Genomic DNA, 56516 nt, shown 5'->3' with positions numbered 1-56516 from the left:
TTGGGCTGTTTGAATCGAGCCAGGTCCTCGGAGATGAAGTCGAGGATCTCCTGGGACTCGGGTGCCTGGCCTGGGGCGGGCACCACCACGGCCACTACTGCCTCGCCGAAATCCTCGTGCGGGACCCCTATGACGGCAGACTCCTGGACCTGCGGGTGTGCATCAATGCACTCTTCGACCTCCTTGGGGTAGACGTTGAAGCCCCCGGAGATCACCAGGTCCTTGTCTCGTCCCACAATGCACAGGTACCCGTCCTGGTCGAACCGTCCCAGGTCACCGGTGATGAAGAACCCGTCTTCCCGGAATTCCTCGGCGGTCTTCTCCGGCATCTGCCAGTAGCCGGAGAAAACGTTGGGCCCATGGACCTCCACGAGACCGACCTCACCATCGGCGACCGGCTTACCCGATTCGCGGTCCACCACCCGGATGGTGATCCCGGGAAACGGCTTCCCCACGGTGCCGGGTTTCCGCTCTCCACCGGTGTAGGGGTTAGTGGCGTTCATGCCGGTCTCGGTCATGCCGTAACGCTCCAGGATGGCGTGACCTGTTCGCTGCTCGAATGCCTGGTGGTCACTGGCCAGCAGCGGAGCAGATCCAGAGACGAATAGCCGCATACCAGCGCAGGCCTCGGCTGTCAGCCGCTGATTCTTCAGCAGTCGAGTGTAGAAGGTGGGCACTCCCATGAGCACCGTGGCCCGGGGAAAGAGATCGATGATCTGATCGGCGTCAAACTTCGGCAGGTAGTGCATTGACGCTCCGGCAGCCAGTGTCATATTCGCTGCCACGAACAGGCCGTGGATGTGGAAGATCGGCAGCGCGTGAATCAGGGTGTCCTCCGCGGTGTACTCCCACGTCTGCAGCAGAGCCTCACAGTTCGATGCCAGATTCTGGTGTGTGAGCATCGCCCCTTTGGAACGCCCGGTGGTTCCTGAGGTGTAGAGGATGGAGGCGAGGTCTTCCGGTCCGGCGGGGTAGACGTCGGTATGCCCCTGCTCGGCGCGCAGCAGGGTGCCTTCACGCTGGGCTCCCAGGGTCTCCACCACCAGGGAGTCGCGGTGCTGATGATCGGCCGCGGCCTCCGGTGAGCAGACCAGCACCCGCGGTGTGGCATCACTGATGAAGTAGTCCATCTCTTTGCCGGTGTAGGCGGTGTTCAGCGGCAGGAACACCGCCCCGATCTGCAGGGCGGCCAGGTAGAGGGCAATGGCTTCGGGGGACTTCTCCACCTGCATCGCGACCCGGTCTCCGGGCTTGACCCCATCCTCGATGAGCTGGGCGGCGATTCGCTGCACCGTCTCCAAGGTCTGGGCATAGCTCACCGTCTGGCCCTCGGGCAGGATGAACAGTGCCTTGTGCGGGTCCTCCTCCACCCTGCGCAGAAACTGCTGGTAGATCGAGGCAAATGGCTGGGACATCAAGGGGTTTCCTTTCATTGTGTGGTTCTCGGGATGTGTGAAAGCGGTGCCCGGGGACGCCAGCAGCTGCTTGAGCTGGGGCCCGAGGGAGACGGCGCGGTCACGGACGAACTCCTCGTGCCGTCGCTCCAGCTCCTCGGGCTGATAGCGGTAATTGATCATGGCCCCGTAGGACTGGCGCCAGGCCTCGGTGCCGGGGTTGGCTGGCCACTGCAGCTCCCAGGCGGACGCCCCGTTGCCCAGGTGGAAGCGGGCCACCGGGTCGGTCGGTCGTCCGTCCTGTGCGCGTCGGTGAGTGATGTAATCAGCCAGCACGGGGAAGAGCCGCTCACGCAGATCAGCCAGGGTGTCTTTGGGCAGTTTGGGCCGCTCTCCCAGTAGGCGGGATCTGGCCGCGGGGTCCTCCTCGGGGCCGAGCCGACCGCCCAGTGAGTCCAGGTCCTGCTGAAGCTGGGCGTAACGGGGATCTCCTGCTGCGGCACGGCGTTGGGCTTCGGCGCCGAACCAGCGGCGAAACCCGGGCATGGGGGAAAGCGTGACGTAGTTCTCCAGATGTGGCAGCTGGGCCTGGGCGTGATCGATCACCTGTTTGATCAGCAGGTTCCCGAACGAGACGCCTGCCAGACCATCCAGGGCGTTATTGATGGAGTACAGGGCTGCGGTGTCCGCCTTGGTGGGAGCAATTGAGGAATCAGGGTGCAGCAGCGGGCTGATGTGCGAAGGGATGCCCTTCACCAGGGCGACTTCGACGAAGATCAGCGGGACATTGCCTGTGGCGGGGTGGAAGAACGCGTAAATAGTGCGGTCTTTGGGCTGCAGCCGCTGGCGCAGCTCGCGCCGGCGCGGCATGGGGTGGACTTTCTCGTAACGCACCAGGTGATCGTGAATCTCACGGGGAGAGTCCCAGGTGATTTCCTCCATGCGCAGGAAACCGCGGTTGAACCAGGAGGCCAGCAGATGCTGAAAGTCCGCGTCGACCGGCGCCAGCTCCGGGTGTTTCCGCAGCAGCCGGCGCAGATCCGCGCGCATCTGCACCAGTGCCAGCGTGGCATCGGGGGCATGGTTCATCCGGCGCAGGAGCTGTTGCCGGTGAGGCTCAACAGCGGCGAAAAGCTCGGTGAGGTCCCGCTGGTCCTGTGTCTGCTCCCAGGCGCGGTAGGCATCCTTGAGCCGCTCGGTCTCGACCCCGTAGCGGTCCAACAGGTGAGTGAAGAAGTCCAACTTCTGGGCGTCGTCGAGCTGTGTGTAGCTGTCCAGGGCCCGGGCCGCCACAGCGCGCAGCGATGCTTCCCCGATGTCGCTGACCAGCACCTGGCAGGCAGCACGCAGCTGCTCGGAGGCAGGTGCCTCCGGCTCACCGGAGGGTTCATGTTCCCGACGCTGCCCGCCGAGTGCGCGGAAGAGGTCTCCCAGCAGCCACCGGTCGTTTCGTCCCATGAGCACTCCTCACTCCTTGATAAATCCTTTACACCACGTGATGTATATAACAAGGAGCGTAGTGCATACTCGTGACGTGCGCCACATTGGGTTCGGCGGAGGGTCTTTGTGCCGGTCATCTCCACCCTGGCGCGGCGGGAAGCGGCTAAGCTCGGATTCCAAGGAGGTGGGGATGCCGCGGCTGCCAGAGTCCCAACGGGTGCGCGATGCCCTGGAGAACGCCATTGTTGATGGGCGGTACCGTCCGGGCGAGCGTCTGGACCCTGCCCTTCTGGCGGAGGAGTTCGGCTGTTCCCGCACCCCTATACGGGAGGCGCTGCAGGCCCTGGAACGCTCCGGGCTGGTGCTGATCCGTGCCAAGCAGGGCACCTATGTCACGGAACTGAGCCTTCCGGAGCTCGCGGACCGTTTCGAGGTCATGGCGGAGCTGGAAGGCATGGCTGCCCGGCTGTGCGCGAGCATGATGGACCGGACTCAGCTGGAGGAGCTGCACCACGCGCTGGAGGAATGCCACCTCTATGAGCAGAAGGGTGATTCCGATGGTTACTACTACGCCAACGCCTGGTTCCACGGGGTCATCTATGACTCATGCGGCAACGACTATCTCCGTCACCAGGCACACCTGCTGCGTAAAGTCCTCCAGCCCTACCGCCGGTTGCAGCTGCGGGTGCCGGATCGGCTGCGCAGATCGTTGAGCGAGCACCGGCAGATCGCTGCCGCCATTGAGGCAGGAGAGGCGGACACCGCGGAGAACACAGCGCGGGAGCATGTCTTGGTCCAGGTCAAGGAGTTCAATCAGCTGGTGCGCGCCTGGCGGCATGTGCATCAGGCCCCCAGCACAGCCCAGCGCTAATCGAGCCGCGGGCGGGGGAACGCGAAGAGTCCGCAGGCGTGAGCGGCCGCGTCGTGGATCAGCTGACCGGCACCCCGTTGCAGTTCCGCAAGCTCCGCCGGACCCGCAGCGACGGAGAATGCGGCAGTAATACCGGCCTCGCGGCACTGGGCGGGTGAGAGCTGCACGGCCCCGGCGAGCACGACGACGCCGCAGGAGGCAGGCGCCCGGGAGGCCACCGCGTCGACCACCTTGCCACCCAGGGACTGGGAATCGAGCCGCCCTTCACCGGTGAGCACCAGATCGGCGTCTGCCAGTACCTCCTGCAGCCCCAACACCTCGGAGACCATCGCGGAACCCGGGACCACCTCGGCTCCGAAGACACTGACCAGTCCCAGGGGGATGCCCCCGGCTGCTCCGAACCCAGGAGTCTCCAGGTAGTGCTGAGCCGGCACGCCGGCAGAGTCGGCCATGACCCTGGCCAGTTGAGTGAGCCCGCGGTCCAATTCCGCAATGTCTTGCTCGTGCGCACCTTTCTGCGGACCGAAGACCGCCGCGGCGCCATTGTCTCCGGTCAGCGGGTTCTCCACATCCACTGCGATTCGCCAGCGTATGGAATGAGCGCGCGGGTCCACCCCCGAGAGATCGACCTGTGTGATCTCGCCAAGTCCTGCTCCCCCGGGCGGGGCGGGGGCGCCGTCGTGGTCGTGAAACTCAGCACCCAGGGCGCAGAGCATGCCGGTGCCTGCGTCGGTAGTGGCAGATCCTCCGATGCACAGCAGAATCTCCTCCGCCCCTGCCTCAAGCACATGGCGGGCAATGATGCCGACCCCGTAGGTGTCGGCACGCAGTGGCTGCAGCGGCACATCGGAGACCTGCGGCAGGCCATTGGCCTCGGCCGCTTCAATGACAGCGGTCCGCCCATCCGGGGATAGCCCGTACCGCGCCTGAACCGGCCTGCCGAGTGCGTCCACCGTGTCCACGGTCTCCGGGGTCCGGCCCCAGGCGGCTAGCAGCGCCTCCAGGGTTCCCTCTCCCCCGTCGGCGAATGGCAGCTCCACGACCTCCGCGGCCGGAATGGTCTCCCGGACTCCGGCGGCCATGGCTGCCGCGGCCTCTGCGGCAGTCACCGAGCCTTTGAACGAATCTGGTGCGCAAACAATCTTCATCGTGAGTCCAACTCCTGTCAGATCAGAGGAGAACCAGGGAAAGCAGGAGGACGGCACCAAAGGCTGTCAGGCCCTGAATAGCTGTGGCCACGGTAAGAGTCCGGTAAGCGGTGGCCACTGGTATGCGCGACAATTGCGCGACCACCCAGAAGAACGAGTCGTTGGCGTGGGAGACCACCATCGCCCCTGCACCTACCGCCAAGACAGCCAGCACGGCGCCTTCGGTGGAGTCCAGTCCCAGCGATCCCAGCAGCGGCGAGACCAGGGCAGAACCGGTGACAATCGCTACTGTCGAGGAGCCTTGAGCAGTTTTCAGCGCAGCGGCAATCAGGAAGGGAACGCCCAGCCCCAAGCCGAGCCCGGCAATGTTCTCCGACAAGTAGTCCGTCAGCGGAGAAGCGTTGAGGACGGCACCGAACGATGCGCCTGCACCGGTGATGAGCAGGATAGGTGCGGCGACCCGGATCGCCTCGATGATCTGCGTGTTGAACTGGGCGAGCTTCCCCTCTCCTGACAACAGGCTGGTCGCGATGAGCAGCCCGATGATCAGCGCGATGACCGGAGTGCCGAGGAACACCAGGACTTCAGTGGCGGCCCCGGGGCCGAACGGCTGGCCGGGCAGCTGCGCGATCGACCCCAGGCACACCAGCAACAGCGGGACACCGATGGGCGAAAACGCCAATACTGGATTGGGCAGAGTCCCGAAGGACCTACGCAGCTCGTCATAGTCCTGAACTTCGATGTCGTCCTCGCGCTCCGGAGGCAGAGCCGCAAACTCCTTGTGTGACAGCCGCGAGGCGAAGAGCAGCGCGGCCATCGCCGAGACAAGCGCCACTGGGATCCCCAGCCCGATCAGCAGGCCCAGGTGTGCGGTGACACCCAGCTCCTCGGCTGCGGCCAGAGGCCCCGGGGTGGGCGGGACCAACGTGTGCGTGGCGAACAGTCCGGTCATCAGCGCGGTGGCGGTGGCCAAGCCGGAGATGCCCGCCCGGGAAGTGATCGCTTTCCGCAGTGAGTTGAGAATGACGTATCCCGAGTCGCAGAAAACGGGTATGGAGACGATGTAACCGATCAGGGACATGGTGAGGTTGGGAAATCGGTTGCCTATGAGCCGGATGATGGCATCCGCCATGGCGATCGCCGCCCCAGACCGCTCCAGGATCACGCCGATCATGGTGCCGAAGATGATGACAAGTCCGATATTGCCCAGCGTGCTGCCGAAGGCTTCGGTCACCGTGGTGACACTGTCTTCCAGCGGGATGCGGTACAAGAATGTCGCCAGAAGCGCGGCGCCGAGAAGCGCCAGGAAGGGGCTGATGTGCCACCGCGCTGTGACCACAACGATCGCGGTGACCAGTCCCAGCAGAATAAGGAGATCGACCATAGTTGGTGCCTCTCGACTCAAAGAAAACGTGGACGTGATGTTGGTAACTGACCCTATCGGAGTCCGCCCAGTCATGCCCCGAGTCATGCGACCATAGAACAGCTTGTACACCACCTGCTGCCGTATGGAAGGGATTATGCCGGGCTCACTGCATATCATCACCCTCGTGAAGTGGGTGCCCGACGCTCAGTTGGAGCGGCGGATCGGCGAGGACCGTCGGTTAGACCGCAGCCAGGGCATCCTGGGTGAGCTGGATGAGCATCCGCTGGAAACCGCGCTGCAGATCAAAGAACAGCACGAGGCCGAGGTGCGAGTCTCCGCGCTGACCATGGGACCCTCGGGTGCCTCAGCGGCGGTGAAGAAGGCGCTGCAGATCGGCGCTGATGACGGCTTCCACCTCACCGATGAAGCCTTGCAGGCAGCAGATATCTGGACCACCTCCGCTGCGCTGGCTGCCGCCATCAACTACGTCCGGGCCACTTCAGAAGGCAGTGAGTACCTGGTGCTCACCGGGATGGCCTCCGAGGACGGAGAGACCGCTGCGGTGCCGGCGCAACTGGCTGGCCGGCTCCGGGTGCCGGCGCTGACGCAGGCACGTGAGGTGACGCTAGAGGGCCGCCGTGTGGTGGTCACCCGGCTTTCCGGGACACGGATGCAGAGGGTGGCCGCGGTGCTGCCGGCACTCGTGTCCGTGACCGACCAGGCCAACGAGCCGCGGTACCCGAATTTCCGAGCGATCATGAAGGCGAAGAAGAAGCCCACCACCACCTTCAGCCTCGCGGATCTGGGACTGACCCGTTACGCGGTGGAGTCGAAGGTCTCCCTGATCGCCGCGGAGCCGCGGCCTGAGCGCCAGGCGGGGGAGATTATCCACGACGACGGCACGGCGGGGCAGAAAACCGTGGAGTTCCTGAGCAAGGAGGGGCTGCTGTGACCCAGGTACTGGTGTTCTTTGACCGGGTGGTGGACCACCTGACCCCTGCCCAGGCAGAACTGCTGACCCACGCTGATGCCCTCGGCGAGGCCGTCGTCGTCGCCGGCAGCCTGCCTCCTGCAGGAGCGGAGGCGCTGGCGGTCCACGGCGTGACCGGTGTGCTCACCGGGGCAGATTCCATCTACGCCCCAGACCCGGCCCTGGCTGATCTGGTGGTGGCAGCCGCCGCGGAATTGGACCCTGATCTGATCCTCGGGCCTGACACCCCGGACACCGTAGATGCCCTCTCCCGGGCAGCGGTGGCGCTCGATGCTGGGCTGATCACCGGCGCGAATGGGGTCACCGGCTCCGGGTCCGGCACCAAGTCCGTACTGGCAGGTTCCTGGCGAACCACTGCGCAGATCAGCGAGGACGGCCCCTTGCTGGCGACTCTGCGCCCCAACACCGCCTCCCAGCAGGCGATCGCCGCTGAGGTGCCTGAAGTGGTGGCCCTTGAGGTGGCGGCGTCGTCCGCTGTTGAAATCCTGGAGGAGACGGAATTACCACCCTCCGGCAGACCGGACCTGACCGAGGCCTCAACAGTAGTGGCGTTCGGGCGCGGGGTGGAAGGCGATCTGCGCCTGGTGGAGCAGTTGGCAGAGGAGCTCGGTGCCGCCCTGGGCGCCTCCCGGGTGGCCACCGATGCCGGTTGGATCGACCACTCTGCGCAGGTCGGCCAGACCGGAGTGACGGTCTCTCCTCAGCTCTACATCTCCGTGGGGATCTCCGGGGCAGTGCATCAGAGAGCCGGGATGCAGACCTCAGGCACCATTGTGGCGATCAACAAGGATGAGGATGCCCCAGTCTTTGAGATCGCCGATTTCGGGGTGGTCGGGGACCTCAACGATGTCCTGCCGCAGATGATCGACGAGCTGCGCCGCCGCAAGGGCTGATGCGCTGCCCCACATCACCTCTGTGTGGTCAGTGGCACCATCCGGGTCAGCTGGGTGACGTGCTCGGGTCGCAGCTCGTCGAGACTCGGTACCTGCAGTAGCTTCATGGTCCGCTCTATCTGTTCTGCCAGGATCTCAATGGCCCGGTCCACACCGGCTCGGCCACCTGCCATCAGCCCGTAGAGGTAGGCACGGCCAATGAAGGTGTACTTTGCACCATGTGCCACAGACGAGACGATGTCGGCGCCGTTCATGACACCGGTGTCCACGCCGATCTCCAGGTCCGAGCCCACCTCACGGACCACCTTAGGCAGGAGGTGGAACGGCACCGGTGCGCGATCCAGCTGGCGACCCCCGTGATTGGAGAGCACAATTCCGTCCACGCCGAGGTCTGCGAGTTTCTTGGCGTCTGCCACTGTCTGGACGCCCTTGACCACCAGCTTGCCGGGGAACAGTTCGCGGATGATGTTCAAGTCCTCGAAAGAGATGGAGGGGTCCATCGCCTTATCGAGCAGTTCTCCGACGGTGCCGCCGGTGCTGGAGAGGGAGGCGAACTCCAGCGGCGGGGTGGTCAGGAAGTCGATCCACCATTGCGGTCGGGGAATGGCGTTGATGACCGTGCCTGGAGTCAGCTGCGGGGGGATGGAGAATCCGTTGCGCTTATCCCGAAGTCGGGCTCCGGCCACCGGAGTGTCGACGGTGAAGAACAGGGTGTCGAATCCGGCGGCGGCGGCGCGTTCGGTCAGACCATAGGAGATTTCCCGGTCCTTCATCACATAGAGCTGGAACCAGTTGCGGCCGTGCGGGTTGGCGGCCTGGACGTCCTCAATGGAGGTGGTGCCCAACGTCGAGAGGGTGAAGGGGATTCCGGCGGCCCCGGCGGCGGAGGCACCGGCAACTTCACCCTCAGTCTGCATCAGCCGAGTAAAGCCGGTGGGCCCAATGGCAAACGGGAGGCTGGAAGGCCCACCCATGATCTCAGAGGAGAGGTCCACGGACGTCACGTTGCGCAGAATTGAGGGATTGAACTCCACATCTTCGAATGCCTGACGGGCGCGTGTCAGCGAGAACTCGCCCTCGGCGGCACCGTCGGTGTAGTCGAAGGCCGCTTTGGGGGTGCGCCGCTTGGCGATCTTGTAGAGGTCTTCAATGGTCAATGCGGCGTTGAGACGACGGCGTGAGGCATTGAAGTCGAACTTCTTGAACTTCATGAGCGGCGCGAGGTCTGCAGGCTTCGGAAGTTGGCGCTTCACGCGGATGCGCGCGTTCTTGCCGGCACCTGCGCTGACGGACTGCTCAGTCATATGTTCTCCTTGGGGTCAACGTACTAACAAGACTAGCGGAGGGATCGGCGGTGTGTCAGAGATCTCTTTCCACCATGTCCACAAAGGCCTCTATGTAGGCCTTCGCCCGGCGCGTGGTGCTCTCATCGGCTTCACCGTTGTCACTGAACGTCTCTGGGCCAACCTGGACTGCTAGCAGAGGCAACCCCATGAGTTTCACACCTAAGGGGATCAAGAACTGCCGCAGCTGCGCCTGACTGTTGATGGTGCCGAAGCGTCCCGGCGATGCTCCTGCGATCCCCATCGTCATGCCTCTGAGTTGTCCTTGTTTGCGGGGACGACTGAGCACGTCAATGGCATTTTTCACCGCTGCGGGGAACGACTGGTTATGTTCCGGTGACACGATGAGCAAACCATCCACGCTGGCCACTTGCTCTTTGAACTTCCAGAGAACCTGGGGGAAATCCTCATCCATGTCACGGTCATAGATGGGCAGTTCTGCGATGTCTATCTCCGTCAGTTCCGCCTGCTGTGGAGCTTGGTCCACCAGCACCCCGGCCAACTTGCGGTTCACCGAGTCTCTGGCGAAACTTCCAATGATGTATCCAATTTTCACCATACCCCCAAGGTACCGGGCGGAGGCTCAGCACGGCTGATTAGGCTGTGGAGATGACTAGCTTGGATGCTCACACGGAGCACATCATTCTGTTGGCGTGGTCCCGCGCCCTGGGCCTGGACGACATGACGCTGGCCAGCAGTTTATCCGCGGAGCGCATTGAGGCAGTCGCCGAAGGAACGCAGACCCTGAGTCTGGTGCAGGTCCTGGGCAGAACGGCGTTGTCCGGACCGAAGGATCTGGTGCGGGCAGCGCGGGACGTGCCAGACGAAGAGCTCGCCCTAGAGACTGGGTTGCTGGAGATCGCGCGCCCACATTTCCCGGGGGCGCGCATCCTGGGCGAGGCGCAGCTGCTCTACTGTGAAGAGCCCCCAGAGCTCCAGGGCTCCGACCTCGTTTCGGTCTCCCACGACCCCCAGCACCTGCGCCAGCTCATTGAACGATCACCAGCAGACGATGTGACGCGCTCCGGGGTAGCGCGCGCCCCCTGGTCGGCATCGCTTGTTCGCGAAGATACCGGCGAGGTGGTCGCCGCCGCCGGACGGACCATCCAACACGACTTTCTGGGAGACATCGGCGTGCTCACCCACCCAAGCCATCGAGGTGTGGGGCTGGCGCGTTTCGCCGCAGCAGTCGCCGTTGAAGAGGCGTTCGCCGACGGGCTTATCCCGCAGTGGAGGGCAGCGGGTGAAGCACCGGGCTCTTTGCGCCTTGCTATCACCCTGGGCTTTGCACCGGCGGGACATCAGACCACTGTGGCCCTGGTGTGAGACCATCCATCCAACCCGGACCTAGGTACGTTCGGTGACCCAAGCGACGACGACGTCGCCGATCATGGACCGCAGGTGACTGCGCTGGTCCTCGGCCTGGAGGTCCCGGTCAAAGAGGTAACCGAAGGTGTATTGGTTGGCCACCTGAAACACGCAGTAAGAACTGATAAGCAAGTGAACATCGAGGGCATCCACATCGGTGCGGAACCGGCCTTCGTCTCGGCCGCGGTCCAGAATGGTGTCCAACACCCCAAGGGCAGGCTTGCTCAGATCCCGAAGTGAATCGATTTGCCGGATAAAGCGTCCGCGGTGGATGTTCTCAATCGCCACCAACCGGATGAACTCCTCATTGGCCATGTGATGGTCATAGGTGATTTCACTCAGCCGGCGCAGGGAGTCCGCAGGGTCCATCTCCTCGACCTGCAGGGTCTGCTCCTTGTCACGGATCCCCCGGTAGACGCTCTCCAGTACCGCAAGGTAGAGCTGCTCCTTGCCGCCGAAATAGTAGTAGATCATCCGCTTCGTGGTGCGCGTGCGGCGAGCGATCTCATCGATCCTGGCACCGGAGTAGCCGGAGTCCGCGAACACGCTGGTGGCAACTTCCAGCAGCTCCGCCCGAGTGCGTTCGGCATCGCGGTGCTGGATAGGACGTTCGCTCACTGGAAGCCTCCTTGTCTCACTCATCACTCGATCCCGCCAACAGCCGCCGGGGGTTCTCCACCATCAGCTGATCCTGCAACCGGCGGTCCATGCCTGCGGCTCTGAGCTGCGGCAGCACCGTGCTGTGCAGATGGTCCATCCGCCAATCCGGCGCATGAGCCGCCCGCCATGAGGGCGGAGTCATCCGGCTGAAGACAGCGGCGTCCTGCGACAGCAGGATGCGGTCCTCATACCCCCGCTCCAGCAGATCCAGCAACATTCTGAGCCTAGCCGAGTCCTGACCCATATGCGCCATGCCGAACCGGTCGAAACCCACATAGGACCCCGCATCGGCCAGCGCACACAGGTAGTGAATGTCCGCAGAATCCCCACTGTGCCCAATGACCACACGGTTCAGGTCTGCGCCTTCCTCCGCCAGGCGCTGCTGCTGCTCCAGTCCCCCGGTGGTGCGCGGGTCAGAATGGGTGGTGATGGGCGCACCGGTCTCCCGGTGTGCCTGCGCCGCAGCGGAAAAGACCAGGGCGACGTCGTCAGTGATCCCCTGAGCAGCGGAGGCGACTTTGATCATTCCTGCCCGGATCTGGGTGCCTGCAACACCTTCCCTGATGTCCTTGACGAACATCTCCAGCAGCGGGTCGGGCCCGCGGACCAGACGATCCGGTCCGTTGAGGTGGTAGAAGGGCGGAAGCGAAGTGTACGTGTAGTAGCCGGTGGAAACCACGATGTGCACCGGGATGCCAGCCGCCATGCGGGCCACCCGGTGCACATCGCGCCCCAGTCCGGGTACCGTCAAATCCACAACAGTGCCGACACCCAGTTCGGCAAGGTGCCTCAATTGCTGACGCAGCTGTTGGGCGACCCGTTCCTCGTCCCACTCCGGGTGAGGGAAGTTGCGGTCCAGTTCCGGATCGGTGACGATCAGGTGTTCGTGGATCAAAGTAGTCCCCAGCTGGCCGGCCGGAACTGGCCCGGTCAGGGTCTGCACCTGTGGGGTCACGACGGGAGTGTCAGTTGGAGAAGCCGCGAATGTCCTCGAAGACTTCCAGGGAGTCCCCTTCGAGTTCGTCTTCCAAGTAGCTCACCGCCTGCTCCTGGAAAGTGTCGGTGTCCACATCATCGATCACTTCCCATTCGTCACCCTCGCGCCACTCTTCGAGGGTGGCTTCCTCGTCCTCGGCCACGCATTCTGTCACTTCAGTGACCGCAGTCTCCACCGCGTCGCTGAGCGCCTGTTGCTGCTCCTCGGAGAGCTCATCCCACACGCTGGACATGATGACCAGGTTCGTATTGAGCTGGTGGGCGCTGAGGCTCAGATAGTCCTGGACCTCCGCCAGGCTCTCTGACTCAATGTTGGTCAGCGGGTTCTCCTGGCCGTCCACCGCGCCCTGTTGGAGCGAGAGGTACAGCTCCTCATAGGCGACCTCAGTGGCATCAGCACCCAGCGCCGCCGCATTCATGAGGAACTGTGGCGAACCGGGGAACCGCATCCGCAGTCCTTCCAGGTCATCCGGGGTCCGGATAGGCTCATTAGCGGTGAAGTGGCGCGCACCGGCCGACCAGGCACCCAGCGTCCGCACCCCAGTCTCAGCCGCGAAGTTTTCGATCATCTGCTCGGCTTCAGGACTCGCCATGTATTCGGCGAGGTGGTCGGCGTCGTCGAAGGCGTAGGCGGCGTCGAGCACACTGACCGGCTCATAGACCGCGCCCAGGGCAGAGGCACCCTGAATGTCGATATCAATGTCCCCGGAGGCGACCGAGGCGATGCGGTCCGCGTCCCCGCCGAGCTGGCTGGCTCCGTAGATTTCGATCTCCAGACCGACGTCCGCCGCGGCGACCTCTTCCTGGATCACGTCAGCGCCGCAGCGGGCCTGGGGCTGGTCATCGTTGTAGCTGTGCGCCAGGGTCAATGACATGGTTTCCCCGTCCTGACCGTTGGCGTCTCCGTTGTCACCGCAGGCGACCAGCGCTAGAGCTGGCAGCGTCAGCGCTGCCGCGATCTTGGCGCTCTGGGGGTAGGGGCGTGACATAGTGATTCCTTTCATCGGTGAGCAATGAGAGCATGCTGTTCAGCGGCGACCAGGCTGCGCAGGTCAGCCAGCATCGCTTGGCGGTCCGCAGTCTTGCCGGTGAATATTTCAAAAGCGTCGGCGGCCTGGTGCATCGCCATTCCCAGCCCGGAGATCGTGCGGCATCCTCGCTCCTTGGCGGCACTCAGCAGTGCCGTTTCCACGGGACGGTAGACAATGTCGCAGACCCACATCCCGGGGTTCAGCAGCTCGGTCTCCAGCGGGGTGCCGGGGTGGTGCGCCATGCCTATGGGGGTGGCGTTGATCAGTCCGTCTGCTGCCGTGAGCAGGTGTGGCAACTGCTCCGGTGTGGCGGCGTCGACGTGCTGGCCGTGGGCAGCGGCAATGTCCTCAGCCAGCGCTGCGGCCCGGTGACGGTCGACGTCCACAATGGTCAACCGCTCGACCCCCTGCATGGCCACTGCGTGGCATACCGCGGAGCCGGCTCCCCCGGCACCCATTGCCACAGTGCGTCCAAGGGGGGAATCGCCGAGGGTATCGATCACTGAGGTCCTGAACCCGGAGACGTCCGTGTTGTCGCCGATCAGCCGGCCGTCCTGCCAGCGCACGGTGTTGACGGCTCCGATCATCTGCGCAGCCGGTGTCATCTCATCCAGCAGCGCCACTGCGGTCTGCTTCACCGGATATGTCAGGTTCAACCCGTCGAATCCTAGAACCCGGGCGTTATTGAGCAGGTCGCTGAGCGTATCGGCGTCGGCGCCGTCGGCGGTGTAGTCGATGCTGCGATAGATGTACCGAAGCCCATGGCGGGCGCCTTCGAGCTCGTGCATCGGCGGGGTCAGTGAGGGCCCGACGCCGCGCCCCACGAGTCCAACCAACACTGAGGGTGGGAGCTGAGTTGTCACAGGCCCAGCACCCCCGGCAGGTACAGGACCGCTGCAGGGAAGAGAACCGCCAGCACGGTGACCACCAGGATGGGGACCAAGAACGGCAGGGCGCCCTTGAAGACTTCGCCGACCCTGGTGTCGGAGACAGCCGCGGTGACAAACAGCACGGTCCCCACCGGCGGGGTAAGCAGCCCCACCATCAGCGACAGGATGAGGATGACACCCAGAACAATGGGATCGACGCCGTATTCCAGGGCGATCGGCAGTAACACCGGCACCGTCAATACCAGTACGGCGGTGGCATCAATCACGGTGCCCAGAATCAGCATCAGGATCATCACCACCAAGAGGAAGACCACCGGGCTCTGGGTGAATCCCAGCAGCTGCTCGGCAAGCATCTGCGGAAGTCGCTCTCGAGCCAGAATGTAGCCCAGCAGGGCTGCTGCAGCGACGATGATCATGATGGCACCGGTGGTCAACACGGTTTCCCGTACCGCGGCGAGGAAGCTGCGCCAGGAGAGCGAGCGTTCCACCAAGGAGATCAGCAGCACGTAGGCCACAGCGATCCCGGCGGCCTCGGTGGGGGTGAAGAAGCCGCCCAGAATGCCACCCAGGACAATGACTGGGGTGAGGATCGGCAGCAGGATGCCCTTGGTGCTGGACCAGAGGACCGCTCGGCTGAATGTGCCGCGGGTGACGTTGGGCTCACGTTTGAGCATCAGCCACACTGCCACGAAGAGTCCTCCGGCCACCAGCAGGGCGGGGATTACCGCAGCGGCAAATAGTGCTCCGGTCGAGGTGGCCGCCAGACCAGCGAAGATTACGGCGGGAATACTCGGCGGCATCACCGGTGCGATGAGTGAGGAGGTGGAGGAGATGCCGGTGGCGAAGCGTCTGCTGTATCCGTTGCGGAGCATGGCCGGTATCTGCACCTTGCCCAGGGCTGCGGCGTCGGCCACTGCTGAACCGCTCATCCAGGAGAATCCCACACTCATGCCCACTGTGACGTAGCCGAGATTGCCGCGGAGGCGCGCCAGCAGCGCCAGCGCGAAGTTGAACAGGCGGTCAGCGATTCCTGCGTGATTGGCCAGGGAGCCCAGGAAGATGAACAGCGGCACTGCCAACAGAGGAAAGCTCTGGACTGCGGAGGTGACTTGCCGCAGGCTCATTCCGGAGGACTGGCCGTCGAGCAGCATGTAGACCAAGGAGGGGCCCAGGAAGGCGAAGGCCACCGGGACCCGGAGCATCAGCAGCAGGGCGATGCTGCCGGCAAGGATTAGGAGAGTCACGGGGCGGGCACCTCTTCGTGTTCGGGGGCCACTGACCCGTCAGTATCAGCTGCTGGTCCGTGCAGGATGATATCTGTTGCCGCGACCAGCGAGCGCAGGACCGTGCTGACCATGCCGATCAGCACTGGGATATACAGCAATGCCATTGACATTCCCAGCACCGGTGAGCGGAGTATTCCCTGGCTTTGCACCAGGCTCCAGGCTTCGTAGGCCAGGCCTGCTGCGACGCCGGCTACACACACCAGGGCGAAGACCTGGACTGTGCGGACAAGCTGAGGCCGCGGGAGCAGATCCACCACTTCCAGAGCGATGTGGCCCCGGTGGGTGATCAGCACTCCTGCCACGGAAAAGGTCAGCCACACCAGACCGAAGCGCGAGACCTCTCCAGTCCAGGCGAGGCCGTCACCTGGCAGGTGGCGTTGGGCAGCCTGAATGACGATCAGCATAAAGATGGTCAGCAGCATGATCGAGCCCACGGCGATTTCTGCGACCGTGAGGACGCTGCCTGTCTTGCGCAGCGAGGTCCGGAGCAGCGCACTCATAGGATTCCTCGATTCTTGACGGATCATGATGCAGTGACGCGGGTCACGTGCTATTTATGAACGTACCGGATGTTACATTAGCGGTCAAGTGCGGCAGACCACATTCCTAATTAAGGGCAACTGAGCGGCGGCAAGCGGACGTTGAGCCGCGTGCCTCGAAGGGCAAGTCCCAAGAGCACGAGAGGGCGTATCCCCCAGATGAGAGCCCAGCCCTGTTGGCGGCGAGCAGTTAGAGTGAGGCCCTGCTGCGAGTACCGTCTTTCCTGGTGGCGCTTCGGCCAGACTTCCTGGCTCTCACAAGAGCCCCTGCATTTCGCGGACCAGCAATGACCGCTCCACCCTTTTGAGCTTCAGCAGAGAGTTGAGCAGCCCGTTGGCGAGAAATGCCGAGAGCAACCGCAATTTCCTTATGCGTGTACCCGTTTTGCCGCAATAAGGCTACTGACTGGCGACTATACCGGGCAGCGTCACCGTTATACTTGGCGGCCTTCTCACGTAGTTCCGCCGCCCTGCGACGAGCGGTCTTGACCTCCTTGGGAAGGTCCATCTCCAGTGAAATCTCGACACTCTGAGGATCCTCGCCGGTATAGATTGTGATGAGATCGCGAATCATGTCCTCGGCCTCGTCCAGACTCCGAGCCTGAGTGACAGCATCCAACTGGGGAACGTGGATGTGCCAATACTTTCCAGACTTGGTCGCGGTTGCGATGTAAACTTCCTTGTTCACTTCCACCACCTTTTTCCCAGCTTGACCTCTGCCTGCTTGTAGATTGCCTCGGCGGTCATTTCATTTATTTCCGTATGGCGAGGAATAGGGATGACCTGCCCATCCAGCTTGTATATATCGTGCCTGCCACCCCGCCGGTCCGCCTGCTCGAAAGTAACCCCCTGCGCTTTCGCTGCCTTCTGCAGCCTCCTGACGAGGTCTCGCTTCTTAGGCATAATTATATGCTAGTGCGGGGTAGCACAGCAACGCAATCCCGCACTAGTTAATCAGGGGTTCATTCGGTCACGACGATGCAGGCCCAAGTAATGCACCCCACCGGTCAGCGAGATTGCGTTGCCGTCAGAGCCCGCTGGGCAGCCAAGCGGACCGGGGCGTTGGGAGCTCCGTAGCCGGCGTAATCGCCGCGGCGTTCGACGATTTCAAAGAAGAACTCCCCGATGGTGGGGGTGTAGAAGTGAATGAAGTCTCCCGCGCCGTCCCGGTCATAGAGCAGATCCAGTTCCTTCAATGTGCTCACAAAGTCTGGATCCAGGGGCAGCCTGGCGGTCAGATCGTCATAGTAATTGTCTGGCACCGGCAAGAATCGCAGTCCTCGGGAGCGGGCCCGCGCGGCAGTGGTGATGATGTCCGCACACTGCAGGGCCACGTGCCGCGGGGGCACCGGCGCGGTCGGCGGTGCCAGGTTCAGCGGCACCCTCACCTTGCGGTCGGCGGTGTGCATCACTTGGCTTCGGACCAGACCCAGCGGCCCGGGAACCTCAGCGGAGGCCGCGGGTTCGAGGCCTAAGGCGCTAGTAGCGAAGAGGACTGCTTCATCGAAGTGCTGCCAGGGGTAGGAGAGGTTGACATGGTCGATCCCGCCGTGCTGCTCACCGGGCTCCATGCCTCCTTCGAACTCGCCAATCCACCTGATCGGCTCACCGTGGCCGTTCCAGAAGATCTCGGTGCCGTCCGGTGCGGCGACCCCGCGGAGGTCGAACTCCCCGGTCGAGGTGTTCCGGAAGACGGGGGCGGCCCCCAGGGATTGGGCCCGATCCGCAGCGCGTCCGCTGTGGGCGACCTCCAGCCCCAAGGCGGCCAGCTGAGGTGTTTCGCGCTTGCGCTGTTCGTTGAGGATGATCCGGGCCTCGCCCAGGGACCATAGGCGCACCGGCTTGCGGCGGTGCCTACCCCGGAAGGTGAATCCCAGCTGGTTCATCAGCTGGTCGACCTCGCTGAGGTCCGCTCCGGCAATCTCGACGAAGTCGAAGCCCTGCGGCGGTTGCCCGGCCGGGAGTTTGCCGTGCCGGCTGTGCTCTTCGGCCCCGGCTTGGTCGGCCAGCCAGATCAGCGCCCGCTGTGCATGGGCTGCGGTCCGGTACACATCGGTCTGCCGGAAGGTGTCGTTGAAAACCTCCAGTGAGAGCGGCCCGCGGTAGCCAGCCCGCAGAACATGTTTGAGGAATCCGGTGAGGTCGAAGGCTCCCTCCCCGGGGAAGAGGCGGTGGTGCCGACTCCAGGAAAGCAGGTCCATCTCCAGCTGCGGCGCATCAGCCAGCTGGAGGAAAAAGATCTTCTCCCCGTCAATCTCTTCGATTCCGGCCGGGTCGTGTCCTCGGGACAGAATGTGGAAGCTGTCCAAACAGGTCCCGAGGTTCGGCCGGTCTGCGGCTTCCACCAATCTCCACGCGTGCCGGTAGTCATTGACAAACCTTCCCCAGGCAAGGGCCTCATAGGCGATGCGGACCCCAAACTCAGCCGCGGCGTCGGCGAGCTGCCCCAGCTGAGACGTCACCACAGCGTCGTCATCAACAGTGGCGGTCCCGGCATTGCTGCACACCAGCAGCAGATCCGTGCCGAGCCGGTTCATGGTGCGGAACTTTTCGCGTGCGCGCCTGAGGTTGTCAGCAAAGGTGGCCTCATCCACCCCCTCGGCGTCCCGCAGGGGCTGGAGCATGTCAATTTTCAGGCCCAGCCGGTGGCAGAGGGCGCGAATCTCCTCGGGCGATTCATAAGCGACGGTGAGGTCTGCATCCATCACCTCGACGCCGTCGAAACCCGCCTTGGCGCAGGCTTGCAACTTCTCGGTCAGTCCACCGGACAGGGAGACAGTTGCGATGGAGGTCACCATAGATCGCAATGTACCAAAGATTACATTAGTGGTCTATGGCGGCAGCTCTCCGCCGGTCGACTGACCCGTAGCCGATGTTCAGTGGCCTTGGAAAGCTTCTGCCAGCCACCAGGAGCCGCCGTCGTCGGCGATTTTCGCATCGATCACGAGAGGTTTGTTAGGGGAAGAGGCGGCCCATTGGCCCAACGGGTGAAGATCTTCGATAGATCGCACAGTGATGCCCTCGGCACCGAAACCGCGGGCAAGGGCAGCGATGTCGGTGTCGGGGAACGTCACGGTGGACATGTCCTGGTCCTGCCCGAAGTGGTGGACTTCTGCGGAGTAAGCGGCATCGTTATAGACCACGACGACGAGGGGAAGCTTGAGTCTTACAGCGGTTTCCAGTTCTTGAACAGCCATGAGGAACCCCCCGTCCCCCGTTCCCAACACCGGCATGCGTGCTGGCTGCGCCAGTGCAGCACCTATGGCGGTGTACAGTCCCAGTCCGATCGACTGAAAAGCTTGGGTGAAGCAGAATCCAAACTCGTCGGGAACGTCGAAGTACTGGCTGGGATAGCCCATGAAGTTCCCCGAATCGATACTGACGATCCGTTCTGCCGGAAGTAGGCCGTTGACCTCTTTGGACAATTCGCGGGGGTCGATGGTGTGGCCCGGCACGCCCAGGTCCGCAGTGGGCGTCTGGTCCCACCGACCATAGTTTCCGATGCGGTCACGCACCTCCGCTGTCCGGTAACCAGTACGCTCCTCGCCATCGAAAACCCCCAACAGCGCAGATGCCACCCCTCTGGAACTTCCCAGCACCGGAATATCCACCGGCCGATGGGCCCCGAGCGCAGCATCGTCCACGTCGACTTGGGCGATCACGGTGTTGCTACCAATGAGTTTGCCGTGGCGCATGGTCCACATGTTGAGTGCGCATCCGAAGGCGACGATCAGATCGGCGTCACGGATCAGCTCCGCGGTCAGCGGCGAAGAGAAACCTCCTGAGATGCCGAGGTTGAAGGCGTCGTCGTTGAAGAGGCCTTTGGCCACCGCACTGGTGGCCACGAGCGCTCCGGTGGCCCTGGCGAGGCCCAGTATTTCCTGTTTGGCACCGCGTCCGCCCCGCCCTGCGACAAAGACAGGCCGCCTACTGGCTGAGATCGCCTCGCTCAGCTTGCTCAGCTCGATTGCAGAAGGTGCAGCGTCAGGCCGTGGTTCGACCATGGTGTCTGGAATCTCGCCGACTGCTTCAGCTGACTGCACATTCAGCGGCAGGTTGAGCACCACGGTCCTTCGGTCCCGAAGGGCTACGCGGTAGGCCCGCAGGGTGTCACGCATGGCAGTTTCTGGGGAGTACACCCGTGCCGGTTGGGCCATGACCGAGCGGGCAAACCCCTCCTGATCCATGGCGAAATTGGAGTGGGTCTGGTGGGCGGCGGTTTCAGCGGCCAGCACGATCATGGGGGTGCGCGACTTGGCTGCCTCACAGAGCCCGGTACCGGCATTGGTGAGCCCGCATCCCTGGTGGAGGCTCAGTACGCTGACCCGCTCGCTCATTCGGGAGTATGCGTCAGCCATGGTGGCGGCACCCCCTTCATGGCGAGCGGCTGTGAAAGGAACTCCGGCCTGGCGGAGGGCATTGGTGATCACGAAGTTTCCGCTCCCGACCACACCGAAGGCATGTCCTACGCCGAGACGTGCCAGATAGGTGCCAACTTGTTCTGCGACCGTCGTCATCACAGCCGGACCCCAGTCCGACCTATTGCGTACGCGCGGCTCATAGAATTGGGGACGCCAGAAAGCTCGACTGCATGAAACAGAGATCTGGGCACGGTGATCATCCTTGGATCGCGGGCGCCTTTTCCCGACCCTGAACGGGTTGAGCACCTGGTTGACCTCGCCTCGCGACTTCAAGCTCGATGGCGGTGGCGCTCGGCTTTTCTTTGGGAATTAATGCGAGGCAAATAGCTGCGATCAGCCCCGCTGCGGCAAATACGTAGAAGTTCCATGCGAAGCCAAGGGTCGACGCTGCGATCCAGCCTCCGATGATCGGCCCCATGATGGCTCCAATTCGCGCGAAACTCAACGCCCAGCCGGCAGCGGTAGCTCGAGCATTCGGCGGGTAGTAGTCGGTGATGTAACCGGTCAGGATCGCCGAAGTGCCAATTGCGCCGAGCCCCGCGAAGCCCACCAGAATCATGTTCACCCCAAAGGGGTAATCCATCATGAGGAGAACGGTCCCGAGACCACCCAGGAGGTAGAAGACCACCAGTACCGGTCTCGGCCCGTAGCGATCCGAAGCCCAACCCACTGCCAGCCCGCCTACGGCGGCCGTCAGACTGAACACGAGAAGAAACGTCAGCGAGCTGCCGAGGTCGTAACCCGCTTCCCGCATGATGGAGGGCAGCCATGTGTTGAGTCCGTACACCAGAAGCAGACCACAGAAGAGGGCGACCCAGAACAGGAGCGTCGAGCGCAAGAACTTTCGAGAGAAAATCGCCGCCAGCACCTGGCGCCACGGGACATCGGATACTTTCTCAGAATCTGCCACCCGGACGGTGTCCGGGTTGAAGGACGGAATTCCTAGTTTCCTGGCCTGGACCCGGGCCTTTTCGATCTGCCCCTTGTTGACTTGGTACTCCAATGACTCGGGCAGCATCTTGGCGATTACTGGCAGAAAGGCGATGGGGACAGCGCCAATCCCGACGACCCAGCGCCACGCGTCAGGATCATCCGACCGGGTCAGGATAGCTAGCGCTGCCAGCGCTGCGGCGACGATGCCCAGTGAATAGGCCGAAAACATCAGTGTGTAGTTGAGCGAGCGCCGCCAGGGTGGCGAAAACTCGATCGTCATGGCTGCCGCAATGGGGATGAGCCCGCCCATGCCCAGTCCGCCGATGAACCGAAACAGGCCGAACACTTCTGCGGAGGGAGCCAGAGCCGCGCCAAGCGCGGAGCCGTTGTAGATGACAAAGGCGATGAGCAGAACCCGGCGGCGTCCCATCAAGTCGCTGAGCTGGCCGATGAAGAGCGCCCCGATGAGCATGCCCATCAGGGCGTAGGCCCCGAGACCACCAAGTTCCATGGGGCTCAGATTCCATGGTTCGTACTCGCCGAGCGTCGGCAGCACAGCGCCGAGGACACCAATGTCATAGCCTTCAGCCAGAATGGAGAACCAGCACGCCCCCAATACCAACCACGTTACCCTTTTGGGGATGTTCCATGGCACGAGCGGCGAATTGTTCTTGACCTCTTGCATGTGCTGTCCCCTTGCCATGGAGCTACTCTAGTCCCCGCCCCTTGGCACACTCAGTTGGGGGAAGGGGCACTCCATCCGGTGTAGGAGTCGGCGAAGTAGGCCTGACCGTGCACTGAGCCGGTGATGGCGTCGAACTCTCCGCGCCGCCGGCGCTGCGCGAACTCGTTCTCGCCAGGCTGCCGGTGCAGCAGGTTGGTGGCCCAGTAGGAGAAGTTCTGGGCCTTCCACACCCGATCCAGTGTTGTGCGCGAATACCGCTCCAGCGGCGCCGTTGAAGCCGGCGCGTCCGCCTCGGCTTCAGCAGCCTGGCGCAAACCGGTAAGGAACTCCTCCACCCGCGGGACGAGGGCCCGTACATCAGAAAACGCGAGATTGAGGCCCTTGGCTCCCGTGGGCGGCACAGTATGGCCGGCGTCGCCAGCAAGCACCAAACGCCCGAACGTCATGGGGTCACAGACATAGGAGCGGAACGGCAGCACCGTCTTTTCGATGATCGGACCGCGCTTCAGGTTCACCGCGTCCGGCCCGCCCAGCACCTGTTGGATGTGGTCGAAGATCGCCGCGTCGCTCCAGTCCGCTGGCTTGGTCTCGGGATCGCACTGGAAGTACATCCGCTGGACGGACTCATTACGCTGCGAAATCAGCGCAAAGCCCACCTCGGAGTTCGCATAGATCAGCTCAGGAGCCGTCGGTGGGGCGTCGCAGAGGATTCCGAACCAGGCGAAGGGGTAGGTGGTGAAATAGTCGGTCCGCACATCCTCCGGGATCAGACGGCGGCACATCGAGCGGGAGCCATCGGCACCGACAATGAGATCCGCCTCAATACGCCCGGCCTGACCCTGGGCATCGAGGAAGGTGATGCTGGGCTGATCGGAGTCGACGCCGTGGACCCCCACCTCTTGCACCGACCAGTGAATCTGCCCTCCTTCCCGCTCCCAGGCGGTGGCCAGGTCATGGAAGACCTCATTCTGTGGATAAAGCCAGACGGAGCGGCCCACCAGCTCTTGGAAGTCAATGCGGTGCTGCACACCGTCGAAGCTCAGGACGGTCCCTTCATGCTCGTGGCCGTCGGTGAGCACCCGTGATCCCACCTCGGCCTCCACCAACATGTCCACTGTGGGCGCCTCGAGGATTCCGGCACGCTGGGTGCGCCGGATCTCGCCGTGGCTCCTGCGCTCGACCACTGCGGCACTGATGCCGCGGCGCTTCAACAGCAGCGCGGTCATCAAACCCGCAGGTCCACCGCCCACGATGCCCACATCGACTCGGTTGCTTGTCTGGCTCATGGCCTGCCTCTTTCAGATCGGTCCTTGCCGCGCCCCGGCGGCGGTGCCTCCAGTGTGCGCGGGCCGCTGTCAGACCCGCCACAGAGATCTCATTCAATGAGAGGAACGATCCACTCTGGTTTCACGCTGAATCCCCCGGGCAGCTACCAATAATGTCTGTGCCCAGGGACCGGGACGCGAGGCGGCATCGGGGTCATCGGTGACCACTCCCAACGCCGCCACCACCCCTTCCCCGCGTTTCCGGATCGGCACCGCTACGCCGGTGACGCCTGACTCGATGGCACCGGTCTGCGCGCAGAAGCCCCGCCGACGAATTACCTCGAGGCGCTCCTCCGCCACCGGTGCCCCCTGCCCGGGGAGCGCCCCGGAGCAACGGTCGCGATAGGAGTCCCGAAAGTCATCGGGGGCGTGGGCCAGCAGCACCATTCCGGTCGCCGAGAGGTGCAGAGGCAGTCGGCCGGCGACGCCGCCATGGATCTCTGGGGCTCCGCGCCCGGAGAGCCGATCGATGAAGAGCACCTCATCGGCGTCAATGACTCCCAGCTGCACATGGTGGCCCACCACGGCGTGAACGTCAGAGAGGTAGGGGCGGGCGCGAATCGCGAGTTTCATGGTGCTGGCTGACCGATTGGTCATCTCCCAGAGTCTGGTGCCGACCATGTACCCTCCGGGCAGCGACTCCAGCCATCCCCGATCCGCCATTGCCGTGCAGAGTCGGTGCGCGGTAGCCGAGGGCAGGCCGGTGCGCCGGGCGATCTCCGCCGCGGTGAGAAGGCTCTCGGCAGCGGAAAACGCATCCAAGATACGGTCCAGCCGGTCCAGCAGTGACTCCCCTGTCGGTGAGTTCGCCATAGGCACCTTCCCGTCGCAGCTGCGTCGTCGTACTACCAGTCTGCTATGAGAAGACTGGCGGTGGGCAGCGCTAGGCTGAACTATGGCCAACTCAGCCTCCGGCGAAGCCGTCCTGGAACGCGCCCTGCGACTCTTGGACGCCGTGAAGACCGCCCCCTCCCCCTCGGTGGCCGAACTCGTGGCGGCCGCCGGCCTGCCCCGAACCACCGGATACCGGTTGGTCCGCTCCCTGCGCGAGCTCGGGCTGCTGGAAGTCTCCGCCGACGGCGCGGTCTGCGTAGGCAGACGCGTGTGGGAGCTGGCCCAGCAGGCACCGATCAGCCGCACACTGCGCACTGCCGCCCTGCCATTCATGCAGGATGTGAACTCCGTGGTGCAGCAGAGCACCCAGCTCTCTGTGCTCGCCCCAGAAGGTGTGCTTATCGTAGAACGCCTCTCCCGTCACGGGGCGGTGGTGAACCCAGCGGAGGTCGCCGATACGATGCCCGCAGACCGAACCTCCATGGGCCATGTACTGCTGGCCTTTGCCGCACCCGCGGCCCTGAAAGCCTGGCGACACCAGCAATCACCGGATCCGCTGACCGAGGACTCGCGGCTGCAGCGGGAACTGGCGGAAGTGCGCGCACGCGGGCATTCGATGCTCAAGGGACTGATCAATGAGGAATCCGCCGGACTCTCTGTGCCCGTTCTGGACCAGCGCCGTACCGCCGTGGCCGCGCTGACAGTGGTGGTACCGCGCGATTCCCCGGACCTGCTTCAGTCTCTGGCCGCGCTGCAGACCGCCAGCCGCGGCATCAGCCGAGTGCTGCAGGAAAAGTGAAGCGACTGCCGGAGCAGCCCACCGCCCCCGCGTCCCTAGCACCGCCACCTGCACGTGCCGTTCAATGGCACTAGCGTGGACCTAGGCGCCAGGGACGCCGCAGACTGAGTGACGAGCACCTCATTGAGGGCTCTGACCACGCCGACACATCTCAAAGGAGCAGACCGTTGGGTGAGATCGACACCAATCCAGATGCGGCAGCGGCCTCCCAGGAGGAGATCAGCGCTGAAATCTCTGCGCTGCACCAGGAATATGAGCAGGCGCGTGCCCAGGGTGCGCCGGAGGAGACCAGTGCTCGGCTGAACTTCCCCCCCTACCGCAGCTCGCTGCTGCGCCACCCCACCAAGTCGCTGCACCACGCCGACCCGGAGGACATCGAACTGCACAGCCCGGCCTTCGGCCACCGTGACGTCTCACCGCTGGAGGCGGACCTGACCATCCAGCACGGTGGCGAACCTATCGGTGAGCGGATTGTGGTCGCCGGACGGCTCCTCGACGCCGCCTGGCGCCCGGTGCCGCACCAGTTGGTCGAAGTGTGGCAGGCCAATGCCGCAGGTCGCTACATCCATAAGCGAGACCAACACCCTGCGCCGATCGACCCGAACTTCACCGGTGTGGGGCGGATCCTCACCAACGCCGCCGGCGAATACTCCTTCACCACGATCAAACCGGCGCCGTACCCGTGGAAGAACCATCACAACGCTTGGCGCTCAGCGCACATCCACTTCTCCCTGTTCGGCACCGACTTCACCCAGCGGATCGTGACCCAGATGTACTTCCCCGGCGATCCGCTGTTCGAGCTCGATCCCATCTACCAATCCATCACCGATACCGCTGCCCGGAAGCGCCTCATCGCTGACTACGATCACACGCTCTCCCAGCACGAATGGAACACCGGATACCGGTGGGACATCGTGCTGGGCGGCAGCAACAGAACCTGGACCGAGCAGGAGGAGCAGTGACCATGGACCTGAAACCCACCCCCGCCCAGACGGTGGGGCCCTTCTTCGGATTCGCGCTGCCCTTCGACGGCGGCGAGAAGCTGGTCAGCAGGTCCCACCCGTCAGCGGTGCGCCTGCACGGCACCGTCTATGACGGTCACGGCGCCGCCGTCCCTGACGCCCTGCTCGAGATCTGGCAGGCGGACGAACACGGTCGGGTCCCACGGGAGGAAGGTTCCCTGCACCGTGATGGTTACACCTTCACCGGCTGGGGACGGACCCCGGTGGACAGCACCGGTCACTACAGCTTCACCACCGTTGAGCCCGGCACCACACGGGCGGGCACCGCGCCCTACTTCCTCCTCACCGTCTTCGCCCGCGGACTGATGGACCGGCTCTACACCCGTGTCTACCTGCCGGACTCCCCCCACACCTTGGAGGCGGATCCCTTCCTAGCTTCGGTGCCGGAACGCCGCCGCCCCACGCTGATCAGCCAGCGCGATGATCAGGGGAATCTGCGCTTCGACGTTCACCTCCAGGGAGAACATGAGACAGTGTTTCTCAGCTACCCCAACACTCCGCAGGTGACCGGGCCCGTCGACGACTGAACGCAGGCCCCGTGGCCCCGCCCGACACAGGAGACACATGACCTCAGCCAGCGGCATCCTGAATCCCGTGTGGTCAGGCACTCGGGTGGCCGGTGCCACCTCTGATGAGGCGGTGCTCTCGGCGCTGCTGCGCGTTGAGGCCGCCTGGGGTGGTGTGCTGACCGAGCACGGGCTGGCCTCCGCGGACAGTGCAGAACGGCTCCAGAGCATCAGCCGCGACCCGGCCCGGGCCGGCATCACCCCTGAGCCGCTGGCGGAGGCGGCCGTGGGCGGCGGCAACCCAGTGATCCCGCTTCTGGCAGCGCTGCGCACGGCGCTGAGGGAAACAGACACCGACGACGACGCCCTGCACCGCTCAGCGACCAGCCAGGATGTGCTGGATACCGCCTTGGTACTCATCCTGCGTGAAGCCTCCGGCATCATCCTCACCGATCTGCGCCGGGCCGCAGCAGCGTTGGCCCAGCTCAGCGAAGACCACCGCGAGACCCTGTGCGTGGCTCGCACCCTGACCCAACCGGCCCTGCCCTCCACCATGGGTCTGCGCACCGCTGGCTGGCTCGACGGCGTGACCCACAGTGCGAACAGACTCCAGACCGCCTACGCCGCACTGCAGCTGCAGTGGGGGGGCGCGGCCGGCACGCAGGCCGCGCTGGTGGATCTCACCGCAGCCACCGGAGCCACTGCCTCCCCCACTCCGGCTGAACTGACCGACCGCCTCGCGGCCGCACTCCACGTACCGCAGATGGACCGCCCATGGCACACCCAGAGGCAGTCGATTCTGGAGCTCGCCTCCGCCATGGCTGCGGTGTTGGCCGCGCTGGGCAAGGCCGCAGCCGATGTGCTGACTCTGCAGCGGCCCGAAATCGCAGAACTCCGCGAGCCAGGTGGTGCACACCGGGGCGGGTCCTCCGCGATGCCGCAGAAACGCAATCCGGTCCTGTCCACCCTGATCCGCTCTGCGGCACTGAGCGGGCCCGGTGCGCTCTCCGCCCTGCATCATGCCGCTGCAGACGCCGTGGATGAGCGCCCCGACGGAGCCTGGCACGCAGAATGGCCCCAGCTGATGGAACTGGTGCGGCTCACCGGCGGTGCGGCGGCGCGAGCAGCTGAGCTTTTCGAAGGGCTTGAGGTGCTGCCGGAGGCTGCAGCTGAAAACCTCACCGCCAGCGGCGACGGGCTGCTCAGTGAGCGGATCCTCAGTCAGCTCGGTCCGCGTTTCCCCGGGGGTCCCGCCGCCTTGAAGCGCACGCTTACCGAAGCCTCGCGCGGCGGCGTCCCCTTGCGCCGTGCACTCGAAGATGGGCTGGGCGCCAGCGCCGAAACCACCGCGGAGCTCGGCCATCTGCTGGACCAATTGCTCGATCCCCGCCTCTACCTGGGTCGCTCCGGTGATTTCCTTGACGCTGCGCTGATCCGGGCCAGGCCCTTCATTGACCTCGGGAGCGGCTCAGTATGACCGCTGGCGTCCTGGAAACATGGTGACCAATCAAGGTGATGACCTGCTAACAAATGACAAGGTGAGCATATGACACAGACACCCCCCACTGACCTGACCTCGGATCACGTCCCAGCACTGACCTCCACGCTCCTGGCCGGTGATCCCGAGGATTTCGCCGCCGGGAAGAAGCCGTTACTGCTGGTCGGGCCATCGTTGGGCACCAGTGTGGAGGCCGTCTGGGGACCCGCAGTGCCACATCTGCAGGAGCACTTCAATGTGGTGGGATGGGATCTGCCCGGTCACGGGCGCAGTGCTCCCTCCACGGAGCCCTTCACTATCGAGGACCTCGCCGACGCCGTGGAAGCTCTGCTGGCACGGCTTAGCGACGAGCACGGGATTCCGGACAGCACCCCTGTGCTAGCCGCAGGTGTCTCCATTGCAGGCACCGTCTCCCTGACGCTTGCCCTTCGGCCCGAGACCCGGATCAATCGGCTGGCTGTGATCTGCAGCGCCGCCAAGATCGGCACACCACAAGCTTGGGCCGAGCGGGCAGAGCTGGTCGAACGCGCCGGCACTCCGACCATGGTGGAGGGTTCTGCCCAGCGCTGGTTCGCCCCGGGTTTTATGGCCCGTCAGGGAGAGGTCGCCACGGCACTGCTGAGCTCGTTGCAGTACACCGACAGGCACTCCTACGCCCAGGCCTGCCACGCACTAGCCCAGTATGACCTCACGGACTCGTTGGAATCCCTGATCCGTCCGGTGCTGCTGATTCACGGGGCTCATGACCAAGTCTGCCCGCCGGCCGAAGCGGAGGTCATCCGTCAAGGCGCAGGTTCTCACGCCCCAGTGCACGCGGTGACCCTGGACGATGTCGCCCACCTCGCCCCCGCTGAAGCACCCGACCGCACAGCCCACGCACTCCGGGAGTTCGTCAATGCCTGATTCCACTTCGGACCATTCCGACAGCACCTACCAGCGCGGTATGCGCGTCCGGCGCGAGGTGCTCTCTGATGCCCACGTCGACCGGGCAGAGGCCAAAAAGAACGCCTTCACGCACGACTTCCAGGAACTGATCACCCGCTACGCCTGGGGAAGCATCTGGACGCGTCCGGGTCTGGAGCGGACCACCCGGTCGGCCATCACGCTGACCGCCATGATCGCCGGCGGCTACTGGGAAGAACTGGAGATGCACATCCGGGCGGCACTGCGCAACGGCATGACCGCAGACGAGATCAAGGAGGTCTTCCTCCAGGCCGCCATCTACTGCTCCGTACCGGCTGCCAATGTGGCTTTCGGCATCGGCAGCCGGGTCATCGCCGAAGAAACGTCCTGAATCTGCCCTCGGCGAGATTCATCCGCGGGGCTTCATCCGCGTGTTCGGCAGCGCAGGAGCCGGCAACGGGGCTGCCTGGCCTGGTGGAAAATCCCCGAACTGCGGAAAAGGAGTACCGTCACGGTACTGAGTGCCGGCAAGCACGTCGCGCAGCTCGCCGGTGACCGGCTCCCCCAGTGCCCCGGGGGCGACGTCGACCTCATCCTGAGTGCCATCAGGCTGGGAGGCCCGTTCCGTGCGCACTCCAGTGGACGACCCCACCTCCGCCAGCTGGGAGGCCAGGGGCGAGTCCTCCGTGGGGGCCTCGAACCCCATCTCGGCCTGATAGGCCGCCCGGTAGGCGGCGATTTCCTCATGCGTGCGGCCCACAAAATTCCACCACATGACAATCTGCTCGTTCAGCGGCTCTCCGCCGATCAGCAGCGCCAGCACCGGGTCCTGACCAGCCTTCAGCGTCAGCGTCTGGGCTCCTGGGTCCACCACAGCTAAGTGATCGGGTGGGACCGGTGTGCCGTTGAATTCGATTGCTCCGGAGACCCGCAGGAGGCCATGCTCGTGCTCAGAGGGCACGGGGATCTCGAGTGTGCGCCCCGGTTCGAGGCGAATTTCAGCCCCGGTGAGCGGGATGTAGGTCTTCACCGGGGAGCGGGAGCCCAACAGGTCCCCGATGAACACCCAGGCCGTCCATCCCTCGCCGTGCACGGGCTCGGGGAGGTGGGTGTCCAGACTCGGTGCCACGAACCGGTGTTCCTCCGGGAAGGCATACCAGAGCTGGGCGCCATGCAGGACGGTGGTGTCATCAGTGGAGAATTCGGAGTGGCTGATGCCGCGGCCGGCGTTCATCAGTGCCACCTCTCCGGGGCGGACGGTGGCCCAGTTGCCGGCGGAGTCCAGATGGTCGATGCGTCCGGAGAACAGCCAGGAGCAGGTGGCTAATCCGGTGTGCGGGTGCCGGGGGACGCGCATGGGCTTGGCCTGGGTGAGGTCATCGGGGCCGTAGTAGTCCAAGAAGCACCAGGCACCCACAAGGGATCGAGCCCGCTGCGGCATGGTCCGGCGGACCGTCATGGCCCGCGGCCCACCCAACGGCACCTCGCGGGGTTCCAGCAGCTGCACACCGCTGGCGGTGCTGGTGACCCCGGGGCTGAGCTGACCCTCCGGTGGTGCGGAGACTCTGTCCTGGGAGGTGGAGTCATCGGCAGGTCTGCGGTCCAGATCAAAGGTATGGGGCCCATTGATGCACACCTGCTCAATGGGACGGGTATCGGTGTTGCTCATAGGGCCCTCCTCTGGGCGGCGCGGCACTTACCCTTAAGGCTAATATTTCAAATTTGAAATGTCACCAGGGAGTACTGCCTCCCATGCAGGTGGACCACGGACTGCCCCACGCGCAGCCGTGCATGAACTGCACATGGCGCTGCACGCGGGGCGTGCTTGACGGTTGGCGCCTGGAGGCTATGGAGTGCCTTCGGTCAGTCCTCCACGACCTTGATATCAACCTCAATATTGCCCCGGGTCGCCTTGGAGTAGGGGCAGAAATCGTGGGCCTTTTTCGCCAAGTCCTCGGCTGCGGCCTTCTCCACGTGGGGCAGCACCACCTCAATCGTGGCGGTGAGGGCCATGCCGCCGGCGTCGTCACCACCGATGCCGATCTTCACACCTACGGAGGAGTCAGCGGCATCCTGATCCGCCTCACCCGCCATCTTGCGCACCGCTCCGTGGAAACAAGCGGCGTATCCTGCAGCGAAGAGCTCCTCCGGGTTGTTGCCATCTCCCGATCCCCCCAGCTCTTTGGGAGCAGCCAGCTTCAGGTCCAGGGACCCTCCAGCGGTCTTGACCTGCCCATTGCGGCCATCGCCGCTGGCGAGCGCTTCTGCGGTGTACTTCACATCTACTGCCATGTAGGTTCCTTTCTCACGGTTTTTCTCACGAGCTCGGTGACGAGCCGGGGCTGCCGGCGTCACCGTGTGTTGCTCTTCTACACCACCACAGACTGGGGCTACTGGCTAGAGGGTAGTCCTGCAGATGCGCCGATCCCCCCTTATCAGTGGCAGAATTGGAATCTATGCGTGACAACTCCGCCCGTTGGCTGGCGCCCGGGGACCCTGAGTCCATCTCTGTGGCGCTGGCTACCCGCTTCTCACAGGTGTTCCACTACGACCCAGAGGGCGTATGGTTCGCTCCAGGGCGGGCCAATCTCAACGGCGAGCACGTTGACTTTCACGGCGGGCGCTGCCTGCCGATGGCGCTGCGCCACGGCACGTATGTCGCGGCGGCCCCGCGCACCGATGGCCTGTTGCGCCTGCGCACGTTGGATCCCTCACTGGATACCGGGATCGTGGAAATCCCCGACGTCGCCTCCTCCCCGGTGGGGCAGGAGGCACCCTCCTGGACCACGTACGTCGCCGGTGTGGTCTCCGCGTTGGCGCAGCTGAAAGATGAGCAACCAGAGTTGGAGCTCCGTCCTGGGATGGGTGCGGATCTGCTGATTCGCTCCACTCTGCCCATTGGCGCTGGTCTGTCGTCGTCTGCCTCCCTGGAATGCGCTGCGGCCCTGGCCTTCGTCGCTATTGGGACACCTCTGGGGGAGGAGAACAAAGGGGATGATCTCACCCGCGCCCTGACCGACCAGTTGCGTGCGGTGCTGGCCCAGGTCTGCGTCCGGGCAGAGGTGGAGTCGGTCGGGGCGGGCACCGGCGGATTGGATCAGACCACGGCACTGCGGGCCACCGAAGGGAAGGTCGTCTCGCTGGACTGCCGAGACTTTTCCTTGGTGCGCACCGATATTACTTTTCTGCTGCGCAATTACCGGTTCCTGGCCATCGATACTGGGCTGCCTCACGAGCTGGCCGATGGCAGGTTCGCTGCCCGCCGGGCTGAGGCAGAGGCGGCCACCGAGGTGCTGGGGGTGGAACGGTTGCGGGACGCGTTACCGGAGAAGCCGAAGCGCACGCATGTGGAACTGGCGTTGGAGGAGTTCGACCGCGGGCTGGAGTCGGGCGCGGAACTGGGCGGGAAGGACGCAGAAGCCTGCCGCCGGCGGCTGAAACATGCGCTGACGGAGATGCTGCGAAGCGAACAGATCCACCGGATCCTCACCGGTGATGCTCACGGGGTGGACCACACCGCGGAGATGATTGGGGACATTATGTCCGCCGGCCACACCTCTATGAAGGAATGTGCTGAAGTCAGTTTTGACCTGGCCGACCAGGTCGTCGACACCGTGGTGGAGGCCGGTGCCTCCGGCGCACGGCTGATCGGCGGGGGCTTCGGCGGCTCCGTGCTGGTGCTGGTTCCCCGCAGCCGCATGGAGGCGGTGACGGCCGCTGCCTCACGGCTTTCCTCCGAGGTTCGCTTTCTGGAGGTCGTCCCCTCCCCGGCCGCTCGGGCCGTATAGAGAAGCTCAGCCCAATTTGATGGACGAACCGACCTGAGGTATGTTCGCTGACTGAATCATCCAGAGCGACTGAGAGATCTGGCTCAATGACGTCGCAGCAACCCCGCCAAATTCGTGGTGACAGGTGCTAACGCCAGTTTCGATGAAAGGCGAATCAGATGTCTCCATGCTCCTCCGCGCCCCAATTTACAGAGCTAGTCTCTCGGTTTACGGAGCAGCCTGCCTTCCAGCACTCCAAGACACTCAGGGCAGCCGGCGTGTGGACCGGGGCCCAGCAGACTCGGCTCAACGTCCGCCATTTTGAGTTCACAGCCGATGAACCTTACAAGGTCGGTGGCCGCGACCAGGGACCTACCCCCATGGAATACCTCGCCGGTGCGGTGAACAGCTGCATCACCGTGGTGATCGACCAGCTGGCTGCCCGGCAGCAGCTGAGCGTGGAGGATGTGCAGACTTACACTCTGGCCTCCCAGGACACCCGAGGACTGGCCGGCACCGCCGATGTGCAGCCTTATGCCCACGCGTACCGGTTGCAGATTGTGATCACCACCCCTGAACGCGACGAGCACACACTGCGCCAGTTCGCCGCCAGGGCCGAGCACATATGCCCGGCTATTAATCTGCTTCGCGACGCCAATACCGGCCTCAAGGTCTTGTGGAGTTTCACTGAGCAGCCACATGCTGAGGCCGCCGAGCGCCTCAGCAATGCCGCCCTGGGGTACACCGAGACCGACCACGCCCCCGAACCTTTCCTCACGGTCACCGACGCAGACCTCGCCCCCTCGGTACCAGCATGAGCGCAGTCGGAATATGGACTCTGGGACTGGCTCTGGCTTATACCGCCTGGCTGGTCATCGGCGGCCGGTGGATGGTGGCCCGTCAGGAGAGCCGGGCGAACTTCTTTGTCAGTGGCCGCAGCTTCAGCCCGTGGACGGTAGCCTTCTGCATCACCGGACTCTTCTCCGGGTCCTCCTACATCGCCATAGTGGAGCTGAGTTACCGCACTGGTATCTCAGCGGTCTGGTACGGCGTCGCCGAAACCGTCCAGGTCCTGTTGATCGCCCTGCTGCTGGTCAAACCTCTGCGTCGCAAACTCGTGGTGACCGTCACCGGAATCATTGGGGATCGCTTCGGGCGATCCGCTCAAGGTATCAGTGCGCTGATCACCGGCTTCACATTCCCGATGTACTCACTGGCCACCAGCATCGCGTTCGCCTCAGCGCTTTACGCGATCACTGACATCGCGCTGTGGCAGTCGATCACCCTGACCGCCATCATCCTCCTGGCCTTCTTAGTCTTTGGCGGCATGCGCTCAGTGGCTTTCAGTCAGACCATGAATGTGATCATGATATTCGTCATGTTCGCCGTCGGAATCTGGGCACTAGTGGTCTCACCGGGGTCCGGCGAAATCGCTGAATTCAGCGCTGACCGTCCGGAGATGTTCGAACCAGCAAACGCTGGAGTGTCGCTGATCGTTGCCTGGTTCGGCACATTTATTGTCAACGTGCCGCTGGCCCAGGCCGCGTTCCAAATGTCCATGTCAGCCCGTACTCCCGAGGACGGCCAGAAGGGCCTTTTCTTGGCAGCTGTCATCGGCATCCCCCTGATCCTGTTGGGGATCTTCGTCGGCGTGGCCGCCGCCATGGTCGTGCCCGATACCGGGCTTCCGCTGGTTGCCATTTCTGAGTACATTTCCGGGGCCCTTCCACCATGGGCCGCAGCACTGTTTTTCGTCGGTATGTGGGCATGCGCACTCGGTTGGGCCGGGCCGTGCCAGTTCTCCGGGGCCACGTCATTGGGTCGGGACTTCGGCCGCGCCATTCGCCCCAAGGCCACCCAGGCCGAACTCGTTCGCTACACCCGCATCGCACTGATTGGCCTCACCGCGGTGCTCATCGGCCTGAGCCTGCTGCGCTCGGAACAGTCAGCCTGGTGGAACATCATGGCCTGGACGCTCCGCAATGGGGCTACCTTTGCTCCGGTCCTGGCGGCATTCTTCTGGCCGCTGGCCACCCGAACTGCAGCCGTCTCCGCACTACTGGGTGGCTTCGGTGCCGGTTTGGGCTGGTACGCGCTGTCCGGCTTCAGCGCCACAGACTTCTTCCTCGGCACCCACCCGGTGTGGATAGGAATGATAGTCAACATGGCCACGCTGGTGGTGGTCAGCTTGACCCAGGTGCAATGGCGTCCGAGCCCCTCCCCGCAGGCACGAGGCCGCGGCGCAGCAGCGCTGTTCTCCGCCGGTACCGTTGCGGTGTTGACCGCGCTGAAATGGGAATGGTTGGCCAGCTACGGCCTGACCGGGTTGGCGCTGTTCCTAGTGACCCTGGGACTTTTCGCTGCCGCGTTCCTTGCCATCGTGTCCAAAGACCCCGCCGAATTCGTCACCAGCTTCTGGGAGACATCCGAAGAGCAGCCTGTCACGACACGGTAAGGCGGGACAAGACGTCGAGGAGGTGCACCCCCACCCCTCAGCGGATCGGGATGAGGTCACTGCCCTTGTCGGTGGGGAGATCGCCGTCCACCGTGGCGGTGACGACTGCCGAGTGGAGGATGATGCCGCCGTCGTGATTGTCCAGGAAGGCGGTGTCGGCGGCGTCGCGCCCGGTGGCGATGCGCACCAATGACTGCCGAGGAGCCAACCAGGTCGGGTCCACTGCGACCCACTTGCCATCCACAATGGCTTCGGCCACAGCATGGAAGTCCATGGGATCACACCCCGGAGCGTAAACAGCCACCAGCCGTGCTGGGATATGCATGGCGCGCAGCAGCGCCACCACCAGGTGCGCGTAGTCACGGCACACCCCGGCACCGGCCAGCAGCGTGTCGGTAGCTCCGTCAATGGGGTCGCTGGAACCCGGAACGTAGCTCAGCCGCGAGGCGACAAACTCAGCAACATCAGCAATCTTCTCCTCGGTGGTCTTGGAGAGATTGAACTGACCAGCCACAAAGCCGTAAAACTTGTCACACTCGGCGTAGCGGCTGGGCCGCAGGAACAGAGACCGGTCATTGTCCCGGGCCGCCATCGGTTCGGCGTGACCCTCTATATGCGCGCGATACTGCGCGATCAGACGCCCAGGCCCCACCCTGAGGCGGTGAATTCGGCCGCCATATCCCGCAGGGATCTCATCCGGAGTCACAGCCTGGTCATTGAGCACTATCTGCAGCGACTCATCCACGGTCAGACCGGGCAGCGCCGCCACCGCAATCTGGAATTCAAGTTCGGTGCTGGCGGTCACCTCAACCTCAAGGGTTGACGTCACCTCCCGAGGCGGCATCATCATAGACCCAGTCTAGGCACCCCACGGCCGGTGACGACAACCGGGGGCTGAACTTCAACGCCATTGACTTCCACGTCAGCCGCAGACAGGCTGGAGCGGTGGCCACCGTGCACCCCATCCTCGTCTCCGCCTTCGAGCCCTTCGGCGGCGCGCAGCGCAACCCGTCCCACGACGTCGTTCAGGAACTCACTCGTCGCGCCGAACGCGGTCAGCTCTCGGCTCAGCAGGAGCACGCCGGCGTGGTGGTCGTCCCGGTCCTGCTGCCGGTAGAGTTCAGCACAGCCGGGCAGCTGCTGACCCGTGCGATCTCTGAGCACCGGCCCGCGCTGGTGATCTCCGTGGGACTGGCAGCAGGCACCGACACCATCAGGCTCGAACGCGTGGGGCTGAATCTGCGCGATGCCCGCATCCCGGACAACGCCGGGGCGCAGCCGGTGGACGAACCGATCACCGCGGAGGGCGAATCCGCACTGTTCAGCACACTGCGGCTCAAGGCCGCAGGCGAGCGCATTGCCGCAGCAGATATCCCGGTCTCACTCTCACTCTCCGCGGGCAGTTATGTCTGCAACGACCTGCTCTATACCGTGCTGCACCACCTCGGTCGACAGGCGCCCCAGACTCGGGCGGGATTTGTCCACGTACCGGATCTCCACGCCGCAGATGCTCCAGTCACCGTAGGACAGGCGGTGCTGGCCCTGGATCTGCTTATCTGCGAATCCCTATCCGAGGCACCGGACACGGCCGCTCAGCTCGGGGCGCTGCACTGAACTGTGCGACACGGCCGCGCACAGACCGGCTCCTGCGGCGATATGGCTGTACTGCGAAATTCGACGCCTAGGTTGACCTTCCGCTCAGGTCTCTCTCAGAGTAGGTCCTTACCGTTATTGCACGTACGAAGCAGTTTTCAGTCGATCCGCGCGCAGCGAGGTGGCCATGACGTCACAAGGGCAGGACGAGCTCCACCGTGGTTTCGGGCTCCGGTTTGCCGGCCGAGAGAAAGGCAGACGGCACCCGGGCTCACGCCACGACGATTCCGACAATCTTGGATACGCCGCATCTAACCGCACCATCACCATTACCCTGGTCCTCGGCATCTCCCTGATGGTGCTGATTCTCATGCTTCCGTATCTCAGCGGCCTGTAGCGGGCTTCGGCACTAAGGCGGGATCTCCGAGGCGCCCGATAGTCTGATCGGAGAATGCCCAAGAACACGAACCACAAGACCTCGAGGTCCCGCCGCCGGGCCGCCACCCGACACTCTCTGGTCGCCGCCCGGTACCTCTGGGCGGTGGTGACCGGGTTAGTTATCGCAGCCCTGTTGTTCGAACCCACCATGGTCTGGACCCTGGGGGTCGGTGTCTTCATGCTCGCCCGTTTGGAGTGGCTGGGCCTGTGGCTTGTGGTTTCGGGCTACGGCATGGCCTGCCTTCCGGTGACCTTCGGCCTGTTAGTGGGCTCGGGACGCTTCTGGTTCAGCCTCACCCACGGTCTTTGGACGGGGGCAGTGTACTCCGTGGCCGGGTTCCTCTACCTCGAGCAGATTCTAGGCCTGCTGGCACCCTACGGTTTCTACGAGGGTGCTGCGGGTTAGAACTCCCGGGCCATATCCCTGAACCGCTGGAAGTGCCCCTGGAACGCCACGGTGAGGTCCCGGGTCGGCCCGTTGCGGTTCTTGGCCACGATAATGTCAGCCTCCCCAGCACGTTCGGTCTCCTTGTCGTAGACCTCCGGACGGTGCAGCAGCATGACCATATCCGCGTCCTGCTCAATGGCCCCAGATTCACGCAGATCCGAGACCTGCGGGCGCTTATCCGGGCGCTGCTCGGACCCCCGGTTCAGCTGCGAGAGCGCAATGATCGGCACATCAAGCTCCTTGGCCAGCAGTTTCAGCGTCCGGGAGAACTCACTGACCTCCTGCTGGCGGGACTCCACACGCTTGCCGGACATCAGCAGCTGCAGGTAGTCCACCACCACCAGCTTCAGGTTCTCCCGCTGCTTCAGCCGCCGGCACTTGGCCCGGATCTCCATCAGCGTCAGGTTCGGCGCATCATCAATGAACAGCGGCGCCTGCTCCAGCTTGTCCATCGCCCGGGCCATCTTCTCCCAATCCTGGTCCTTCAGGCTCGAGCCTTTGCGCAGGTCGCCGAAGAGCACCTGGGACTCCGCCGAGAGCAGACGCATGGTCAGCTCCACCTTGCTCATCTCCAGGGAGAAGAACGCAGTGGTCATCCGGTGGTTCACCGCCGCCGAACGGGAAAAATCCAGAGCCAGCACAGACTTGCCCATCGCCGGCCGGGCAGCGATGACAATCAGCTGACCGCCGTGGAAGCCATGGGTGAGTTCGTCCAGATCACGGAAACCGGTGGGGATGCCGGAGAGCGTGCCGTCGTTTGCAGCATTGACCTCAATCTCCTCAATGGTCGGTGCCAGCACCTCCGACAGCCGCGCATAGTCTGCGGTCTGCCGGTTCTCCGCCACGTTGTAGACCTCGGCCTGAGCCTCATTGACGATGGCGTCGACCTCACCGTCAGAGGTGTGCCCCAACTGCACAATCTTGGTGCCCGCCTCCACCAAACGCCGCAGAATGGCGCGCTCGCGCACGATGTCTGCATAGAAGGCAGCATTGGCCGCCGTCGGGACGGCCTGAGCCAGATTGTGCAGATAGGCCGGACCGCCTATCCGCTGCAGCTGCTGCGTCTTGGTCAGCTGGTCGGCGATGGTCACCACATCGGCTGGCTCCCCGCGGCCATAGAGATCAATGATCGCTTCGAAGATCATCTCGTGGGCCGGGCGGTAGAAGTCTCCGCCGCGGACCACTTCCACCACATCGGCAATGGCGTCCTTGGACAGCATCATCCCGCCCAGCACCGACTGCTCCGCCACCATGTCCTGCGGAGGAGTGCGCGATTCAGCGCCAGCACCTGTGCTGGGGTTATACGTCTCCACACTCACGCAGACACACTCCTCAGGCACCTCGGGGATTTACGCGAGCTCCTACTCTACCGCCCGGCAGGAACACGACGCCGCCTGCTCGGCTCACCGCCGGGAGTTCGCCCTGATCTCACGGAGAGCGTGGTGCTCCAGCGGGGCGCGCAACCCGTAGACTAGGCCAGCCAGCCAGGTGCGCATGGATCGCCTGGCCTGGCGGGTGTCGGGGTAGCGGCAGCGCAGGTGCAATCCGGTGTGGTTAATCACAAACCAGATCATCACCCCGTCAGTGCGGATCACCGCCGAGACGTGCTGCGGGTTGAGGTCATCATCCACATTGACTGGCAGCTTCCGGTGATCCAGCCAGGACATAGCGAACATGCCAGGCGACTGCGGCATACCCCCGTAGGGACGCATGATCGGCGCCAGCGGGTAGGACCCCAGCCGGATGGCTTCCTTCACCGACCTGTAGCAGTCCTGGTAGTCCTCCTCATGGCTCTCCAGCACCGAGTTGGTGATGAACCAGCCCACCGAGTCGAACCACCGCGTCCCGTGCCGGGAGTGCACCGGGAAGACCGCACGCAGCGGTTCACCGGAGAGCTCAGCGGCGAGCCTGGTCATCACCGATACCGCCACCGCGATCAACCGCACCCTATGTTCTGCGGCGTGGGCCTCCACCTGGGCCAGTTCCTCGGCGTCGAATACGTCACGGATTTCGACGAACTCCCCCACCGGCTCTGACAAATCACCCAGATCCAGCGGGAACGTGGGCATCGCATGACCGCCAGCGTGCAGGATCTCACGCCACCGCTCAATCACTTCCCGCGGCGGGGCCGGTTCCTGCTCCAACGCCCGTGTATGGTCAGCGAATGATTCGGTCGGTGGCAGACCCGCGGTGGGCTCACGTCCGGCCTGAAGGTTCTGCACGCAGGTGGCGAGGTCGCGAGTGAGCACCAGCAGACTCCATGCGTCCACGTGCGCGTGATCGGAGCCAATGATCACCTGCGGCGGCTGCACTCCGGTCTCATCCTCGACCACGCACAGCCGATAAGAGGGTGTTTCCAGCGACCGGCACACCAAGTCAAAATGCTCACGGATCACTGCTCTGAGCGCTGTAGGCGTCATCGCACTACCGTCTCCGAGCTGTTCCCACTCCCCCGGCTCGACGCTGACCGAGGTCAGGACCAGCTCCGGCTTGCGGCCATTGCCCTCGTCAGCGCCCAGGAAGACGGTCCGCAGAGTGCCGTGACGCTCCACAACCTCCATCCATCCCTGGGCGATGACTTCACGGTCGGCGTGGACCGGCAAGGAGAAGCTCACCGCCATCCATGATCCGGGGCGGGGCCCGAACCCCACGTGACGCTCCTGATCGAAGGACACCGGAAGCGGCTTGGAGGCCGCCGCGTCGGACAACTCGGCGCGGACACAGTAGCTGTACGCCCGGCCGGGCTGGACCTGCATCTGCGCAATATTGGTCAGCCGCATACCGGTAGTCTAGGCCGGTGGCCAGGTTCCAGACAGCGGGAGCGCAACTTTCTTTTGAGGTGGTGGGGAAGGAGACGGACCCGCTGTTCGTCCAACTGCACGGGCTGACCTCCTCCGCCTGGCGCGAGCATCACGCCGGGCTCGACGTCACCGGTGAGCTCTCCGGCTTCCGAGTGCTGCGCTATGACTCGCGCGGCCATGGATCCTCCACCGGCAGACCAGTCCCCGATGACTATCTCTGGCCGCAGCTGGCCGAGGATCTGCTGCATCTGCTCGAGGCAGTGGCTCCGGGCGAAACGGTCCACGCGGGTGGCCCCTCCATGGGAGCCGCCACCCAGCTGTGCGCGGCGCTGGAGGAACCTCACAGGTTCGCCTCGCTGAGCCTCTTGGTCCCTCCGACAGTGTGGTCCACCCGGACCGAGCAAACTGATCAGTACCTCCGTTCTGCCGAGGTGGTGGAACAACATGGGGTGGAGACATTCGTCCGCCTCACCGGGAGCGCACCGCCGCCGCCTGCCCAGGCCGGCCGGACCCGTCAGCTGCGTCCGGCCGTCAGCCCAGAGCTGCTGCCAGCCGTTCTGCGCGGAGCCTCCATGACCGACCTGCCCGCACCCGAGGACCTCGCAAGACTGCAGGTGCCGGTTCAGATTCTTGCCTGGACACATGATGCTGCCCATCCGGTCTCGAGTGCTGAAACCCTCCACCGCCTGCTGCCCGGCTCGGAGTTCTCCATTGCTGAAACGCCTCATGATCTGGCCACCTGGCCGAGTCGAGTGGCGAGTTTTGTCGGCCAGTACCGCCGCTGACCTGCGCTCAGCGAGCGATCGGATCGCCGATCCGGGCCCCGTGGGGGCGCTTCGGCAGGATCACGGCCCAGTGTCCGTGATCCCCTTCCCATTGCCTCGGGTCGGCGATCCGATCTGCAGGTCGTCCCTTGAGGGGTCAGGCCAACCGCGAACGTCCCGCAGTGGGGATGCGCTTGTCCTGATCACCTACCCACGTGCTCATGTGGCGGCGAGTAACGGTGACGCGGATGCACGCCGAGAGCCACCGGCCAATATCCGCGTCACTCGCGCACCCAGAAGTCTCACGTGAGCCCTGAGGGCCAGCAGAGGACTTCCGCAGTGAGGAGGGACGATTGCCACTGTAGGCCCAGAAGCAGCCCTGGGCAATAGCTCCCGGACGAGTCGTTGTGGATTACGTGTGGAGTCTCCGGCGTGTCGTGTGAAGATCTTGAGGGAAACCTGTGGATGCCGCTGTAGGAATAGCCGGTGCAACGGTCTGACCTGGAGCTTTGTAGCGACACACTGTGAATTAAAATATTTTTTTCGCCTCATGTGGTGGCCGGACAAGTACTTGCTCTCGCCTCTGCTTCGGGTGTATAGGACCTCTTCCGGTTGGTTTTCCACAGACTCTCCACAGCAGCCTCGGGCATCGAACTCCGGCGATTCCGGCTCAGTCCCAGTACTGGATGAATGTCCTTCAAATTTGAAGTATCCTGGGAGTGCACCGCGATTCTCGGTGTGTTCCCGCACTCTCAAGGAGCTACATGCAATTCGGCATCTTCTCCATCGGCGACGTCACGCCTGATCCCACCACCGGTCGCGTCCCTACAGAACATCAGCGCATCACTTCCACCGTGGCCATGGCGCAGAAAGCCGAAGAGGTGGGGCTTGATGTCTTCGCCATCGGTCAGCACCACAATCCCCCATTTGTGGCTCCGGCCAATCCGCCCATCTTTATGGCTCATGTGGCCGCACAGACCTCGCGGCTGCTGCTGTCAACTGCCACCACTCTGATCACCACTACGGACCCGGTCCGCATCGCTGAGGACTACGCCTATGTTCAGCACCTCAGTGAGGGGCGGGTGGATCTGACCCTGGGGCGGGGCAACACCGGCCCAGTGTATCCATGGTTCGGCAAAGACATTCGGGCAGGAATCCCCCTCGCCGTGGAGAATTATGCGCTCCTGCACCGGCTCTGGAGGGAGGAAGACGTCGACTGGAGCGGGCGTTTCCGGACCCCCTTGGAGCACTTCACCGCCACTCCACGCCCCCTGGACGGGGTCCCGCCGTTTGTCTGGCACGGGTCCATCCGCTCCCCGGAAATCGCCGAACAGGCCGCCTACTACGGCGACGGGTTCTTCCACAACAACATTTTCTGGAACAAGGAACACACCGGCCGGATGGTCGAACTCTACAGGGAGCGGTACGCCCACTACGGGCACGGTACGCCTGAGGAGGGGATCGTCGGCCTGGGCGGGCAGGTGTTCATGCGGCCCAACTCGCAGGATGCGGTGCGGGAGTTCCGGCCCTACTTTGACCGTGCCCCCGTTTACGGAGGAGGCCCGTCCCTGGAGGAGTTCACCGAGATGACACCGCTGACGGTGGGGACTCCAGAGCAGGTCATTGAGAAGACCCTGAGCTTCCGCGACTATGCGGGAGACTACCAGCGCCAGTTGTTTCTCATCGATCACGCCGGACTGCCGCTTGAGACGGTCCTGGAGCAGATCGAGATATTGGGCGAAGAGGTGGTTCCGGTGCTGCGCAAAGAAGTCGCCGCCCGTGCCCCGGAAGGCACACCCGCCCCGCCGACCCACCAGCTGCTGCGGGCTCGGCGGGATGCCGGACAGGATCCGGTGCCTGGCGGCCCGCCGGCCGCCGGGGCCGAGGCACCCAGCCGAGCCGGGTAACGGCTCGATGACGCGAGAAGGCCCCCGGGCGGTTCAGCACATGAACCAGCCGGGGGCCTTCAGCGTTTTCTGCTTTATCGCGCGGGAACGACCTGCAGATCGATGGTCGCGGTGACCTCCGGGTGCAGCTTCACCGTCGCGGTGTAATGTCCTACCGCTTTGATCCGCTCCGGCAGCTGGACGGTGCGCCGGTCGATGCTTCCCAGCCCTGCGGCCTCAACTGCCTCCGCAATCTGGGCGGCACCGACGGTGCCGAAGAGCCGGCCGGAATCGCCGGTCTTCACGGAGACCTCCACGGTCTTGGCCTGCAGTTTCTCGGCTACGGACTGAGCTTCTTCGACCGTGGCGATTTCGCGGGCCTTACGGGCCTGACGAATCCGCTCGACGTCCTTTTCGCCGCCCTTGGTCCAGGTCAGTGCGTAGCCGCGGGGCAGCAAGTAATTGCGTGCATAGCCGTCTTTGACCTCGACGACGTCGCCGGGGGCACCGAGGCCGGTGACTTCCTGAGTCAGGATGAGCTTTGACATATCAGTAGATCCTTTCCTTCCTCAGTGATCAGCCGCGGCCAGCGCCGGAGTACGGCAGCAGGGCCATTTCGCGAGCGTTCTTGATTGCCTGGGCAATCTTGCGCTGCTCCTGGACGGAGACTCCGGTCACCCGCCGAGCACGAATCTTGCCGCGATCGGAGATGAACTTCCGCAGCAGGGCGGTGTCTTTGTAATCAATGACCTTGATGTCAGCAGCCTTCAGCGGGTTCGCTTTGGGCTTGGGCTTCTTGGTGATTTCAGCCTTTGCCATCGTGGTGCTCCTTTTCATAGGTGGGAGCCCGCGCTGTCACGCGGGATGGTGAATAGTTGTCAGTCGTTCAGTATCAGAACGGGGGTTCGTCATTGCCGCCGGTGTCCCAACCGCCGCCCTGGGAGGGCTGTCCGCCCCAGGGGTCCGGCTGCTGGCCACCACCGTAGGATCCGCCACCGAACCCGCCGGGCTGCTGGCCTGCGCCGAAGCCACCCTGGCCTCCGCCGGGGTTGCCGCCGAAGCCGCCACCGCCCTGACGGGGAGCCTGGCGCTCGATCTTGGCCGTGGCGTAGCGCAGCGAGGCGCCGATTTCGTCCACGTCGAGTTCCCAGCTGGTCCGGTTGTTGCCTTCTTTGTCTTCGAAGCTGCGGGCCTTAAGGCGTCCCTGGGCGACCACACGGGTGCCTTTGGTCAGCGACTCACAGACGTTCTCTGCGGCTTCGCGCCACAGCGAGCAGCGCACGAAGAGCGTCTCAGCGTCCTTGTACTCGTTAGCCTGCCGGTCGAAGTACCGCGGGGTGGAAGCGATGACGAAGTTCGTCACCGGTGCCCCGGAAGGCGTGAATCGCAGTTCGGGGTCTGCCGTCAGGTTTCCCACGACAGTGATGACAGTCTCGTTATAGGCCATGTTTGTGTACCTCTTTCACTCAGTGGCGTACCAAATATGGTGGCCCAGGTGCCGGTTCAGGCGACCTTGAACTCTTCGGGGCGGATGATCTTGGTGCGCAGAATGGTCTCGTTCAGACGCAGCAGACGGTCCAGCTCTTTGGCGGAGTCCGGGGTGGAGTGGAAGTTCACCACCGCGTAGATCGCCTCAGTCTTCTTCTGGATCTCAAAAGTCAGCTGACGGCGTCCCCAAATGTCGATCTCGTCGACGGTTCCGCCGTCTTTCTTGACCAGTTCCATGTACTTGCCCAGTGTGGGCTCTACGGTGCGCTCGTCAACCTCGGGGTCGACCAGCACCATCAGTTCGTAGTGACGCATTATGAACCCACCTCCTTCGGTCTTGCGGTCACGGGATTTCCGTAACAGGAGGTTCTTTGCGTGATATCTGTCGCTGAGGGCGCCCAGGAGAGCACCCAGCACAGACTGACCTATATTACCCCTGATCAGCTGTGAGCACGAACGGCCAGGTCAGACAGTGAGCTCCTGGGTGAAAAACGCGGTCACAGCATCCCGGAGGTGGGCGACGTCGTGGACCCCGCACATCTCCCGGGCGGAGTGCATGCTCAGCAGCGCAATTCCCACATCCACAGTGCGCAGCCCAAGCCGGGTGGCGGTGAGCGGACCGATGGTGGAGCCGCAGGGGAGGTCATTATTGGAGACAAACTCTTGGGTGGGAACCCCAGCGGCGCGGCACACCTGGGCCCACATGGCTGCTCCCGCGGCGTCAGTGGCATAGCGCTGATTGGCGTTGATCTTCAGCAGCGGTCCCGCATTGGGCAGCGGCCGGTTCGCGGGATCGTGGCGTTCCGCATAGTTCGGGTGCACCGCATGCCCGGCATCGGCGCTTAGGTGCCAGGAGCCTGCACAGGCCTGCGCTCGCTGCGTCGCTGTGGCTTCCAGGCCTTCATAGATCCGGTCCAGCACCTCCTCCAGGAAGGGCCCGGCGGCGCCGGAGCGCGAGGCTGAGCCCAGCTCCTCATGATCGAAGGCGGCCAGCATGGGGATCACAGCCGCTGAGGTGTCTGCGGCCAGCATGGCCTGCAGCCCTGCATACAGTGAGGAGAGATTGTCCAGTCGTCCCGAGGCCAGGAATTCCCGCTGTGCTCCGAAACGTGCGGGGGGCTGGGCGTCGGCGACCACCACGTCGTATCCGTCCACCTGATCAGCCGCCACACCCGCGGCCCGGCTGACGATCTCCAACACGTCCGCCTCAGCCGCTGCCTCGGCAGACCCGGCCACGGCCACCACCGGCATCGTGTGCTGCTGCTTGCCGAGTTTGATCCCCTCGGCGTTGACTTGCCGATCCAGGTGAATCGCCAGCTGCGGAATGCGAGCCACCGGTCCGGTGGCCGCCAGATGGGTCGCGCCATCCCGGGTGACCAGTCGGCCCGCAAGCCGCAGCTCGCGGTCCAACCAGGAGTTCAACAGCGGTCCCCCGTACACCTCCACCCCGGCCTGCACCCAGCCGTGCCGGGTGACGGTGGATTGGGGTTTGAGCTTGAACCCGGGGGAGTCGGTATGTGCGCCCAGGACCCGCAGCGGCGTGGCGGGACCGGCGGCCTGGGGCAGGATCCACGCCAAGACGGCGCCGTCGCGCACCACCACATACTTCCCCGGTTCGGCGGGCCAGTCCTGATGCTCGCCCAACTGAGTGAAACCGGCCTCCACGAGGCGCTGGGCGGTCACCGCTGCCGCGTGATAGGACGATGGCGACTCCGTCACAAAGGTCGCCAGGTCATCGATCAGCTCATCAACATTCCGGGCTGCAGTCGGCGGGTTCATGACTTCCATCCTACGGCTGGGCTCGCCGCCTCACCGGCACCATCTCACACAGGCTCAGTGCCCCGGTAGGTCCACGCGCGCAGCGGCAGCTCCAAGGGCCCGTGCCGGAACCGTCTCAGCCACAGGTGAGACAGCGCCAGCTGAGTCAGCCAGAGTCCCAGCACGACGACGCCCACCGTCACCTCTGCGGCCTGCCCGCCCCATCCGAAGCCCAGTCCGGAGAACAAGAGCGCCAGCACCAGGGACTGACCAAGGTAGTGGGTCAGCGTCATTCGGCCAGCTGGTGCCAGGACCCCAGCGATACGCGGCGCGGAGCGAAACAGCAGCAGGAGGAAGATGGCGTAGCCGCAGGCCTGGAACGGCCCCGCGGCGAGGTTGACCGCCGCTCCCAGCAGCTCGGCACCGTACCCGGCGGTGTAGTCGGTGACCCCCGGTGGTCCCCAGCGCAGCCGGGCGGCGAGGACGCTCAGCGTCAAGCCGGTCACCAAGCCTACTGCCCCTGTCAGCACCAGCCGGTGCGTCCGGAACTCCCCATCAGTGAGGCGCTGCAGCACCCGGTATCGCCCGGCGAGAAGTCCGGCGAGGAAGGCGGCCAGCGCCACGGGCCCTTGGACCACGAGCACCGAGGCAAGGGCTGCCGGGTAGGCACCCCACTGGTAGGCCAACCACTGGCCCGCTGAGCCGGTGTAGGCAGCCGCAGCCTGCTCCGCACCGTCGAGGCCTGCGGCACCGGTGGCTGCCGCGGCGTCGTCGGCCTGCAGCGCCACCCCTGCCAGCACGAGCAGCAGCACCACCACGACGGTGTACAGCGCACCAGCGCTTACCAGGGCCGCGGCGGTGGAGATTCTGCGCAGTCTCAGCAGCAGGAACCCCAGCAGGCCGTAAGCCAGCAGAATGTCCCCGGCGAAGAGGAAGACCCCGTGCAGCAGACCCAGCAGTATCAGCGCCGCGAAACGGCGGCGGGCGTGCTGCACCGGGCTGGCTCCGAGGGCCGCGCCGCGGGCCCAGGCCAAGGCGAAGCTGAGACCGAACAGGAAGCTGAACAGGACATAGGACTTGCCTTCGAACAGCACCGAGACGGTGAAGCGCACCAATTGCCCGGCCGCGGAGTCCACCGGCTCACCGCGCACTCCCGGCAGCAGCATCTCCGGACGGGCAAAGAACCAGATGTTGACGCTGAGGATGCCCAGAAGTGCCACCGCACGCAGCGCGTCGACTGCAGGAATCCGCCGGTGTGCTCGACCGGAGGCCTCACCTGCGGAGGGGCTGGGCACAGGGCGCGGCACGGGGCGCGGTCAGGAGTCGGCGTCGCCGCGGATGAAGGCCTCCACCTTCTCATGGGCGACCGAGTCATGGAACTGCTCCGGCGGGGACTTCATGAAGTAGCTTGAGGCTGACAGCAGCGGGCCGCCGATGCCGCGGTCCAGGCCGATCTTTGCCGCTCTGACTGCATCAATGATGACACCTGCGGAGTTCGGTGAATCCCACACTTCCAGCTTCAGCTCGATGGACAGCGGGGCGTCACCGAAATTGCGGCCCTCCAACCGGATATAGGCCCACTTCCGGTCATCCAGCCAGGGCACGTAGTCGCTGGGTCCGATGTGCACATCCCGGTCGGCCAACTTGGCGGATGTGTTGGAGGTCACTGCCTGTGTCTTCGACACCTTCTTTGAGGTCAGCCGGTCAGGCTGCAGCATATTCATGAAGTCCATATTGCCGCCGAAGTTCAGCTGGTAGGTCCGATCCAGGTGCACCCCGCGGTCCTCCAGCAGATGCGCCAACTCCCGGTGGGTGATGGTGGCCCCGACCTGGGACTTGATGTCGTCGCCGACAATCGGCAACCCGGCGTCAGTGAATTTCTGGGCCCACTCGGGGGTGCCGGCGATGAAGACCGGCAGGGCGTTGACGAACGCGCAGCCGGCGTCGATAGCGGCCTGAGCGTAGAAGCGTGCGGCCTGCTCCGACCCCACCGGCAGGTAACACACCACCACATCCGCGCGGGCCTCTCGCAGTGCCGCAACCACGTCCACGGGGTCGAAAGCGGACTCCTCAATAGTTTCCCGGTAGTAGTCCCCCAGACCGTCCAGGGTCGGACCGCGCTGCACCGTGACGCTGCTGTAGGGGACCTCAGCCAGTGTGATGGTGTTGTTCTCACTGGCGATGATCGCCTCAGAGAGGTCCTTGCCCACTTTCTTGTCATCGACGTCGAAGGCTGCGACAAACTGCACATCGCTGACGTGATAATCGCCGAAGCGCACATGCATCAGACCTGGCACGTCCTGATCATCGGGAGCCTCCCTGTAGTACTCCACTCCCTGGACCAGCGATGCTGCGCAGTTCCCGACACCCACCAGGGCTACCCGGACCGGATTCTCTGACACGAACATGTTCCTTTCATCGGCTGCAGGTGTGCGGCAGCGCCTGACCCGATCTCCGGGGTCACCGTTGCCTGCTCATCATAAGCTGGGACTGTGAGCAGATCTTCCGAGCCTCCGCCAGCTTCCCGGGCCGGCACGGAAACCGAGCCGCCTGACCCCCTGGCGCTGCACCTGGCTGACCGCTGGGGTGGTCCCACCGGCCGCCGAGCTCGCCGCGCCGGCAGCAGCAGGTGGCGGGCGGCCCCGGTGTTGGCCGCGCTGACCTCGCTGGGTGTGCTGCTGGCGGTGCTCGCCTCGCAGTACTGCCGCGTCAATGGCTGGGGCGGCGTGGCGGTCTACCACTGGGGCTGCTATTCGGATGTCGCGGCCCTGTGGTCCTCCCGGGAGTTCAATCAGCACCCGTGGGCGCCGTTCCTGGATGACTACCCCGCCTTCGAGTACCCGGCACTGACCATGTTCCTGGCCTCAGTCCTGGCGGCGGCCACCCACACAGCTGACGCCGTCTTCGGAGGAACCCCGGTGGACTATTGGGGTCAGCGCACCGGACTGCTCTATTGGGATCTCACCTTTGTGGTGGGCGCGCTGGCGTGGTTTGTGCTCACCCTGGCGGTGCTGCGGGCGGCCCCGGCGCACCCGTGGAGAGCCGGCGTCGTCGCCCTGTCACCAGCCATCATCTTCGGCATCGGCATCAATTGGGACATCTTTCCCGCCGCGGCACTGGCGCTGGCAGTGCTGCTGTGCCTGCGCCGCAGCTGGTTCGCCGCCGGGGTGCTGCTTGGCATCGGGGCCTCGCTGAAGCTGTATCCGCTGTTCCTGCTGGGCGCCGTGGTCACCTTGGCGCTGCGCAGTTCGGTACGCCGCCGGCAGGAGTACGACGCCGTCCTATGGGCTGATTTCGGCCGGGTCGCCGCAGGCACTGCGGTGGCCTGGGCGCTGATCAATGTCCCGGTGATGTTGACCAGCTTTGCCGCCTGGAGCGAGTTCTACGTCTTCTCCGCCGAACGGGGCCCCGGATGGTCCTCCATCTGGCACCTGTGGGGGCTGCTCACCGGCACGCCGATGTCAGCTGAAGCGGTCTCTGGCTGGAGCCTCGGGATTTTCGCAGCGAGCTGCGCCGCGGTGCTGGTGCTCGGGCTCACCGCGCCGCAGCGTCCCGACGTGGCGCAGCTGCTGCTGCTGATAGTGGCGGCGTTCTTGATCTGCAGCAAGGTCTACTCACCCCAGTTCATGCTCTGGCTGGTGCCGCTGATGGTCCTGGCCGGGGTGGGGCTGCGCGACGTGCTGATCTGGCACGGCTTCCAGCTGCTGCACTTCTGGGCGATTTGGATGCACCTAGCCGCGCAGATCAGCGACGCTGAGCCGCAGCACCTGCTGGATGAGAATGTCTATGCGGCCGCAGTCTTGGGCCAGCTTCTCTCCACGCTCTACATCTGCGCTGTGGTGGTCGGCCGGATGTTCAGAGGTGGTCTTCGGCCCACTGCCTAAGCAGGTGCTCGGCCTCGGCTTCCTCCAGGGGGCCGTGCTCCATGCGGTGCTCCAGCAGGAACTTATATGCCCTGCCCACCAGCGGCCCGGGAGGGATCTCCAGAAGCTGCATGATCTGCTCACCGTTGAGGTGGGGGCGGATTTTGGCCAGCTCCTCCTTCTCCTGCAGCTCACTGATGCGCGCCTCCAGATCGTCGTAGGCGTGGGAGAGCCGGTTGGCCTTCTTGCGGTTGCGCGTGGTGACGTCAGACCGGGTAAGCCGGTGCAGCCGCTCCAGCTGGTCTCCGGCGTCGGTGACGTAGCGCCGTACCGCGGAGTCGCTCCACCCCTGGCCTCCGTAGCCGTAGAAGCGCATGTGCAGCTCCACCAGCAGGGAGGTCGCACGGATGCTCTCCTTGTCGAACTTCAGCGCCTGCATGCGCTTGCGGGTGAGTTTGGCTCCCACCACATCGTGATGCCGGAAGCTGACTCCTCCGCCGGGTTCGAACCGCCGAGTCTTGGGTTTGCCGACGTCGTGCATCAGCGCAGCAAACCGCAGGACAAAGTCCGGCCCCGGCACCGGCCCATCAGCATCGGTCTCCAGCTCCGCTGCCTGCTCCATGACTTGCAGCGAGTGCTGGTAGACGTCCTTGTGCCTGCGGTGTTCATCGTCAGTGAGCTTCAGCGCAGGTATCTCCGGCAGCACAATATCGGCCAGGCCAGTCTCCACCATCACGTCGATCCCCGCCCGGGGGTCGGCACCGCAGATCAGCTTCACCAGCTCAGCCTGGATGCGCTCGGCGGACACAATGCGCAGCCGATCGGCCATGTCGGACATCGCCTCCCGCACCTCCGGTGCCACCCTGAGCCCCAGCTGCGCAGCAAACCGGGCAGCGCGCATCATGCGCAGCGGGTCATCGCTGAAGCTCTCCTGCGCCGTGGCGGGAGTCCGCAGCACGCCGGCGTGCAGGTCCCGCACACCCCCGTGGGGGTCCACCAGTTCAAAGCTCGGCAGCCGCAGCGCCATGGCGTTGACCGTGAAATCCCGCCGCAGGAGGTCCTCCTCCAGCGACTCGCCGAACTGGACTACGGGTTTCCGCGAGGCCGCATCGTAGGCCTCCGAACGGTAGGTCGTGACCTCCAGGGTGTGCTGCCCGCGGCGGATGCCGATGGTCCCGAAAGCCCGGCCGATGTCCCACTGCGCGTCAGCCCATCCCTCCACCGCAGCGGTGATCTGATCCGGGGTGGCCTCAGTGGTGAAGTCCAGGTCGGGAGAGCTCCGGCCCAGGAACAGGTCCCGCACCGGGCCGCCCACTAGGGACAGTTCATGCCCAGCGCGTGCGAACACTTCGCCGAGCTCGACGACGATGTCGGGTACCGACGCGCCTGCAGGGAAGCCTTGGGGAAGCGAAACCATCACGCTGAACAGTTTTACACACGCCCCAGTTAAAGTAGTTACATGACCAACGCGGAAACCGGAGGTGTGCGGCGCACTCCGCTGACAGTGTCGATGGGTGCCCGCCGCGCCAGTGGTTCTGCCCTGAACCGGTCCAGCCGGCAGCTGCCCACCGAGGAGGAGGTCAGCGCCGGCGGCGTCGTCATCACCCCTGCCTCCAAGGGTTTCGATGTGGCCATCATCGCCCGCTACAACCGCGGGGGCCGGCTCGAATGGTGTCTGCCCAAAGGCCACCCGGAAGGCGAGGAGAACTTCGAGGAGGCAGCGGTGCGTGAGGTGGAGGAGGAAACCGGAATCGCCGGGTCCATCCTCACCAGCCTCGGCAGCATCGAGTACTGGTTCACCGTGCCCACCCATCGAGTCCACAAGACGGTGCATCACTTTCTGCTTGAGGCCGTCGGCGGAGAGCTGACTATTGAGAAGGATCCCGATCATGAGGCCGTGGACGTCGCCTGGGTCAATTTGGAGGACCTGGACCGGGTGCTCTCCTTCCCGAACGAGCGGCGGATCGTGAAGCTTGCCAGGCAAGTCATTGAGGACTCCCTGTGACTACCGGCTATAGTCACCCCCGATGACGCCCACACCTTCTGCATACCAGCCCCGCCACCGCGGGGCACCTACGCCGGCCGAACCTGCGGCTGCGCCCCAGACTGAACCGCCTCCAGCGCACATCCCGCGCCAGGGCATGGCGGCAGCCTCGGCCCTGATGGCTGGCGGCACCATGGTCTCGCGCGTGCTGGGCTTTGTCCGCACCGCACTGTTGGCGGTGGCCATTGGGGCGACCACCACCATGGCCGACGTGTTCGAGAAGGCCAACTCCATCCCGAACATCATCTATGTGCTGCTCGCTGGCGGTATGTTCAACGTGGTACTGGTTCCGCAGCTGATCAAGGCCGCAAAGGCCAGCGACAAAGGCGCTGAGTACACCTCGCGGCTACTGACGCTGACGGTGGTGGTGCTCGGGGCTGCCGCGCTGTTGATCACCCTGGCGGCCTATCCGATCATCGTGGCGCTGACCTATGAGTGGAGTGACGCGCAGTTGGCGCTCGGGGCGGCCTTCGCGCTGTGGACTCTGCCGCAGATCTTCTTCTACGGGCTCTATGCCGTGGTCGGTCAGATTCTCAACGCCAATGCCAAGTTTGGCTGGTACATGTGGGCGCCGGTGCTGAACAACGTGATCGCCATCGGGTTCATTGTGGTCTTCATCATCACCTTCGGCAGCTATTCCTCCGGGGACAACCAGGCAGCCGAATGGACCACCCGCCAGACGATCATCCTCGCCGGGGGCCACACCCTCGGCGTGATCCTGCAGGCAGCGCTGCTGCTGTGGCCATTGTCGAAGCTGGGCATCCCGCTCAAGCCGAAGTTCGGCCTCCGCGGTCTTGGGCTGGAACAGACCGGCAGAATCGCCCTGTGGACGCTGATCACCATGATGGTGGGCAATTTCTCCTCACTGCTGCACATGCGCCTGGTCTCCGGGGCCACGGCGGTGCGAGAGCAGCTGGAGGAGGGTGCGCACCTGCCCGGAGAGTACGCTGCGAACATCGCGGAGCTCATTGTGCTGCTCCCGCACTCGGTCTTTGTACTGTCCCTGGCCACGGTGCTGTTCAACCAGATGACTGCGGCCATGCAGGACTCGGACATCTCCGCCGCCCGTGCCACCTTGAACCGGGGGCTGCGCATCTTCGCCATTCCGGTGATGTTCTCCATGGTGGTCTTCGTGGTGCTGGCCGGTCCCATTGGTCGTCTTTTCAGCGGAACCTCGGCGGAGGCCGCGTTGGCCGGCGCCGCTATCGGACAGCTGCTGCTGATCTATGCGGTGGGGCTGCCGTTCCGCTCCGCGCAGTTCTACCTCATGCGGGCGTTCTACGCCGCCGAGGACGCGAAGACCCCGATGGTGGTGACCTGCATCCTGGCACCCATCGGACTGGCGATCACCTACACCTGTGCGGCCCTGCTTCCGACTCAGTACCTGCCGTATGTGGTGGTCAGTCTCTTCAGCGCGCTCAATGTGGTGCGCACCGTGATCTTCCACCGCATTGCGGTGAGACGCTGGGGCCCCTACGGACTCGACAGCGTGGTCAGGGCCTACATTGGCTCCGGGTTCGCGGCGGCGGCTTCCGGGGCCGCCGGCGCCCTGGTGCTCCTCGCGCTGGGTGGTTTCACCGGCGGGTTCGCCTGGTCCTCCATCGGGACCGCGGCGGTGAGCTGCTGCGCCGTCGTTCTGGTGATGGGTGCGGTGTACCTGATTCTTCTGCGAGCTATGAAGGTTCGGGAGTTCGGCGAGTTCATGGATCCTGTAGCCCGCCGGATCCCGGCCCTGGCGCGACTGGCGCCGTGATCAATCCTCCACCGCCAGCGATCCCCGGTAGGCTTAGGCCTCGACGACTCTGATCTGCAGACCGGGAGGAACAGCTCGTGCCCCAGCCGCTAGGCATCGGTGATGTGGTGGGCGGCCGCTACCGCATCACTCGCCACGTGGTGACCTCGGCCGACCAGGACATCGTTTTCCAGGCGACCGACCAGGTTCTCGGCCGTGAGGTCTCTGTGCTCTTAGCCTCCCGCGCCAACGCCAAACAGGTTGCCACCTCCGCCAAGGAACTGGCCACCGGGGAGCGCCACTCCGAGGTTGAGGTGTTGGACTTAGGGCTGGCGGAGGACCGGACCTTCCTCATATCCACCTTGGTCGATCCCAATAATCTGCTCGACTTGGTGGTGCCGGACACTGCACCGTATGTGGAGCCCTACTTCACGGACTCGCTGGGCTCCGAGCTGTTCGGCCGGTCCCGGGAGATGCAGCCCCAGACCTACGAGGACGACGACGAGTACTACGCTCGGCTGCACACGGGGCGGGTCGCCGGGGAGCAGCGCCGGCGTGACCGCAGACCGGCCTTCCTGGACAAAGTGGTGCCCTCCTCCAAAGCCAGCGCTCCTGCGCCGACGCACCATACACAGGCGGAGCTGGAGTCAGCTCTGGAGTCAGCCGGGGATGCCCATGGGCTGAACATCTCGCAGGAGATTTCGCGGGTCGAACTCTCACTCCGGAGCGATCTGGAGGAAGTCGAAGCAGATCCGGCTGCTGATGCTTCAGAAGACTCCATCTCAGCAGTGCGGGAGAGCACCCGACCCTCCGCCGCCGAAGGGCCGCAGGCGGCCGGCGAGCAGCCTGGCACCGGCAGCTCCACCTCCGCTCCCGGGCTGGCCGGGTCGCGATCCTCTGCATCTGAGGTGGAAGACCTCATTGCCGAGGGCGAAGAGGTCGTCGACAGCCCTCCGGAGGCTCCCCTGGAAGAGTACGACCGGCGTAACTTAGTGCGGGCGACCCACCAGGATACGGACCAGCGTGCTGCAGAGAGCCCGTTCGCCTCGACCGGAGCCACACAGCGACCAGGCGCGGACCGAGAGCCAGCAAGCTTCACCAGCCTGATCCGTGCGGTAGGCACCAACTCACCGGCTCCCTTCCCCTCCGCGGCCCAGGAGGGTTCGGGCAAGGGTGGGCAGTCTTCACCCAGCCTGAGCAGGTGGCTCGCTGCGGGGGTTCTTGGCATTCTGGTGCTCGTAGCTGCGATCATCATGTTCATGGTGCTCAGCGGCTGATTGGAATATTCGTCACCAGACACCTGTTGGCTACATCGACACCTTTCGATACATCAAGGACGTACTCATAGTGACTCACCAGACACCCGACCAGGTCCACGACGTCATCATTGTCGGCTCCGGCCCGGCAGGCTACACAGCTGCGGTCTATACTGCGCGGGCCAATCTCAGCCCCGTCGTGCTGGCCGGCTCGGTCACCGCTGGCGGTGAGCTGATGAACACCACCGACGTGGAGAACTTCCCGGGCTTTCCGGAAGGCATTCTGGGCCCAGACCTCATGATGAACATGGAGGCCCAGGCCCGCCGGTTCGGAGCAGACATCCGCCATGAAGACGCCACCGCGCTCAAACTCGACAGCCCCATCAAAGAGATCACCCTCGGCTCCGGGGACACCCTGCATGCCCGCGCAGTGATCCTGGCGACCGGCTCTGCCTACCGGGAGCTCGGTGTTCCGGGTGAGAAGCAGCTCTCAGGTCACGGCGTCAGCTGGTGCGCCACCTGCGACGGGTTCTTTTTCCGCGACCAGGTCATTGCCGTGGTCGGTGGCGGGGACTCAGCGATGGAGGAGGCACTCTTCCTCACCAAGTTCGCTTCCAAGGTGTACGTCATTCACCGCCGAGATTCACTGCGCGCCTCCCAGATCATGGCCGACCGAGCCAAGGCGAATGAGAAGATCGAGTTCATCTGGAACACCGCCGTCACAGCGGTCGCCGGAGAGGGCAAGGTCAGCCGGCTGGACCTGCGCAACACAGTCGACGGTACTGAGTCCACCCTGGATGTCACAGGTCTGTTCGTGGCCATTGGTCATGACCCCCGGGTGGAGCTGTTCGCTGACCAACTGGATCTCACCCCGGAGGGAACGGTGCAGGTGGTCGGCAGAACCTCCCGAACCTCCCTCCCGGGAGTCTTTGCTGCAGGGGACGTGCTCGATCCGCATTATCGCCAAGCCGTCACCGCAGCTGGCTCCGGATGTGTTGCAGCCCTGGATGTCGAGCAGTACTTGGCCGATGCCTCGGACACTGATGCCGCTGAGACTCACGAGGCGCAGGCGGTCCCGGCC

At 64.4% G+C, this 56516-nt stretch carries 54 protein-coding genes and 1 riboswitch (2 of these 55 running past the window's edge); of the genes, 23 read left to right on the top strand and 31 right to left on the bottom strand.

What is annotated here, in order from left to right:
- On the bottom strand, window positions 1-2852 hold the 5' portion of the coding sequence (locus FEF27_RS00820) for an AMP-binding protein (protein ID WP_138168923.1). The gene continues 106 nt to the left of window position 1, outside the view; 2852 of the gene's 2958 nt are visible here — the first part of the coding sequence; its start codon is at window positions 2850-2852; the stop codon falls past the left edge of the window.
- Between the two features lie 172 nt (window positions 2853-3024).
- On the opposite strand from FEF27_RS00820, the gene FEF27_RS00815 reads away from it, so the two are divergent.
- Window positions 3025-3705, top strand: coding sequence for a GntR family transcriptional regulator (locus tag FEF27_RS00815; protein ID WP_138168922.1), 681 nt, complete (start codon window positions 3025-3027; stop codon window positions 3703-3705).
- Here FEF27_RS00815 and FEF27_RS00810 read toward each other — a convergent pair.
- The gene (locus FEF27_RS00810) at window positions 3702-4853 is read right to left on the bottom strand and encodes a glycerate kinase (RefSeq protein ID WP_138168921.1); all 1152 of its coding nucleotides are present in this window, start codon (window positions 4851-4853) and stop codon (window positions 3702-3704) included. The genes FEF27_RS00815 and FEF27_RS00810 overlap by 4 nt on opposite strands.
- A 22-nt stretch (window positions 4854-4875) precedes the next feature.
- Window positions 4876-6237 (bottom strand): GntP family permease, encoded by a 1362-nt coding sequence (locus FEF27_RS00805; RefSeq protein WP_138168920.1) that lies wholly within the window; start codon window positions 6235-6237, stop codon window positions 4876-4878.
- A 136-nt stretch (window positions 6238-6373) separates the two neighbouring features.
- On the opposite strand from FEF27_RS00805, the gene FEF27_RS00800 reads away from it, so the two are divergent.
- Window positions 6374-7171 carry an electron transfer flavoprotein subunit beta/FixA family protein gene (locus FEF27_RS00800; protein ID WP_208009544.1) on the top strand — a complete coding sequence of 266 codons (798 nt, stop codon included), beginning with the start codon at window positions 6374-6376 and terminating at the stop codon, window positions 7169-7171.
- Entirely contained in the window at window positions 7168-8103 is a 936-nt protein-coding gene (locus tag FEF27_RS00795) for an electron transfer flavoprotein subunit alpha/FixB family protein (protein WP_138168919.1), read from the top strand. The genes FEF27_RS00800 and FEF27_RS00795 overlap by 4 nt, the downstream gene beginning before the upstream one ends.
- Before the next feature lie 14 nt (window positions 8104-8117).
- Here the strand turns inward: FEF27_RS00795 and FEF27_RS00790 are convergent, their stop codons facing one another.
- Window positions 8118-9407 (bottom strand): alpha-hydroxy acid oxidase, encoded by a 1290-nt coding sequence (locus tag FEF27_RS00790; protein ID WP_138168918.1) that lies wholly within the window; start codon window positions 9405-9407, stop codon window positions 8118-8120.
- Window positions 9408-9462: 55 nt separating this feature from the next.
- Entirely contained in the window at window positions 9463-10005 is a 543-nt protein-coding gene (locus tag FEF27_RS00785) for an NADPH-dependent FMN reductase (RefSeq protein WP_138168917.1), read from the bottom strand.
- Between the two features lie 50 nt (window positions 10006-10055).
- Between FEF27_RS00785 and FEF27_RS00780 the strand changes: the two genes are divergently transcribed.
- A complete protein-coding gene (locus tag FEF27_RS00780; protein ID WP_138168916.1) occupies window positions 10056-10772 on the top strand; it encodes a GNAT family N-acetyltransferase in 717 nt (238 codons plus the stop codon).
- A gap of 21 nt (window positions 10773-10793) precedes the next feature.
- On the opposite strand, the gene FEF27_RS00775 is transcribed toward FEF27_RS00780, so the two are convergent.
- From FEF27_RS00775 to FEF27_RS00715, 13 genes are all read right to left on the bottom strand, one after another.
- Entirely contained in the window at window positions 10794-11432 is a 639-nt protein-coding gene (locus FEF27_RS00775; protein WP_243728882.1) for a TetR/AcrR family transcriptional regulator, read from the bottom strand.
- Window positions 11433-11448: 16 nt separating this feature from the next.
- Window positions 11449-12429, bottom strand: a complete 981-nt coding sequence (locus FEF27_RS00770; protein WP_138168914.1) for a phosphotriesterase family protein — start codon at window positions 12427-12429, stop codon at window positions 11449-11451.
- Between the two features lie 10 nt (window positions 12430-12439).
- Window positions 12440-13459 (bottom strand): DctP family TRAP transporter solute-binding subunit, encoded by a 1020-nt coding sequence (locus tag FEF27_RS00765; protein ID WP_138168913.1) that lies wholly within the window; start codon window positions 13457-13459, stop codon window positions 12440-12442.
- Window positions 13460-13470: 11 nt separating this feature from the next.
- On the bottom strand, window positions 13471-14364 hold the full coding sequence (locus tag FEF27_RS00760) for a shikimate dehydrogenase (protein WP_138168912.1): 894 nt from the start codon (window positions 14362-14364) through the stop codon (window positions 13471-13473).
- The gene (locus FEF27_RS00755; protein ID WP_138168911.1) at window positions 14361-15635 is read right to left on the bottom strand and encodes a TRAP transporter large permease; all 1275 of its coding nucleotides are present in this window, start codon (window positions 15633-15635) and stop codon (window positions 14361-14363) included. The genes FEF27_RS00760 and FEF27_RS00755 overlap by 4 nt, the downstream gene beginning before the upstream one ends.
- The gene (locus tag FEF27_RS00750; protein ID WP_166429868.1) at window positions 15632-16177 is read right to left on the bottom strand and encodes a TRAP transporter small permease; all 546 of its coding nucleotides are present in this window, start codon (window positions 16175-16177) and stop codon (window positions 15632-15634) included. The genes FEF27_RS00755 and FEF27_RS00750 overlap by 4 nt, the downstream gene beginning before the upstream one ends.
- 229 nt (window positions 16178-16406) lie before the next feature.
- Window positions 16407-16904: a hypothetical protein gene (locus FEF27_RS00745; protein ID WP_138168909.1), complete on the bottom strand. Its 498-nt coding sequence runs from the start codon at window positions 16902-16904 to the stop codon at window positions 16407-16409.
- The gene (locus FEF27_RS00740; protein WP_138168908.1) at window positions 16901-17119 is read right to left on the bottom strand and encodes a type II toxin-antitoxin system HicA family toxin; all 219 of its coding nucleotides are present in this window, start codon (window positions 17117-17119) and stop codon (window positions 16901-16903) included. Before FEF27_RS00740 ends, FEF27_RS00745 begins: the two co-directional genes overlap by 4 nt.
- A 104-nt stretch (window positions 17120-17223) precedes the next feature.
- Window positions 17224-19014, bottom strand: a complete 1791-nt coding sequence (locus FEF27_RS00735) for a bifunctional sugar phosphate isomerase/epimerase/4-hydroxyphenylpyruvate dioxygenase family protein (protein ID WP_138168907.1) — start codon at window positions 19012-19014, stop codon at window positions 17224-17226.
- A 78-nt stretch (window positions 19015-19092) separates the two neighbouring features.
- Window positions 19093-20733 (bottom strand): thiamine pyrophosphate-binding protein, encoded by a 1641-nt coding sequence (locus FEF27_RS00730; protein ID WP_138168906.1) that lies wholly within the window; start codon window positions 20731-20733, stop codon window positions 19093-19095.
- Between the two features lie 100 nt (window positions 20734-20833).
- Window positions 20834-22255 (bottom strand): MFS transporter, encoded by a 1422-nt coding sequence (locus tag FEF27_RS00725; protein WP_138168905.1) that lies wholly within the window; start codon window positions 22253-22255, stop codon window positions 20834-20836.
- A gap of 50 nt (window positions 22256-22305) precedes the next feature.
- Window positions 22306-23541: a 4-hydroxybenzoate 3-monooxygenase gene (locus tag FEF27_RS00720; protein WP_138168904.1), complete on the bottom strand. Its 1236-nt coding sequence runs from the start codon at window positions 23539-23541 to the stop codon at window positions 22306-22308.
- A 93-nt stretch (window positions 23542-23634) separates the two neighbouring features.
- A complete protein-coding gene (locus FEF27_RS00715) occupies window positions 23635-24393 on the bottom strand; it encodes an IclR family transcriptional regulator (protein ID WP_138168903.1) in 759 nt (252 codons plus the stop codon).
- Between the two features lie 82 nt (window positions 24394-24475).
- Here FEF27_RS00715 and FEF27_RS00710 point away from each other — a divergent pair, with 82 nt between their 5' ends.
- The 6 genes from FEF27_RS00710 (at window position 24476) to pcaC (ending at window position 29533) form a co-directional block, all read left to right on the top strand.
- On the top strand, window positions 24476-25213 hold the full coding sequence (locus tag FEF27_RS00710; RefSeq protein WP_138168902.1) for an IclR family transcriptional regulator: 738 nt from the start codon (window positions 24476-24478) through the stop codon (window positions 25211-25213).
- Window positions 25214-25380: 167 nt separating this feature from the next.
- On the top strand, window positions 25381-26175 hold the full coding sequence (pcaH, locus tag FEF27_RS00705; RefSeq protein WP_138168901.1) for a protocatechuate 3,4-dioxygenase subunit beta: 795 nt from the start codon (window positions 25381-25383) through the stop codon (window positions 26173-26175).
- Window positions 26176-26177: 2 nt separating this feature from the next.
- Window positions 26178-26762 carry a protocatechuate 3,4-dioxygenase subunit alpha gene (pcaG, locus tag FEF27_RS00700; protein WP_138168900.1) on the top strand — a complete coding sequence of 195 codons (585 nt, stop codon included), beginning with the start codon at window positions 26178-26180 and terminating at the stop codon, window positions 26760-26762.
- 37 nt (window positions 26763-26799) lie between these two features.
- Complete coding sequence (locus FEF27_RS00695) at window positions 26800-28218, top strand: lyase family protein (protein ID WP_138168899.1); 1419 nt, start codon at window positions 26800-26802, stop codon at window positions 28216-28218.
- A 69-nt stretch (window positions 28219-28287) separates the two neighbouring features.
- Window positions 28288-29142 carry an alpha/beta fold hydrolase gene (locus tag FEF27_RS00690; protein WP_138168898.1) on the top strand — a complete coding sequence of 285 codons (855 nt, stop codon included), beginning with the start codon at window positions 28288-28290 and terminating at the stop codon, window positions 29140-29142.
- Window positions 29135-29533, top strand: a complete 399-nt coding sequence (pcaC, locus tag FEF27_RS00685) for a 4-carboxymuconolactone decarboxylase (RefSeq protein ID WP_138168897.1) — start codon at window positions 29135-29137, stop codon at window positions 29531-29533. The genes FEF27_RS00690 and pcaC overlap by 8 nt, the downstream gene beginning before the upstream one ends.
- A gap of 18 nt (window positions 29534-29551) precedes the next feature.
- Here pcaC and FEF27_RS00680 read toward each other — a convergent pair whose 3' ends face one another.
- Both FEF27_RS00680 and FEF27_RS00675 read right to left on the bottom strand, forming a co-directional pair.
- Window positions 29552-30811: a pirin family protein gene (locus FEF27_RS00680; protein WP_138168896.1), complete on the bottom strand. Its 1260-nt coding sequence runs from the start codon at window positions 30809-30811 to the stop codon at window positions 29552-29554.
- 194 nt (window positions 30812-31005) lie between these two features.
- Window positions 31006-31434, bottom strand: coding sequence for an Ohr family peroxiredoxin (locus FEF27_RS00675; RefSeq protein WP_138168895.1), 429 nt, complete (start codon window positions 31432-31434; stop codon window positions 31006-31008).
- A 164-nt stretch (window positions 31435-31598) separates the two neighbouring features.
- Between FEF27_RS00675 and FEF27_RS00670 the strand changes: the two genes are divergently transcribed.
- The 3 genes from FEF27_RS00670 to FEF27_RS00660 all read left to right on the top strand — a co-directional run bounded on the left by FEF27_RS00670 (window position 31599) and on the right by FEF27_RS00660 (window position 35364).
- Window positions 31599-32930 carry a galactokinase gene (locus FEF27_RS00670; RefSeq protein ID WP_138168894.1) on the top strand — a complete coding sequence of 444 codons (1332 nt, stop codon included), beginning with the start codon at window positions 31599-31601 and terminating at the stop codon, window positions 32928-32930.
- Window positions 32931-32983: 53 nt separating this feature from the next.
- Window positions 32984-33095, top strand: a riboswitch (SAM riboswitch).
- The gene (locus FEF27_RS00665) at window positions 33089-33727 is read left to right on the top strand and encodes an OsmC family protein (RefSeq protein ID WP_138168893.1); all 639 of its coding nucleotides are present in this window, start codon (window positions 33089-33091) and stop codon (window positions 33725-33727) included. It overlaps the preceding riboswitch by 7 nt.
- Window positions 33724-35364, top strand: a complete 1641-nt coding sequence (locus tag FEF27_RS00660) for a sodium:solute symporter family protein (protein WP_138168892.1) — start codon at window positions 33724-33726, stop codon at window positions 35362-35364. Before FEF27_RS00665 ends, FEF27_RS00660 begins: the two co-directional genes overlap by 4 nt.
- Window positions 35365-35401: 37 nt before the next feature.
- Here the strand turns inward: FEF27_RS00660 and FEF27_RS00655 are convergent, their stop codons facing one another.
- Window positions 35402-36214: a transglutaminase-like domain-containing protein gene (locus FEF27_RS00655; RefSeq protein WP_138168891.1), complete on the bottom strand. Its 813-nt coding sequence runs from the start codon at window positions 36212-36214 to the stop codon at window positions 35402-35404.
- A 95-nt stretch (window positions 36215-36309) separates the two neighbouring features.
- Between FEF27_RS00655 and FEF27_RS00650 the strand changes: the two genes are divergently transcribed.
- From FEF27_RS00650 to FEF27_RS00640, 3 genes are all read left to right on the top strand, one after another.
- Window positions 36310-36978 carry a pyroglutamyl-peptidase I gene (locus FEF27_RS00650; RefSeq protein WP_166429866.1) on the top strand — a complete coding sequence of 223 codons (669 nt, stop codon included), beginning with the start codon at window positions 36310-36312 and terminating at the stop codon, window positions 36976-36978.
- A gap of 166 nt (window positions 36979-37144) precedes the next feature.
- Window positions 37145-37354, top strand: a complete 210-nt coding sequence (locus FEF27_RS00645) for a hypothetical protein (protein ID WP_138168889.1) — start codon at window positions 37145-37147, stop codon at window positions 37352-37354.
- Window positions 37355-37408: 54 nt separating this feature from the next.
- A complete protein-coding gene (locus tag FEF27_RS00640; RefSeq protein ID WP_138168888.1) occupies window positions 37409-37801 on the top strand; it encodes a hypothetical protein in 393 nt (130 codons plus the stop codon).
- Here the strand turns inward: FEF27_RS00640 and dnaB are convergent.
- Together dnaB and FEF27_RS00630 are read right to left on the bottom strand one after the other, a co-directional pair.
- On the bottom strand, window positions 37798-39162 hold the full coding sequence (gene dnaB, locus FEF27_RS00635) for a replicative DNA helicase (RefSeq protein WP_424991657.1): 1365 nt from the start codon (window positions 39160-39162) through the stop codon (window positions 37798-37800). The genes FEF27_RS00640 and dnaB overlap by 4 nt on opposite strands.
- Window positions 39163-39246: 84 nt before the next feature.
- Complete coding sequence (locus FEF27_RS00630) at window positions 39247-40623, bottom strand: condensation domain-containing protein (protein ID WP_138168887.1); 1377 nt, start codon at window positions 40621-40623, stop codon at window positions 39247-39249.
- A gap of 17 nt (window positions 40624-40640) precedes the next feature.
- On the opposite strand from FEF27_RS00630, the gene FEF27_RS00625 reads away from it, so the two are divergent.
- Both FEF27_RS00625 and FEF27_RS00620 read left to right on the top strand, forming a co-directional pair.
- On the top strand, window positions 40641-41429 hold the full coding sequence (locus FEF27_RS00625) for an alpha/beta fold hydrolase (RefSeq protein WP_138168886.1): 789 nt from the start codon (window positions 40641-40643) through the stop codon (window positions 41427-41429).
- 743 nt (window positions 41430-42172) lie between these two features.
- Complete coding sequence (locus FEF27_RS00620) at window positions 42173-43315, top strand: CE1758 family FMN-dependent luciferase-like monooxygenase (RefSeq protein ID WP_138168885.1); 1143 nt, start codon at window positions 42173-42175, stop codon at window positions 43313-43315.
- Between the two features lie 74 nt (window positions 43316-43389).
- On the opposite strand, the gene rplI is transcribed toward FEF27_RS00620, so the two are convergent.
- The 7 genes from rplI to FEF27_RS00585 form a co-directional block, all read right to left on the bottom strand.
- The gene (gene rplI / locus FEF27_RS00615; protein WP_138168884.1) at window positions 43390-43842 is read right to left on the bottom strand and encodes a 50S ribosomal protein L9; all 453 of its coding nucleotides are present in this window, start codon (window positions 43840-43842) and stop codon (window positions 43390-43392) included.
- A gap of 28 nt (window positions 43843-43870) precedes the next feature.
- Window positions 43871-44113: a 30S ribosomal protein S18 gene (gene rpsR, locus FEF27_RS00610; RefSeq protein ID WP_119901469.1), complete on the bottom strand. Its 243-nt coding sequence runs from the start codon at window positions 44111-44113 to the stop codon at window positions 43871-43873.
- A 73-nt stretch (window positions 44114-44186) separates the two neighbouring features.
- Complete coding sequence (locus FEF27_RS00605; RefSeq protein ID WP_138168883.1) at window positions 44187-44741, bottom strand: single-stranded DNA-binding protein; 555 nt, start codon at window positions 44739-44741, stop codon at window positions 44187-44189.
- 56 nt (window positions 44742-44797) lie between these two features.
- Complete coding sequence (gene rpsF / locus FEF27_RS00600) at window positions 44798-45097, bottom strand: 30S ribosomal protein S6 (protein WP_138168882.1); 300 nt, start codon at window positions 45095-45097, stop codon at window positions 44798-44800.
- A 150-nt stretch (window positions 45098-45247) separates the two neighbouring features.
- The gene (locus FEF27_RS00595) at window positions 45248-46561 is read right to left on the bottom strand and encodes a M18 family aminopeptidase (protein ID WP_138168881.1); all 1314 of its coding nucleotides are present in this window, start codon (window positions 46559-46561) and stop codon (window positions 45248-45250) included.
- A 44-nt stretch (window positions 46562-46605) separates the two neighbouring features.
- On the bottom strand, window positions 46606-47847 hold the full coding sequence (locus FEF27_RS00590) for a DUF418 domain-containing protein (protein ID WP_138168880.1): 1242 nt from the start codon (window positions 47845-47847) through the stop codon (window positions 46606-46608).
- A gap of 9 nt (window positions 47848-47856) precedes the next feature.
- Window positions 47857-48942 carry an inositol-3-phosphate synthase gene (locus FEF27_RS00585; protein ID WP_138168879.1) on the bottom strand — a complete coding sequence of 362 codons (1086 nt, stop codon included), beginning with the start codon at window positions 48940-48942 and terminating at the stop codon, window positions 47857-47859.
- Window positions 48943-49032: 90 nt separating this feature from the next.
- Between FEF27_RS00585 and FEF27_RS00580 the strand changes: the two genes are divergently transcribed.
- Complete coding sequence (locus FEF27_RS00580) at window positions 49033-50424, top strand: glycosyltransferase family 87 protein (protein WP_138168878.1); 1392 nt, start codon at window positions 49033-49035, stop codon at window positions 50422-50424.
- Here FEF27_RS00580 and FEF27_RS00575 read toward each other — a convergent pair.
- The gene (locus tag FEF27_RS00575) at window positions 50396-51820 is read right to left on the bottom strand and encodes a CCA tRNA nucleotidyltransferase (RefSeq protein WP_138169050.1); all 1425 of its coding nucleotides are present in this window, start codon (window positions 51818-51820) and stop codon (window positions 50396-50398) included. The genes FEF27_RS00580 and FEF27_RS00575 overlap by 29 nt on opposite strands.
- Window positions 51821-51913: 93 nt before the next feature.
- Here FEF27_RS00575 and FEF27_RS00570 point away from each other — a divergent pair, with 93 nt between their 5' ends.
- From FEF27_RS00570 to trxB, 4 genes are all read left to right on the top strand, one after another.
- The gene (locus FEF27_RS00570; protein ID WP_138169049.1) at window positions 51914-52408 is read left to right on the top strand and encodes an NUDIX domain-containing protein; all 495 of its coding nucleotides are present in this window, start codon (window positions 51914-51916) and stop codon (window positions 52406-52408) included.
- Between the two features lie 22 nt (window positions 52409-52430).
- Window positions 52431-54200, top strand: coding sequence for a murein biosynthesis integral membrane protein MurJ (gene murJ / locus FEF27_RS00565; protein WP_138168877.1), 1770 nt, complete (start codon window positions 52431-52433; stop codon window positions 54198-54200).
- A 77-nt stretch (window positions 54201-54277) separates the two neighbouring features.
- Window positions 54278-55456: a hypothetical protein gene (locus FEF27_RS00560; protein ID WP_138168876.1), complete on the top strand. Its 1179-nt coding sequence runs from the start codon at window positions 54278-54280 to the stop codon at window positions 55454-55456.
- Window positions 55457-55526: 70 nt separating this feature from the next.
- Window positions 55527-56516, top strand: the 5' portion of a protein-coding gene (gene trxB / locus FEF27_RS00555) for a thioredoxin-disulfide reductase (protein ID WP_138168875.1). Its footprint extends 12 nt past the window's final position; only the first 990 of its 1002 coding nucleotides appear in the window; the start codon lies at window positions 55527-55529; the stop codon falls past the right edge of the window.

The sequence above is a fragment of the Nesterenkonia sphaerica genome (assembly GCF_005771565.1).
In the GTDB taxonomy this organism is placed as follows: domain Bacteria; phylum Actinomycetota; class Actinomycetes; order Actinomycetales; family Micrococcaceae; genus Nesterenkonia; species Nesterenkonia sphaerica.
This window is presented reverse-complemented; position numbering and strand designations above follow the sequence as displayed.

Coding starts and splice junctions, on each gene's coding strand:
- FEF27_RS00815 (WP_138168922.1), top strand. CDS start 3,025: ATGCCGCGGCTGCCAGAGTCCCAACGGGTGCGCGATGCCCTGGAGAAC.
- FEF27_RS00810 (WP_138168921.1), bottom strand. CDS start 4,853: ATGAAGATTGTTTGCGCACCAGATTCGTTCAAAGGCTCGGTGACTGCC.
- FEF27_RS00805 (WP_138168920.1), bottom strand. CDS start 6,237: ATGGTCGATCTCCTTATTCTGCTGGGACTGGTCACCGCGATCGTTGTG.
- FEF27_RS00800 (WP_208009544.1), top strand. CDS start 6,374: ATGCCGGGCTCACTGCATATCATCACCCTCGTGAAGTGGGTGCCCGAC.
- FEF27_RS00790 (WP_138168918.1), bottom strand. CDS start 9,407: ATGACTGAGCAGTCCGTCAGCGCAGGTGCCGGCAAGAACGCGCGCATC.
- FEF27_RS00785 (WP_138168917.1), bottom strand. CDS start 10,005: ATGGTGAAAATTGGATACATCATTGGAAGTTTCGCCAGAGACTCGGTG.
- FEF27_RS00780 (WP_138168916.1), top strand. CDS start 10,056: ATGACTAGCTTGGATGCTCACACGGAGCACATCATTCTGTTGGCGTGG.
- FEF27_RS00765 (WP_138168913.1), bottom strand. CDS start 13,459: ATGTCACGCCCCTACCCCCAGAGCGCCAAGATCGCGGCAGCGCTGACG.
- FEF27_RS00750 (WP_166429868.1), bottom strand. CDS start 16,177: ATGAGTGCGCTGCTCCGGACCTCGCTGCGCAAGACAGGCAGCGTCCTC.
- FEF27_RS00740 (WP_138168908.1), bottom strand. CDS start 17,119: ATGCCTAAGAAGCGAGACCTCGTCAGGAGGCTGCAGAAGGCAGCGAAA.
- FEF27_RS00735 (WP_138168907.1), bottom strand. CDS start 19,014: ATGGTGACCTCCATCGCAACTGTCTCCCTGTCCGGTGGACTGACCGAG.
- FEF27_RS00730 (WP_138168906.1), bottom strand. CDS start 20,733: ATGACGACGGTCGCAGAACAAGTTGGCACCTATCTGGCACGTCTCGGC.
- FEF27_RS00725 (WP_138168905.1), bottom strand. CDS start 22,255: ATGCAAGAGGTCAAGAACAATTCGCCGCTCGTGCCATGGAACATCCCC.
- FEF27_RS00720 (WP_138168904.1), bottom strand. CDS start 23,541: ATGAGCCAGACAAGCAACCGAGTCGATGTGGGCATCGTGGGCGGTGGA.
- FEF27_RS00715 (WP_138168903.1), bottom strand. CDS start 24,393: ATGGCGAACTCACCGACAGGGGAGTCACTGCTGGACCGGCTGGACCGT.
- FEF27_RS00710 (WP_138168902.1), top strand. CDS start 24,476: ATGGCCAACTCAGCCTCCGGCGAAGCCGTCCTGGAACGCGCCCTGCGA.
- pcaG (WP_138168900.1), top strand. CDS start 26,178: ATGGACCTGAAACCCACCCCCGCCCAGACGGTGGGGCCCTTCTTCGGA.
- FEF27_RS00695 (WP_138168899.1), top strand. CDS start 26,800: ATGACCTCAGCCAGCGGCATCCTGAATCCCGTGTGGTCAGGCACTCGG.
- FEF27_RS00690 (WP_138168898.1), top strand. CDS start 28,288: ATGACACAGACACCCCCCACTGACCTGACCTCGGATCACGTCCCAGCA.
- pcaC (WP_138168897.1), top strand. CDS start 29,135: ATGCCTGATTCCACTTCGGACCATTCCGACAGCACCTACCAGCGCGGT.
- FEF27_RS00680 (WP_138168896.1), bottom strand. CDS start 30,811: ATGAGCAACACCGATACCCGTCCCATTGAGCAGGTGTGCATCAATGGG.
- FEF27_RS00675 (WP_138168895.1), bottom strand. CDS start 31,434: ATGGCAGTAGATGTGAAGTACACCGCAGAAGCGCTCGCCAGCGGCGAT.
- FEF27_RS00670 (WP_138168894.1), top strand. CDS start 31,599: ATGCGTGACAACTCCGCCCGTTGGCTGGCGCCCGGGGACCCTGAGTCC.
- FEF27_RS00665 (WP_138168893.1), top strand. CDS start 33,089: ATGTCTCCATGCTCCTCCGCGCCCCAATTTACAGAGCTAGTCTCTCGG.
- FEF27_RS00660 (WP_138168892.1), top strand. CDS start 33,724: ATGAGCGCAGTCGGAATATGGACTCTGGGACTGGCTCTGGCTTATACC.
- FEF27_RS00655 (WP_138168891.1), bottom strand. CDS start 36,214: ATGATGATGCCGCCTCGGGAGGTGACGTCAACCCTTGAGGTTGAGGTG.
- FEF27_RS00645 (WP_138168889.1), top strand. CDS start 37,145: ATGACGTCACAAGGGCAGGACGAGCTCCACCGTGGTTTCGGGCTCCGG.
- FEF27_RS00640 (WP_138168888.1), top strand. CDS start 37,409: ATGCCCAAGAACACGAACCACAAGACCTCGAGGTCCCGCCGCCGGGCC.
- FEF27_RS00630 (WP_138168887.1), bottom strand. CDS start 40,623: ATGCGGCTGACCAATATTGCGCAGATGCAGGTCCAGCCCGGCCGGGCG.
- FEF27_RS00620 (WP_138168885.1), top strand. CDS start 42,173: ATGCAATTCGGCATCTTCTCCATCGGCGACGTCACGCCTGATCCCACC.
- rplI (WP_138168884.1), bottom strand. CDS start 43,842: ATGTCAAAGCTCATCCTGACTCAGGAAGTCACCGGCCTCGGTGCCCCC.
- rpsR (WP_119901469.1), bottom strand. CDS start 44,113: ATGGCAAAGGCTGAAATCACCAAGAAGCCCAAGCCCAAAGCGAACCCG.
- FEF27_RS00605 (WP_138168883.1), bottom strand. CDS start 44,741: ATGGCCTATAACGAGACTGTCATCACTGTCGTGGGAAACCTGACGGCA.
- rpsF (WP_138168882.1), bottom strand. CDS start 45,097: ATGCGTCACTACGAACTGATGGTGCTGGTCGACCCCGAGGTTGACGAG.
- FEF27_RS00595 (WP_138168881.1), bottom strand. CDS start 46,561: ATGAACCCGCCGACTGCAGCCCGGAATGTTGATGAGCTGATCGATGAC.
- FEF27_RS00575 (WP_138169050.1), bottom strand. CDS start 51,820: ATGGTTTCGCTTCCCCAAGGCTTCCCTGCAGGCGCGTCGGTACCCGAC.
- FEF27_RS00570 (WP_138169049.1), top strand. CDS start 51,914: ATGGGTGCCCGCCGCGCCAGTGGTTCTGCCCTGAACCGGTCCAGCCGG.
- murJ (WP_138168877.1), top strand. CDS start 52,431: ATGACGCCCACACCTTCTGCATACCAGCCCCGCCACCGCGGGGCACCT.